This window comes from Bacillus sp. CH140a_4T, from assembly GCF_008923725.1.
Taxonomy (GTDB): Bacteria; Bacillota; Bacilli; order Bacillales; family Bacillaceae_G; genus Bacillus_A.
Genome location: NZ_WBPF01000016.1, coordinates 712,468 through 770,138, shown reverse-complemented (window position 1 = coordinate 770,138; position 57,671 = coordinate 712,468). Strand labels below are relative to the sequence as shown.

Genomic DNA, 57,671 nt, shown 5'->3' with positions numbered 1-57,671 from the left:
GCTTTGAAAAGTAATCAAAATCAATAGAAAAAATACGAAATCCACATTTTTGATATAAAGCAAGTTGTGAAACACTAGAATTGCCTGTACCAACTTCAAGTTTTGACATACCATATCCTTTAGCAGTTTCTATAGCATGACTTAATATCTTCTTTCCAATCCCTTTTCCTTGCAAGTGCTCTACAACCGCAATATTCATAATTTCCATCGTCTTCGGTCTTGTTTCCAAAAGAACATATGCACCGACAACTCTCTCTTCTCGCTTAACTACATATGTTAATCCTCTTTGTACATATGCATCAATTTGCTCCTCACTTGGATCAGCAAGCAATAATAAAGGTTTCGGTATAGCTTCTTTCGAAATAGGTTCTATTACAACAGGCATAAAAATTCCCCTCTTTTCTATTGTTCTAATCCCTCCTTGTCTACCATAAATAATAGAAAGGAGGGATTCACCATGGACAACAATGAGAAAAAGTGCAACGTCATCTCTATTGATGGAAAGAAGAAGAAAAGCGACACGTATTCCTATCCAAAATTAGTAGTAGAAAACAAAACATATGAATTTTCTTCATTCGTCTTATGCGGTGAAACACCAGACGGCAGACGACTCGTTCTTACTCATATGATTTCTACCGATGAATTTGCTGGGTTTGTCAAATCTTTAGATACAGTACTGCAAAAGAAAATTGAACGAATCTTTTTCTCATAACGACTAGATCACATAAATTTCTTTTTCAATCTCCACTAACTGCTTTTGCAATTGTTCTTTACTTTGTTCATATAGTGATACATCAATCGTTTCAGCCAATGCAAATAATATACTTTCATAATAATTCATCACATCTTGCTGCATCACTTTTTGGAATAAGTTCCATTTCATATCCCATTCTTGCTTATAATGATGAACAAATAAATCTTTTTCATCAGCTACATAGTTTGATACGAAAGGCTCTAATACAACTTTAGCCTCTTCTTGCATGAAAGCTTTATCATTTTTTTCAAAAAAGCTTTTTTCATTTTTAAAATGTGCCAATGCTTTTTTGAAATCTTTGATTTCCACTGAAGGGAACGGTTCTTTATGTGTAATATCTTTATATTCATAATCCACTGTTCCACTCATAGAAATTGATTCATTTTCTACTTTACAGTTCACCACAATGTCATTCTTTGCACGCTTCATCGCTTCATCTATCCATTTTTCAAGGCGTAATGATGTCGCACGCATTTCTTGTAATAAATCATGCTGAATAAATGCGACTAATTCCATAACGCACTGTTGCAACTGCACTTTCACATTTCCGTCCGTTCGAAGCGATGCTGGATTAATAAATTCAGTAAACACATCGTTATAGCGTAGGAATAGACGCTGTTGCACGTAATAAAGCAATTCTTTCACTTCATTTTGCATCGCCTGCTCTTCAGCAAGCACACTATATGATGAAATAATATGAAGTAGTTGATCACGCTCTGCTTCATATTTTTTCGTTTGCTTCTCTTTCTCCTCATTCCCCTGCTTTGCACCATTTATCATATTTACTAAAAGCTGATCCGCTCCTTGCAATGCACCATATAAAGCATGAACAGATACGAGCATTAAATCTCTCATCATAAAGGATGTAAATGATTCCTCGAACTTAGCAATCCCAGAGTTTTGTAATATACCGTACTTCTCTCTTTCAATATTCTTTCCTTGTTTCTCTTCAAGCGCACATAAACTTGAAATCGCAAATAAACGCGGATTTCTAATACCGTATTGTAATAGCTGGTCTGCAATATACCCTTTTACCATTTCAAGTTCTTCTTCAGACTCTGCTAAATCGGCCGCATTAATTAAGAAGAACATTTTATCAAGAGCAAAAGTATCCTTTACACGACCAAGCTGGATTAAAAATTCACGATCAGCACGGGAGAACACATGATTATAATACGTTACAAATAAAATAGCATCCGCGTTTTTAATATACTGGAACGCAACATCCGTATGACGGGCGTTAATAGAATCCGCTCCAGGAGTGTCTACAAGCGCTACTCCTTGCCTTGTTAAAGCACAATCATAATAAAGCTCCATGTACTCAACAAAACATGATTTTTCTTCATTCGCTACATAATCAGAAAACTCTTCTAATGTAACTTGTACTTGCTCCCCTAAATGAGCAGAAACTGTATCATACCCTTTTTGTACCGCTCGTAAAAAACTAAATGTTGTTTTTTGCTTCCCGGTTGGTGAAGGATATTTCATAACTTTATCAATTTGTGCTAACGCTTCATCTAACGTAGTAATCTCATAATGAAACAGCTTATAAACAGCTTTCATATCTTCTAATAGAGCTTGCTTTGATTTAAATTGAACCATTACTGTTCCGTGTGGTTTTGCCTCTGTAACCGGCAAAATTTGATTAATCGTTGCCGTCGTCGGATTTGGAGATACAGGAAGTACCTTCTCACCAAGCAATGCATTGGCAAATGATGATTTCCCAGCACTAAACGCTCCGAATAACGCTACTGTAAATTGTTTCGTTTCCACACGACGCCTTTTTTCTATTACCTCTTGCTGTACATGTTTCAGCGCTGGCAATGGCTCTAATATCGTTTCAGCTTTCTTCACTTTCTCTAATATACGCTGAATATTTAAAGCTGCCGTTCCTTTTATCTCTTCTTCATGAGCCGCTACGTTATCGTTTACGCTTTCCTGCTCTTGTAGTGTGAATTTCTCACTAACAATTTGTGTTTTATTTTGCAATATCTCCTCTATCTGCAATCCTTCAGGTGTAGCAACACGCTCGTTCCAAACATTTTGTAAATAACTTTCATATGTCTCCAAATTGTTACTATATTGCAATTTCGTTTCTTTTGCCGTTTGCAACATCGTATATTTTTCAATCTCTTCTTCAATGCGAGCAACTGCTTCCTTCACCTTTTGCTTTAAAACGACTGCACTTTTATCAAAAATTTGCTGTGCTTTTGTAAAATAACGTTTCTTCAGTTCATTCGCTACATCTGCTGTATAAAGAAGTAAGTAATCCCCTGTGAAACCTGCACCTTGTTTAATGACCTCAGCTAACATGTCTGGTCCAAAAGCAATCTCTAAAGCATATATGTCTTTTCCAATTTCCTCTGTGAATAATCCTTCTTCTTTTAAGAAGGCAACAATAAATTCTTTCACATGGAAATCAAGTTGCGTTTCAACAGTCTTTTGCAAAGCAGAATAAAAAGCATCTAAACGTCTCTGTTTTTCTTGCTCCGTCTTTCCTTTCGCAAATAGCAAACCGACCTTAAATTTTGTTAATTTCGTTTCTAAATACGCATTTGCCAATTCTCTCATCTCAAATGGCATTAAATACGCGTTATCTAATATGGCTTGTAAGCCTTTTATAAATTCGTTTCTCACATGAGATTCTTTACTAGCCTCGCGATGTTTAGTTTCCGTTAGCTCTTCTTTCTTTTCAACTATTTCTGAAATCGAAAGCGGTGCCGCTAACTCTTCCTCATATTTCAAAAGAGCTTTTTCATTTTCAGAAAGAATAAACGAGAAATGTTCCCCCATTAAATATTCTGTTTCGCGCTCCATTCCATCTCTTACATACTGCTCTTTTTCTTTCATAATAGATGTAATTAATGTTTCTAGGCTTCCAATTTCATTATGTGGATGGTTCATCATTCGTAATGACGTATAATAAACTCCATCTACTTCAATATCCCAGTTAGAGAACGATTGTTTTACACTATCTTTATAATCCTCAAATGTTAATTCATTTTCTTTATGTTTATCTATTTGATTTACAACGAGATAAACCGTTTTATTACGTTGTTTCAATTCTTTAACAAATTGTAAATTCACTTCCGATTGGACGTGATTATAATCCATCATATAAAAAATTACATCTGCTAGATGCAGCGTTGATTCTGTCGCAAGTTGATGGGCATCATCTGTTGAGTCAATCCCTGGTGTATCAACTAACATAACACCTTCAGGAATTGGGGCATCATTCCGATAAATGTGAACACCAATTACCTCATCACCGTCTTTACAAATTTGTTTTAATTCTTCAGCTGAATACGCACCGTCATATTCGTACTGTTCTCCAGACTTAACTGTTACGACAACACGATCCATCCCTTTTTCAATTTTGACAACGTTAGCGCTTGTCGGAATTGGACTTGTTGGTAATAACTGCGCTTTATATAGATGATTCATCATCGTTGATTTTCCTGCAGAGAAGTGACCACAAAACGCTATCATAAGCTGCTCTTGTTTATATTTTTGAATCACCTCAAACAACTTTACACTATTCTCTGCATCGCCGTGTTTTTGCCACTCTTCATAAAAACAAACAAGTTTTTTCATACCGTTTGTCTGTACTATGTTTGTCATCCCCTTGTTCCCCTTTATCCAAGATGTATATACTTCTCCCCGCTATTTGCGAGCTAATAATCAACGGGATATACATCCCCGCATTGATTACAGTTTCACTTTACTATCATACTAAATTTTCAGCATATTCTCATTAAAAATAAAAAATCCCTTTCATTCTTTTTACAAATGAAAGGGATTTTATGTCATATCACTCATTTTGCTGTTCCTACTCCATTTAAAACATACTTTGTAATAACTGCATATACAGCGACTGTACCTGCTACTAATGCATACACCATACTCATGCACCAACCTTTTTTGATAATGATTATCACTTTTGAATACATTTTATCATTAAAGAGAATCATTATCAACACTTTTCATAAAGAAAGCCCCTTATAAGAAGGAGCTTTACTGCCTGTTTTGAAGAAGGTTAAAACTTGTTGTGCACTCTTATTATATCTCATAATACACATCTTAACAGTTTTAAAAATTGGAAATTACCTATATACCCTCCTCTTTACATTTTGTATAATAAAAGGGAATTACTTAACAAGGAGGAAAATAATGACACAAAATATTTCACAAGGCGAGAGGATACACTCCATCGATATTATTAGAGGAATAGCTGTACTAGGTATTTTTCTTGTTAACTGGCCTGTTATCGCTGGGATTGACTCACGTGATCTTTCAGGAATTTATGAGGGGCTAGATAGCTATATCCGTCTGTTTTACGATATGTTTATTCAAACAAAGTTTTATACTATCTTTTCGTTTTTATTCGGCCTAGGCTTTTACATTTTTATGACTCGTGCTGAAGCGAAAACAGATCGACCAAAAACTTTATTTGTTCGTCGCTTACTTATTTTATTATTATTTGGTTTCTTACATTACGTTCTTTTATGGGACGGAGACATTTTACATACTTATGCAATCGCTGGATTTTTCTTATTTTTATTTTATAAGAGAGAGCCTCGTACCATTTTAATATGGGCAATCGTTTTATTAAGTATTTTTCAATTTCTTATGCTAATTGCTAGTATTGGTATTGCCTTCATGCCAAAGGATGAACTTGGATTATCCTTACCAATCATGCCACTTGAAGACTGGGTGTCACAAATACAAAATCGTTTCCATGCATTTTATGCTGATGGAATTGGACTAAACGCATTCATGCTCCCAGAAACAGTTGGGCTATTTTTACTTGGTTTATATGCCGGCAAAAAGGATATTTTCCGCCGTACGAAAGAGTTAGATCCAAAGCTTAAAAAATGGCAAATTATTATGTTCATTTTAACATTGCCAATGTGGTTCTTCATGGTCCGTTATTTCTTATCAAAACCATCTTATGAACCAATTTATATGCAGGCCTTTACAATGTTTAGTGGAAAGACATTATTCATCTTCTACATTTTCACGCTTATGCGTTTATTACAGAAAGAAAAATGGCAAACATTATTACGACCATTCCAATACGTCGGTCGAATGGCGTTAACAAATTACATCTCGCATACAATCGTTACGTTACTAGTATTCGGTCTATTGTTCAAAAATGATTATCTTGCTCCATTATGGGTAGGACCACTATTCTGCATCGGTTTCTACACGTTGCAAATCTTTATTAGCCGTTGGTGGCTGTCACGTTATCAATACGGGCCACTTGAATACATTTGGCGTCTTGGTACGTATGGGAAAATGATGCCACTTAAAAAGAAAAGCAAGGTCTCATAACGAGACCTTGCTTTTTTATGCTTCTCTTACTGCACTTTGCATAGGAACTGGCTCTTCTTTTACTTTCACTTTACGCTGCGGCACCATATTAAATACGATATTTAAAAGGACTGCTGACGCACTTCCAAGTACAATTCCATTATCAGTTAAAATACGAATGCTTTCTGGAAGTTGTGAGAATAATGTAGGAACGACTGTAACTCCAAGTCCGATTCCGACAGAGCATGCCACGATTAATAAGTTTTCTTGTTTACCAAAATCAACGCTACTTAACATTTTAATACCATACGCCATAACCATACCGAACATTGCTAACATTGCACCGCCAAGTACTGATTTTGGAATGATTGTAGTAATAGCTGCGATTTTAGGAATGAACCCAAGAACGATTAGCATACCACCACAAGTATAAATAATAACGCGATTTCTTACTCCAGTTAGTTGAACAAGTCCTACGTTTTGAGAGTATGTTGTATATGGGAACGCGTTGAAAATACCACCTAACACCATCGCTAATCCTTCTGCGCGATACCCTTTTGTTAATTCTTTTTCGCCAATCTTTTTATTGCAAATATCAGATAATGCGAAGTAAACACCTGTTGCTTCTACAATCCCTACGCAAGCAACTAAAATCATCGTAATAATTGGTGTTAATTCAAATGTTGGTGTACCGAAGTAAAATGGCTGAATACCATGGAACCAATCAGCTTCTCCAACCGCTTGCAAGCTTACTTTCCCCATAAATGCTGCAACGATTGTACCGAACAATAGACCTAGTAAAATAGAGATTGAACGAATAAACCCGTCAAAGAAACGATACATAATGATGATAAATAGTAACACACCAAATGCTAATGCTAAATTTTCAAGACTACCGAAATCCTTACTTCCTACTCCTCCAGCCATATCATTAATTGCTGCTGGAACAAGTGTAACCCCAATTACAGTAACGACAGATCCTGTTACGACAGGTGGAAACAGCTTTACAAGCTTTCCAAATAATTTCGCAAAAATAACAACGAATAACCCCGCAGCAATAATCGCTCCATAAATAGAGGATACGCCGTATTGTTTCCCGATTGCAATCATCGGGCCAACCGCTGTAAATGTACAACCAAGTACAACGGGAAGTCCAATACCGAAAAAGCGATTTGATAATGCTTGTAAAATTGTCGCAACGCCGCACATTAATAAATCAATTGAGACTAAATATGTTAACTCTTTTTGATTTAAACCAAGTCCGCCGCCCACAATAAGCGGAACGATAATTGCACCAGCATACATTGCAAGCATATGCTGCATACCAAGTGATGCGATTTTAAATGGATGTTGCTTCATCGTTTATTTCACCTCCGCAGTTTCTTGCTGTACAAATGTAACTGTGCTGTTATCAAGTGATGCAATCTCTGCTAGCGACTCAACACGAACGCCTTGTTCACGAAGCTTCTTTCCTCCATCTTGAAATGCTTTTTCAATAACAATACCAATTCCTGCAATACTCGCTCCAGCTTGCTCTACTAAACTCATTAAACCTAAAGCAGCCTGACCGTTTGCTAAAAAGTCATCGATAATTAAAACGCGATCATTTTCATCGATATGATTTCGAGATAATGAAATTTCATTCGTTTCTTGTTTCGTAAATGAGTATACGTTTGCAACGTACATATTATCTTGTAACGTTAACGATTTACGTTTTCTTGCAAAGATTACTTTTACACCAAGCTCTAATGCAGCCATAACAGCTGGTGCAATGCCTGAAGATTCAATCGTCACGATCTTTGTAATGTTCTCTTCTTTAAAACGTTTAGCAAATTCTTTTCCGATTTCTTGCATAAGTACTGGGTCAATTTGATGGTTTAAAAAAGCATCTACCTTTAATACGTCACCAGATAAAACCTTTCCTTCGTTCAAAATCTTTTCTTGTAATACTTTCATGTTTGTTCCCCCTCTTATGCAATAAAAAAACTCCAAAAGCCGCCACCACTCGTTACAAGTGAGAGACGTGCTTTTGGAGTTTCGCAAAAAAGAATGCTAAACAAGCAAATATATTCGTCCTCACTCATAGTCAAAGTATTTACGGTACTTCGGTAGAAACTTGCAGGCCATATCCCCGCGATTATATGAGTGTAGCTAACTATTTATTTTATAGATGGATTATAACGCACTTTTTATACTTTGAAAAGTATTTATTAACAAAACACGTACAAATTTTATCAAAACATCATTTTCGTTCGAGTTTTGTAAACTCTTACATATTATTTCAAAGCGTCGTTAAAACAATTGGCCCATCTTTTGTAATCGCAATTGTATGCTCATATTGCGCTGATAATTTCCCGTCCATCGTTCTTGCAGTCCATCCATTTAAATCTACTTTCGAATATCGCATACCTACATTTACAATTGGCTCAATTGTAATGACCATTCCTTCTTGCAACTCAGGCCCTTGCCCTTTCTTCCCAAAATGAAAAATTGCTGGTTCTTCATGAATCTCTTTACCAATTCCGTGCCCCGTAAAGTCTCTTGCGACAGAAAAACCTTCATTTGCTACATAACTTTCAATTGCATAGCCAATGTCTCCTACATGATTACCGATTACCGCCTGATCAATCCCTTTATACAAAGCATTTTCAGCTACTACTAATAGCCTTTCTGCTTCACCAGAAACATTTCCAACAACATACGTCCAAGCAGAATCTGAAAGACCACCATTTAAGTTTACTACCATGTCAATTGTTACAATATCGCCCTCAGTTAAAGGTACATCCACCGGAAACCCATGACACATTTCATCGTTTATAGATGCACATATCGCATATGGATACCCGTTATATCCTTTCTGCTGAGATATTGCACCATGCTTTTCTAAATATGCTTCAACAAACGTATTAATTTCTTTTGTCGTAATACCTGGTTTCATCATTTTCGCAATTTCCCTATGACATGAAGCAAGTAACTTCCCAGATTCGTGCATTAAATCTATTTCATTTTTCGTTTTAATTGTAACCATGCTTACCTCTACCTTCCTTGCTAAACTTACTATTTGCTACTAATACAAATCCTCTTCCAAAACTTCCAATTATAAAAGCTAACATCATTTCTTCTATTTTCCGAATGTAAATTTTTATTTAATTCGTTTTTACATATTACATCTAGTATTTTTTGTTGATGTTTACTTATAAACAAAGTATAGTAACACTATACTATTAAAAGGAGGATTGTTAAAGATGATGCATGCAGGAAGACTACGTCAGCAAACTTTGAACAATAAGTAACTTAATACGTTCAAAGGCTCTGTTTTCATAAAGCAGAGTAAACGGGATTAGTCTGCACATTTTTAATAATCTTCAACGGAAGAATACACTTTCCATATGAAGAAAGGTAGATATACATCTGTCTTTTTTTCGTATATTTTTTCATACAAAGAGAGACGTTTATTCATTATATCCTCGTTTACTCTTAACCACAGACAGAAGCCCGTCTGTGGTTTTTTTATGATTACATTTTCTTATATCTCGCTACTTTAATCATATGGATGTAGTTAGAAACAATTCGTAACAGAAAACATATGAAAACATTGAAATCAAAATAAACATTTGGAGGAAATAAAAATGAATACACTTAAAGTGAAACAATTAGCAAATCAGGAAGGTCTAAATATATTAGAAGATTCAATAGAAATCAATGAATCTGGCGTTGACTTCCAAGTAGCACACGTTACAGAACAAAACGGGGATAAATGGATACTACGAATTCCTCGTAGACGAGAATCTATGAGACATGCTCTACGTGAAAAAGAAGCATTAGAAATCATGAAAAAACATGCAGAATTCCAAGTTCCTGATTGGTCTATATTTTCTGAGGAACTAATTGCTTATAAACAACTAAGTGGCGTTCCTGCCGCTACTATCGATATAGAACAACAAAGTTATATATGGACCTTTAACGAAAAGGATGTACCAACTGAATACTATATTTCCTTAGGAAAAGTTCTAGCGAATTTACACTCATTACCTCAGCAAAAATTTAATAATATAGGTGTTGAAATTCTTACTGCTAATGAATTAAGAACTTCTATGAAACAAAGGATGACTCGAGTGAAGGAACAATACCACATCAATCAAAACTTATGGGATCGTTGGCAAGCATGGCTAGCTGAAGACTCTTTTTGGCCATCTCACGTAGGAGTAAAGCATGGGGATATCCATCCAGGTCATATCCTGATTGATAATAAAAGTAAGGTAACTGGCGTAATCGATTGGACAGAAGTAGGGATAGGTGATGTATCTATAGATTTCACATCGCATTATCTACTCTTTGGAAAGGATGGACTAACAAAGTTAATTCACTCTTATGACAACGCTGGCGGTAAAACTTGGTCAAGAATGGATGAACATATTATCGAACTTCTAACAACGAGTAGTATTACTGTTGCTGAATACGCTCAAGTGTCAGGTTTGAAAGATATGCATGAAATAGCTGTACACATGCTATCAACTGAAAGTTAATGAAGTTGCAAAAAACAGAAGAACCCTCTTCTGTTTTTTGTTATTTTTCACATATATAATTCATTTTCAAAAACTCTAAACAACTACCGTTTGTTTTCTGTACAAACGTACCAACTGCTTCAAATCCTGCTCTTTTATACACTTTGATTGCTCTCTCATTAAATGTCGCTACTGATAACGTTATATAGTTGCAACCGTATTTTCCTTTACTAAAAGCTAGTCCAGCGTTTACGAACTGTAAACCAAATCCATTTCCAGTTATATCAGGTTTCATTCCAAGACCTATATCAACCGTTCCATCACTTATTTTATAAACAGTAAAAAATCCAATGAGAATGCCATCTTCATTTACAGAAAATGTATGATCCCCTCTACTTTCATCATGTAAAAACTCAGCTAAATCTTCTTCATCTGCCTCTATATCGTAAAAGGAATATTCCCCTTCATAATGCCAGTTATATGCAATCTCTTCCGCTTCTTCTTGCGTCATTACTGTATATGTATAAACCATTCTTCTATCCCCCTTTTAAAAAAAGAGCTGCAATTAAGCAGCTCTTTTTTATACCTCATAAATTTCTTTATACTTCGCTTCTAAATAATCTGCTAAGTAATTTGCATTTAACCCTTCGCCTGTTACATCTTCTAAAATTTCAAGCGGCTTTTTCGTTTTACCATATTGGTGAATATTTTCTGTTAACCATTCACGAATTGGCGTTACGTTTCCTTCTTCTAATAATGCGTCAAAGTTCGGAATATCTTTTAACATTCTTTGCTTAAATTGCGCTGCATACATATAACCAAGCGCGTAAGATGGGAAGTATCCAAATGAACCACCAGCCCAGTGAACATCTTGCAATACACCTTGCGCATCGCTTTCCGGACGAATTCCTAAATATGCTTCCATCTTATCATTCCAAGCCGCTGGCAAATCCTTCACTTGTAATGTACCATCAAATAATTCTTTCTCAAGTTCATAACGAACCATGACGTGAAGCGAATATGTAAGCTCATCTGCTTCTATACGAATGAATGATGGTTTCGATTCGTTAATCGCATCATAAAACTCATCTACTGATATATCATTGAATTGACCATCGCTATACTCTTTTAATAAATCATAATTTTTCTTCCAGAATGATTTATTACGGCCAATAAAGTTCTCAAAGAATAATGATTGTGACTCATGAATACCCATAGATGTTCCACTACATAGCGGTGTACCTTCAAATTTCTCTGCAATATTTTGTTCATATACAGCATGACCACATTCATGAATTGTTCCAAACACAGCCATACGGAAATCTTTTTCATCATAGCGTGTTGTAATACGAACGTCTCCTCTATTTAATGTAATCTCAAATGGATGTACCGTTTCATCAAGACGACCTGCTTCAAAGTCATAATTTAATTGCTTTAATAGCTCTAATGTAAAGTTTTTTTGTTTTTCTTTTGAAAAATGTTCTGATAAAGCACTTGTCTTTAATCTCTTTTGCGATTCGGATATTTCTTTTACGAGCGGAACGATACGCTCACGAAGTTGACCAAATACGTGATCTAACACTTCTACTGTAATACCCGGCTCATACATATCTAATAATGTATTATATTTATATGTTTCGTAACCCCAATATGTAATAAATTTCTTTTTAAATTCAACTATTTGTTCTAAATACGGACGGAACATTTCGAAATCAGATTTTTCACGAGCTTCTTCCCACACACTCTCCGCTTTCGCTTCTAATTTCACATACGCTTCATATTCCGCTTGTGGAATTTTTTTATTTCTATCATATTCTTTACGACACTCTTCAACCATTTTCTTCGTCGTTTCAGAAAGTTTGTCTTCACGTATTAAAGCTTCAAGTTCTGTTAAATAGTTCCCCATCTCATCTGAAGTCGACATTACAAATACTTCTGATGAAAGCATACCAATTACTTCTGAACGCTGGTCTACACCTTTTTTAGGCGCACCTGTTCTTAAGTCCCAAAACATTAAACTTAATGCTTCTCCGTAATTTTGTATCTTCTTCACATATGTTAAAAATTGTTTTTCTACTTCATATGTAGCTACTGTCATCGTATAAAACCTCCCTTTTCTACCTCAAACTTAATTCGACATGGAAATCTAAATTCCTTTTATAATAGAAAAAAAGCTTGGCAAGCGCCAAGCTTTCTCCTTATAATTCTTTACCTTCTACTGGTAGTACGTTTTTCACCGCTGCTATCACTTTCTCATCTTCTGTATCAGATAAGAAGATTGATATAGCACCTTTATCGTCGCTCGTACGAATTAAACGTCCAATCCCTTGACGAAGACGTAAAATCATATATGGTACATCTACATCCCAGAATGGATCATTTACATGTTTACGCTTCGCTTCAAACACAGGATCGTTTGGAGGGAATGGTAATGACCAAATAATAACATGTGATAATGATGAACCAGGAATATCTAAACCTTCCCATAAATGAACGGCACATAGCACAGTCTCTTCTTCATTTTGGAAACGAGAAACGAGCTGACTAATTTCTTGATCCCCCTCATATAGGAACGGAACTGACATTTGTTCTTTACTTACATATTCTTTAAACGCTGCAAGTTCTTGTGTTGTACGGAATAATACAAGTGTACGTCCATTTGTTTTCTGTATATTTTCAAGTGTATATTGACACTTTGTTTCCCATTCATTTTCTTTCGTATGCGATAATAAGTTTACTGCCATTTGCTCCTCATAATCAAACGGTGAGGCAACTGAGAATGATAAGTAATCTTTTACCCCTAGGCTATTCGCTGTAAATGCGAATGAATCGTTGTTAGATAGTGTAGCAGAAGAGAAAATGTACGGGATCTTCTTCGAGAATACTTTCTCTTGTAACACTTCTTCAACTGCACGTGGCATAATCACTAACGTGAAGGCTCCATCACCTTCTTCACCCCATGTAATTACATTTTTCTCGTGCATAAACAGACGAAGTGAATGTTCTAACACATCTAAATGTTCATCAACGATATTTAAGTCATACGTGTTTACTGTATGCATTTCACTTTCAAATACTAATGCATCACCAACTTCACCAATTTTCGCATAAAGTCTATTCGCTTCAGCTGTTACTTTTTCTGTCACAGTAATTTCTAAACGATCAGAACCGGCGATTTCCTTTTTATTTTCTTGTAACACATCAAAGAATCGCTCTGTTTGCCAAATTGTTTCTTCCACTAAATGTGCAAACTCTTCACGAATATCGTTTTGCAATAATCTCGTTAAAAGTTGCTCCATCATCGTTTGCTTTAAGCGATATGTTAAAGCTTTTTGAGCTGCATATTCTACAAGATGTCCTTCATCGAATACAACGCAGCTACTTTCAGGTAATAACGGAATTTGCCCTTCACGCTTACGAGCATCGTACGTCCAAATATGATCCATGTAGAAATCTTGAGAACAAATAATTAAATCTGCCGCTTTACGATAATGTTCACGAGAAAGAGTTTGACCACAACGATGACGAGAATCACAAGTGAAGCAATCTTGGAAATAATCCCAATTTACTTTTGACCATTCCTCATCATTTAAAAGCGGAAATTCTTTTCTGTCACCGTAGTGAGTAAAGTTTTGCATCGTACCATGATCGAATACAAACTGTGGTAATTCGTAGTATACATCTTCAATTACTTCTGGAGCTCGTCCACTCATAACATCTTCAAGTTTACGTAAACATAAATAATTATCCATTGATTTCGCAAGTCTAACATCAACAGATAGTCCTAATGCTTCAGATAACTTAGCAATGTCCCCTTCTTCTTTCACAAGCTGCTCAATTAACGTTTCATCAGCACAAGCGATAATAGCTGGTTTTCCAGTATAACGCGCATAGCAAATTGCATATAGAAGATATACAATTGTTTTCCCTGTTCCTACACCCGCTTCTGCGAACATTACTTTCTTTTCTTGGAAAGCACGCTCTAATTGAAACGCCATAAAAATTTGTTCATCACGCTCTTCAAAGCCTTTTTCCGGAAGGATATCGTAAAACACATCTCCAATCCATTCATTCAACTTATCATAAAAATTATCTTGTTTTCCTACTTCAAATGGTAATCTCTTCTCAGTAAACATCCTTAGCCTCCAACCAAAAAGTTTTTTTATAAAAAGATATAGCAACTGCTACACATATGTGTGCAGCCACTTTCCCCTGTTGCCATACATAGAAATACACGAAAAAAAATTTTCCTTTCGAAAAAGGAAAATTTTTTTCTATATTAATGACTTTAAATACCGTTTATCAATCGCTGTTTCGTGTGAAAGAGCTGACAAATATTCTTCTTGTGCTTTTTGTATTTCATCTACAATCGCACCTTGGCTATCCACTTCTTTTCCGATCTCATCATACGTACGATGAATAGCTTTTTGAATCATCGATAATTGGAAACTATCCATATCACGTCCTCCTTTACGCATTACATAATAGCCAGTATATGCGCGCTGGAGGAGTTTTATACTATGAATTACGCGGTGGACGTTTTCCGAAGTATTGGTAGTAATCTGTACGGATAAATCCATTAAATAGTTTACGTTTCTTCGATGCATCTTTTCCATAACATTTTTCAAATGCTTCGTAGCTTGTTAATACATACGCTGACCATGTGTCTAATGGGCGGAATACTTGTCCCATTTCTTTGTACAATTGTTCAACGAGTGCTTTTTCACTTAAACGTTCTCCGTATGGAGGATTCGTTACAACATATCCATAATCCTCTTTTGTCGTGAAATCTTTTACTTGCATTTGTTTAAATGTGATTAAATCACCCAAACCTACTTCTTCAGCGTTGTCTTGAGCAACTCGGATCATACGATGATCGATATCTGATCCAATGATTTGTAGTGGTTGATTATAATTCGCTAAATCTTCAGCTTCTTGACGAGCTTCACGCCAGTTTTGTTTACCAACCCAGCCCCACTCATCTGATGCGAAGCCACGGTTAAATCCTGGTGCAATATTTTGTCCAATTAATGCCGCTTCAATCGGAATTGTACCTGATCCACAGAAAGGATCCACGAAAGGACGATCTGGCTTCCAGTTCGTTAACTTAATTAAAGACGCAGCCAATGTTTCTTTTAATGGGGCTTCCCCTTGATCCATACGGTATCCACGTTTATGCAGCCCAACACCACTTGCATCAATTGTTAATGTTGCAATATCCTTGAGCATTGCGATCTCAATACGGAATAACGGACCATCTTCTTCAAACCAAGTTGTACGTTTATATGTTGTTTTTAATTTTTCAACGACAGCTTTTTTAACGATACGTTGGCAATCTGAAACACTGAACAACTCAGATTTTAACGATTTACCAATTACAGGGAACTCTCCGTTCTCTGGAATATAATCTCCCCAGTTTAATGCTTTCGTTTTTTCAAACAGCTCATCAAATGTTGTCGCTTTGAATTCGCCAACTTTAATTTTCACACGGTCCGCAGTACGTAACCATAAGTTCGTGCGACAAATCGCCTTTTCATCTGCTTCAAATGTTACTTTGCTGTTTTCCACTTGGCATTCATAACCAAGATCACGAACTTCTCGGGCAACTAACGATTCAATACCCATTGCCGCTGTTGCAATTAAAGTAACTTTTCCCATTTGCATTCACCTCTTATGTATAGTTAAACAATAATTAATAGCAATTTGTCCTATTAACCATTACATTTTACGAAGAATTTTCTCATTAACCATTTTAACTCATAATTTATAACTTCATACAAATAAAAAGCCCTCCTCTAACAAAGGAGAGCTGAGTTATTTCAAAGTTGGTTCATAACGTTCTGTAAGCCATGTTCTGTTCCTTTGTACTGCAAACGGCCCACGCCTCGTACTCCGGTGGCAATCATCTATCTACAGGTTATACAACCTGTCCTTTCCCATCGTTCATTTCCTTGGAAAAGATTCCCCTACCATTATTTGGGTTTCTCGCTCGTGGGGTTTACCTCGTTCCACTCCTATCATTTCTTCAAGGACTTCGTCACTGTGGCACTTTAAAGGTAGTCAAACCATATCCGAAAGGACTTAGGTTTTTTCCCTGCCGTTAAACCAGCCTTACAGCCAGAATACCCTAGCTTATGAATTGGCTAGGCACGAACACTACAGCCATCTCAGGCCGTGCGAGCATGGACTTTCCTCTACAACGTTGGCGTTGCAGCGATTACCCAAACGTTATGACATCCATTAGTATAGTGGAAACAAAAAGATTTTGCAATGTTTTTTTCTATGTAAAATGCTTTAACCTTTTTACCACTAGAAATTATTCGTATAACTTACTTCCAAATACAGCTTTTTCTAAATTAGATAGACGTTTTAAAATGTCCGTATTCGTGTTGTTATATACAGGTTGTGCAACTGGTGTTTGTACAACTGGTTGTTGTGGCACTTGCGTTGCTACTAATTTTTGTTCCTCTAATTCACGCTTTAAACGAGCATTTTGTTGCTTTAATTGATCAAACTCCTTGTGGAAAGCTTCATAGTCTTTAATGATCATATCAAGAAACTTGTCTACTTCTTCTTGTTGATAGCCTCTCATGCCTGTTTTAAATTCTTTTTCTAAAATATCTTTCGCCGTTAATTTAATTTTATCCGAAATCATTTTCTTCACCTCAAATTTTTGCCAAAACTTTCATTACCTAAATTTTTTCAGAAACAATGACTTTTGTCAATCATATATACGCGTACTATATTACATATTACTCAGCATTATTCCACTGTTCCTCTTCTATTATATCTTGTAAATCAGAAAAAAGAATGAAATAACTGTGATAATTTTCTATTTCTCCTTTTTTCTTTGCTGCTTCTACAATATATTTAGGACTCCCTGGTTTTTCTTCATCATATACAGCTAAAAGTGCATCACTTTTTTCAATAAAAAATTGATTTTTTAATTTAAATTGCTCTGGGCTTTCGTACTTCCGTTTCGTAATACTATCAATATGGTCTGCTTGAGAGAGAATAAATTCGTAATATTCACGGTTATCTTCCTTCCAGCTTTCTTCTTGTTCTAAAAACGGAGTAAATACCGCTAATTTTAAATCTGGATATTCTACTTGAATTTCAAAAACAACTTCAGCAGCCCATAATTCGACCCCTAACTGCCCACTTATTATCACCCATTCCAAACCTTCTTCTACAAAAGTAATTAATTTTCGGTGCAATGCCCTTTTTATACATTCCACCCCTGGATGATCATTTTTAAATATTCCAAGTTCAAATGGCTTATATCCCGTTACAGCAATAACTTTCATATCAACACTCCAATTACAAAAAAAGAACTAGCATTTCGCTAGTTCTAACATATCATTTACTTTTTAAATATTCCACCAACGTTAGGTCCAATATTCGGACCTACTGGTGATACATTGTTTGGTAAAAATGGTGATACATTTGGTCCTGGCCCAAATGGTGACACGTTTGGTCCTGGTCCAAATGGAGATACTTGATGACCGTGGTGATGATGGTGGCCATGACCACATGGTCCACATCCGCCGCCAAATCCACCAACAGATCCTGGATCACCCGGGTCTACAACATTTACGTTCGAGTTTGTTTGTGGGAAGAAGTTTTGGTTTTTAATTTGTTGATGGTGTACATGTGTTGTATGTGTTGGGAAAATGTGTGGCACCACCGTTGTTGAAAAAGAATGTGTTACACACTGTTTCGTCGGATGAATGACAGGAGCAGTTGTACAAATAGGTCCTACAGGCTTATGCCCTCCAAAACAAGGATGACAATGATGCATAGTTTTTTCTCTCCTCTCTCGTTAAAAAAATCTGACTACACTTTACAATATGAGAAAAGAGGGAAAGCCGTTTGTTATATATACCCATTTATTACAAGGAAATTTGTCTAGCCTTCTGCTTTATACGTAATGCTTTTATAGACAACCCCCTATGATTACTTACCAAAAAAACCTCCAACTTGCTTTACAATACCTGTCACTTGGTTCATCGCATTCATCATTTGTCCAGCTGTATTCATCATTTTATTTACATCATAGTTACCATCTGAGTTTTTAAATTGGGAAACAAAACTAGAAAATTGACTCGGTTGCTGTTGTTGTTTTTGTTTATTCTGCGTCGGGTACGGTTGTTTTGGTGGATAAAACATCGCTTGTTGATTTCCATAGGGAGATGGTGGTGGCATATAGTATTGTGAATTCATATAAGGTTGCTGTTGATCCATATAGGGCTGCTGTTGTTGATTTATATAGGGTTGTTGCTGTTGCTGTTGCTGTTGTTGCTGTTGATTTATATAAGGTTGTTGTTGTTGCTGTTGTTGATTTATATAGGGTTGTTGTTGCTGTTGCTGCTGTTGTTGCTGTTGATTCATAAACGACACTTCAAATGGCTGGTAATAATTTTGATTTCCATAATGAGGCTCGAAAGGATACATATTATACCGTAAATATGTATCCGTATTATATTGGTACATATTTTGCTGTGTATATGGATTAGCTTGCTGATATACGTTAGATTGTTGAAACATGCATTCTCTCCTCCTTCACATAAGTTTCTACATATATAATATGTACTTGTAAAATAATTTGTGTGACGGAGTATCTGTCTATTTTTGTCGGAAGTTTAAATTTTTAAAAAATTAAAAAAGAAAACCCTTCCATGCTATGATAATAAAGAAGAAGATTCTCATGGGGGAGGAATCAACATGGTATTAGGGGATTTAAAACAAGCGTTTTCTCAAAAAAAGGGGTATTACACAGAGAATGTAAATGAATTGTTAGACTTTGCGAGACATTGGTATCTCGAAGGAAAAATATGCATTTCAGATTACCGAACATTAATAAAAGAATTAGAAATAAACGGTGCAACAAAGCCTACAACAATGACAGAAGCATAAAAAACAAGAGGGTTTCCCCTCTTGTTACTTACATTGCTCAATTATATTTTGCAAAGTATACGAAATGGCTTGATGTGTTTCAAAGAATCGCTTACCTTTACCTTTATTTACAAAACATTGCAACACATTTGTCTGTAAATTATCGTACACTTGATCAATTTGCTGAACATGTATATACTTCGGTTTTTCTTCCTTAATCCATTTATAAGCTAATTCTTTCCACACTTTTAATTCCTCATCTACCATATCTACAAATGGTTTCATATCCTTATAAAAATCGTACTCAATCATTTCTCTTTTTTTCACATTCGCTTCATTATTATACTGCATGAGTTTTTCTGAAGATTGTATTAATGCTTCATACTTCATTTTATTCCCACCTTATTATGCACTCACTACGACGTTTTGAAATGCCTTCACCCAATTCCCTTTTTCTTCGTGATGCACTAATTTATTTTCCATATGCTCAATATGCATTTCTGTTATTTCTATCTTATTACATATTTTTTCACTCGTATCCTTCAATGCATGATTCATTCTAATCCCTATATTCATTTCCAGCAAATCGAGAGAACTTAACATTTGATCCATTGTTTTCATTACATCTTCCTTCTGAACCATCGCCATATACAAAACGCCCCCTTCTTTGCTTTTCCTTTGTCATGTAATTTCGCCGAATGACTCTTCACTCCTGCTCACATGACAAAACTAGTTGTTATTCGTCAAAGAAATCATTTTGTATGTCATTTATAGAAATGGTAACAATACAAAAAGGAGGTGTATGAAAATGACAAAGAACAAAAACGAAAAAAAGAAAAAACAAAACAAACAAAATAAACCTGAAACTGGTAATCCAAAGTTAGATGGTCCAAACTTCCCTGCTACATAAAGTGAAACTTTAATCAGCGGGGGTTTTGTTCATCCCCACTGATTATTAACCTTCACCAATCGGGCTTTTACGGGCAGTTGATCCCCACCTAAATTCTTTGCTTTCACTGAATTTTGAGACGTGGGTCTTACTACCCGGCAAATAGCGGGATAAAGTAAGACTTTAGCGCTTTTACAAAACGCTAATTTCTGAAGCATCCTTAATCTCTTATCTTCATTAAGTTTTGAGATTAAATTCTTAGCATACACAGCAGGATTACTTCACATTAAGAAGTCCCGTCTTCGTAAATGAAGACGGGACTTCTTTTTTATTATATCACGAACTCATCCATCCTTTTAACAAAACGATTTACGATAGAAGCAACATAGATTTGCTCCCTCTTTCTTTTATACCATTCTGTTATATCAACTTCCCCCTTATACTCTTCCAGTAAAAACAGCTCATTTATTTCCGTATCTCTACAAAACCAATCTCTCATACTTATTTCCTTATGTGCAACGACAGGATAAACCTCTCTAAGGGCTGGCGTACAAGATTTTCTAGCTTCTCTTACATAACATTCATAATCTGTTCTTGATCCTGTGTGTATAGTTTGTAATGCAAACCTATGGAATAAACTTTTATAATTCGGATGAAATAGTAACTCCGCTAATTTCTTTCCTAATTCTATACGCTTTTGTATCGTTTCAAATTGATAAACTGAAAAACCATACATATTCCCTTCAATGGTCGGAAAAATAACGGCGCTCACATGAAGCATTTCTTGCAATTTAAAAAGCGCTGTATGAAATACATGTTTTTTAAAATATGCATTCTCAATAATTGGTTTTTGAATTTTATTTTGTTCATTTATAATAAGCGCTGTCATGAGCCTATTTATATCTTTTTTCTCCCAAAAATATATCCATTCTTTTTCCATAAAAATTGACACGTTGAAATATTGTAACAAATAGAATAGTGGTACCTGCCTCCTCTTACTTTCTTCGTATAACAATAGCTGCGGAAAAGCATCTAAAAAAATAATCCAATTCGCTTGTTCATATGTCAAAAACAAATGTTTTTTTACTGTTTGAGGTAAAATAGTAGCATAATACCTCCCTTTTAAATCAGTCATATTCCATCCCGCATTTCTCGAGACCATACTCGCTAAAAAGGCCCACCTAACTTCACTATTTCTTTCATAGTAGTCTTGATAAGACTGTGTTCGAGAAATATTGTCCCTATTAGCTATTTTTATTTCCCTCTTCATGTTGTAGACGATTGTTTTTTCTTCGTCTGTACATTCCATATTTTTACGATATTGCTTAATTTCTCTATAATCATTCCATGTAAACATGTACAAGTCATCATACCTTTCTTCAAAAAGGTCACATCTTTTTTCATTTTTTTGTTATAATCACCTTTGTAAGTAATTCTTAGCAAGTTGGGAGTGGACACACTATGACCATTCGTTACCCAAACGGAAAACGGTACAATCAAGCTTCACAACCTCATAAAACACCAATTAAAAAACATACTTATAGTAATAGAGGTATGTCCCTTGAAGAGGAATTGAATGAAACGAATGAATATTACTTAACCCATAATATTGCATGTGTACATAAAAAACCTACACCTCTTCAAATTGTAAAAGTAGATTACCCCGCTCGAAGTGCTGCAGTGGTAAAAGAAGCGTATTTTAAACAACCTTCTACAACAGATTACAACGGTGTATATAAAGGGAAATACATCGATTTTGAAGCGAAAGAGACAAAAAATAAAACCAGCTTTCCACTTCAAAACTTCCACCTTCATCAAATTGAACATATGAAGCAAGTAATCGCTCATGATGGAATTGCATTTGTTATTATTAAATTTACACTTTTTGATGAACTTTATTTATTAGATGCAAAACATATTATTGCATTTTGGAATCGTCAAAATACTGGTGGACGAAAATCGATTACGAAAGAAGAAATAGAAGAGCATGGATCTTTATTATCATGCGGTTATCACCCTCGGATTGATTATATCCGTGTACTAGACACGGTTTATTTTTCGTGATAGAGTCATCACTAAGGCTCTTTTTTCGACTTTTGGGGAGAGAATGAAAGGTAGGAGAAAGTATAATGTCAGATAATTATCGTTCTCGTACAGAACGAAATCATGTAAAAAATCAAAAGCAAGAAACAAATACAGAGAAAAAACCAAAGAAAAAAGGCTCCTTTTTTAAAAAATTCCTTATAGGTTGTCTACTTCTTGGTATCGTTGGTCTTGTAGCTGGCGTTTCCGCTTTCTTTGTTATGGTGAAGGACGCTCCAAAATTAGACAAATCAAAACTTGTCAATCCTTTATCAACAAAGTTTCTTGATAAGAATGGGAACTTTTTCTATGAATACGGTGCTGAAAAACGAACCCACGTTACGTATGATCAAATTCCAAAAGTAGTTGAAAATGCATTCCTTGCAACTGAGGATTCACGTTTCTATGATCATAATGGAATTGATTTTAAACGAACTACAAAAGCAGTTATGGAAAATGTCACTGGAGGTTTCGGATCTCAAGGTGGTAGTACGATTACACAACAAGTAGTCAAAAACTATTTTCTAACGATGGACAAAACTGCAAAGAGAAAAGTGCAAGAATGGTACCTATCTTACAAATTAGAGCAACAATACTCTAAACATGAAATTTTAGAAATGTATTTAAATAAGATTAACTTAGGTAACCGTTCGTACGGTATTGCAACAGCAGCCAAAAAATATTATGACAAAGATTTAAAAGACTTACAGTTACATGAAGCTGCAATGCTTGCAGGCTTACCCCAAGGTCCTAATATTTATGATCCAACCAAACCAGACAACGTTGAACGAGCTACACAACGTCGTAACGTCGTATTATCATTAATGAATCGACATGGTTATATAACAAAAGATGAAATGAATAACGCAATGAAAATCTCTGTAACTGAGGGCCTTCAGCCATCTTCAGAAGTAACAGAGATGAAGTATCAAGCATTTTTAGATGCGGTTGTAAAAGAAGTAGAAAAAGAATATCCTGATGTAAATATCGGTTCTGACGGTTTAACGATTCATACAACACTAGATCAAGATGCTCAAGATTATGCAGAAAAAATTATGGATGGCAATCTTATTAAGTATCCAAACGATCAATTCCAAGGATCATTCGTATTTATGGATACACAATCTGGAGAAGTTCGAGCAATTGGAGCTGGGCGTAAAGAAAGTAAGTCTACTTTCAAAGGTCATAATATGGCCACTGATTTAAAACGCCAAGTTGGTTCCACAATGAAACCAATTTTCGACTATGGTCCGGCAATTGAGAATTTACAATGGTCTACATACCATCAATTAAATGACTCAGAGTATACGTATTCCAATGGTAAAAAAATACGAAATGCAACAAATAGTTATAAAGGTGACGTTTCACTACGTGAAGCACTGAAAAAATCATTAAACATTCCAGCTTTAAAAACAGCTCAAGCGGTTGGTCTTCCTAAATCACAAGCGTTTGCTGAAGGCTTGGGCATGACATTTAAAGACGGCAAAACATTTGAATCAACAGCAATTGGTAGTAACGATAGTTCTCCATTACAAGTAGCTGGGGCATATGCCGCATTTGGAAATGACGGTGTGTATAATAAGCCTCACTTCGTAAAAGAAGTCATCTTCCCAGACGGGAAAAAGAAAAACTTTAAACCGAAAGAACAACGTGCAATGCACGACTACACAGCTTACATGGTGACTGACGTTCTTCGTGACGTAGTAAAACCAGGTTCTGGTGGTACTGGTCCAACAGCATACGTTTCAGGTGTTGATGTTGCCGGTAAAACAGGAACACAAAACTTTGACGAAGACGTTATAAAAGAATATGGTATTCCAGCTGATGCAAACAGAGATAGCTGGTTCGCTGGATATACACCGCAATATACAATGGCAGTATGGAATGGTTACGAAAAAAATGGCCCAGAAAACTACATTAGTGATCGTTATACTAGAATTGCACAGCAAATGTTCCAAGTAATGATGAGCAAATTCGCTACAGATAAATCTCGTTTCGAACGCCCTTCTTCTGTACAAGAACTAAATGGTGAATTGTACGTAAAAGGTGCTAAGAAAGATGCAATTAAACAAATTAAAGTAGATGCACCTAGTGGTCTTAATGTCACTTTCGATGGCGCTAGCACAGTTACACTAAACTGGTCTGGACCAGCAGCAGTTGATGCGTATGCAGCAAGCTATAAAGCGACTGACGGTTCAAGTGGTAGTTTATCAATAAAAGGTACAACAGCTACTCTTGGTGGTATTAAACCAGGCGTTACTTACAGTTTCTCCGTAGTAGCGAAAAAAGGTACTGGAACAAGCCCAGCAGTTGGAGCATCCTTCACTGCACCTGGCGGAACTCCAGACGCGAAGAAAGCTGAAGAAGAGGCTGCCAAAAAGAAAGCCGAAGAAGAAGCGGCTAAAAAGAAAGCTGATGAGGACGCTCAGAAAAAAACTAATGAAGATAAATTAAAACAAGAAGAAGCTCAGAAAAAGGCTGCTGAAGAACAGCGTAAACAACAAGAGCAGCAACAAGAACAACAACGTAAACAACAAGAAGAAGCTCAGAAAAAGGCTACTGAAGAAGAAGCGGCTAAAAAGAAAGCCGAAGAAGAAGCGGCTAGAAAGAAAGCTGAAGAAGAGGCTGCCAAAAAGAAAGCTGAAGAAGAACAACAAAAACAAGAGCAAGAGCAACAACAAAATACCGGAGGAGATACACCTCACGCAGACGGAAATGTTGTTACAACAGAATCTTAATACAAAAAAGAAGTCCTTTTCTCTTAACGAGAAAAGGACTTCTTTTTTGTTATGATTTTCTTTACATATAACTTTTCTATTTCAATATACAACTGTGCTAACTGAATATAAGAATGATAATTATTTGGTTTCTTTATAATGAACGAATATCGCTCCATAAAATTAACTGGTTGTACTTCCAATTTGCTCGTGTAATCTTCCATTTCATTCAAACTATGAACAGGTTGCTCATTTAGCCAATATACAATTGAAAGCAAATGTGCTGCAAAAAGAATCATAGGGCCTTCAGCTGCTTGCTTATTTCTGTTTCGAAATAGTGTAGCAATATCTTCATGCTTACTTTTCCATACATTCAACAGTACTGGAATACTATTTTCAATTTCATTCCACGGCTCATATTGTCTTTCCATATCATATATAAAGTAAGTATTTTGTATGATTTCTTCAAAAGGCTGTTCTGTATAATATGCAACCGAATGTATACTTTCTTTAAAAAATGGTAAGCACCGAAATTCTTTCGGTATTTCTATAACTCGCTCCATCCTTTATTTCCCCTTCATTCGCTTCTTTCCTTCACGACATACTTCTAGTAGGCGACACTCTTCACATTGTGGTCGCTGTGCTTTACAGTGATAACGTCCAAAGAAAATCATACGGTGATGTGTAACGCTCCATTCATCCATCGGAATTTTCTTCATTAAAGTCTTTTCCACTTCTAACACCGAATCTTTCCATCTACAAATCGCTAACCGTTTACTCACTCTCTCTACATGTGTATCAACAGCAATTGCCGGAATACCATACGCTACCGAAACAACTACATTTGCTGTTTTTCTCCCTACTCCTGGTAATTTCGTCAGCTCGTCACGGTCTTCTGGAACTTTTCCGTTATAATCATCCAGCAACATCTGGCACAATTTTTGAATGTTTTTTGCTTTATTTCTATACAACCCAATAGAACGTATATCTTGTTGTAACTCTTCTAGGGAAACACTTAAATAATCTTCTGGTGTTTTATATTTTTGAAATAAATTTTTCGTCACTTTATTTACAAGTACATCTGTACATTGTGCAGATAATGCTACCGCGATTACTAGTTCAAACGGATTATCATGAATTAATTCACAATGTGCTTCTGGATACATATCCGCCATTGTGTCTAAACAATAGCGAATTTGCGTTTTATTTAACATATACTTCCTCCTACATTACTGCTCCAACCAATTATAAAAAGGCACTTTCCCGGTAAATTTCGTCTCTTGTTTTGTCGTTTGTTGCGTTCGTTGTTGATTTGCTCTAAATTTCCGTCCTTGGTTTTGGGCTTGATCTACTGTTTTAATACCATTCTTTTTCCACTCAAATAAAATACGGTCGATATATCGGAAATTAAGCTTACCACTCATTACAGCTTCCCTGAGGGCCGCTTGAATTAAATTCGGATGATGTTGATCTTGATCTTCCCACATTCCTAACGTCTCACATTCAAATGGAGAAAGTGGTCTTCCAAATTCTTTTTCAAATACTGTATATAAATTTACTTGCAGTTGTTTTATTTCTTTTTGTTCTTCCTCTATTGATTCATTCATTAAGAAATGCAATATTTTTTCCCAAAGCGGTTGTAGAGAATAACTTTCACACATCATCGCTTCTGATCTTTGTCCACCTTCTAGTGATAAAAAACCTTTTTGAATCAATGTCTGAATGACTTCCATACATTTCATTTCACTAATCGTCATCCGTTCTGAAATCTCTGACGGAGTCGGAAACGAATTGCCCGATTCTAAAAATGTGTGTACATGAAGTACAACCATAAATTCCGTTTCATTTAACCCTAATTTTTTATAATGCATCATAAGTAATTTTGGAATTGCAATGCTTCCCTGCTCAAACCACTGTAACATCATTTTCTTTTTCATCACCAAACACCTCGCTCTCTAGTATAACACACCTTTCGCTATTTCTTTTTGCCACAATTCGTCAAAAAAACCTCCCTATTATGTAGGAAGGTTTTTTGTATTGCGTTAATAAAATATACAATTAAGCTTGCACTTTACTTTTCATAAACGTATGAATGCGTTCTAATGCTTTCTCTACTTGTTCAAGAGATGTCGCATATGATAAGCGAACGTTATTCGGAGCACCAAATCCTGTACCTGGTACAAGAGCCACTTTTTCCTCTTCTAATAGAGCTTTTGCCCAATCATCAACGTTTTCGTATCCAGATAAAGCTACAGCCTCTTTTACATTAGGGAATAAGTAAAATGCACCTTGTGGTTTAATGCAAGTAAAGCCAGGGATTTGAATTAATTTATCATAAATAATGTTTAACCTCTCTTCAAATGCTTGACGCATTGTTTCTACAGGTTCTTGTGAGCCTGCATATGCCGCAATTGCGCCGTATTGAGCGATTGAAGTAGGGTTTGACGTACTATGACTCGCTAAGTTCGTCATCGCTTTAATAAGCTGCTTATTTCCTGCTGCATATCCAATACGCCATCCTGTCATAGAATGAGATTTAGATACACCATTAATAATAAGTGTTTGTTCTTTTAATGCATTAGAAAGCTGGGCAACCGAAGTATATTCTGCTCCACCATAAATTAACTTTTCATAAATTTCATCTGAAACGATTAAAATATCGTGTTCTAAACATACTTCTCCAAGCTGTTGTAATTCTTCTTTGCTGTAAATCATTCCTGTTGGATTGCTCGGTGAATTAATAATAACTGCTTTCGTTTTCTCAGTAATTGCCTCACGCAGCTGCTTCGCTGTAATTTTGTATTCATTGTCTTCAAGGCCTTCTACATAAATTGGCTTACCACCAGCAAGCTTTACTTGTTCCGGATAACTTACCCAGTAAGGCGTAGGGATGATAACTTCATCTCCTTCATCAAGTAACACTTGGAATAATGTATATAATGCATGCTTTGCGCCGTTACATACAATAATTTCAGAAGGATCATACGCAATTCCTTGATCGCGAGTAAACTTCTTCACAATTTCTTGTTTTAACGCCTGTAATCCACCTGTTGGTGTATACTTCGTATGTCCTTCTAACATCGCTTTATGTGCAGCATTCATAATATGTTCTGGCGTATTAAAGTCAGGTTCTCCTGCCCCTAATCCAATTACATCATGACCTTCAGCTTTTAATGCTTGTGCCTTTGCTGTAATTTCTAAAGTTGCAGATGGTGTTAAAGCAGCTACTCGCTTTGCTAATTTCATTTGTAGTTCCCCCTACATCTATTTTTCAATGCTATATCGTTTTAAAAACTGACCATCTTGAAATGCAAGATTGTAGTAACTATAACGATTGTCATCATCAATATATGTAACTTCCCATAGTGGTATATTATTTTCAACGCCTAATTTTACTTTTAAAATTTCTTTAGGCTTACTTTTGGGCTCTTTACTGTCATCTCCGACTTGTTCAATCGTTCTTTGTAAAGCATCTTTTTCAGAAATACCTTCGCTCTTTTTCCTTACTATAGTTTCCCCTTTTTTCTCAGGCACCCAAACGATAAGTTGTTCTCCTTTTTCATCTGTACCTTGTACGACTGTATATGAAGATTCTCCGTTATAATAATCAACAGATTTTACCTTTGTAAGCTTTGCCTTTTCTTTCGCAATTTCTACAGATTTTGCCTCTTTAGGGATTTTCTTTTCCATTGCTTTATTGTAAACATACGCCCCATATATTCCGCTAGCAACGATTACGATAACGATTGCAAAGATCCACTTTTTCATTGTATCACTACGTTCTGTAAATCGTAAATACAGCTGTTTCTTTATCTTTTTCGTCTAATGCTAATCCGAACATGAGGTCCTGCTCTTTTAACGTACGATTCAAACTATCAACAATTTTATACAAGTCAGACGAATATTTAATACGCGTCGTTGATAGGACTTCGATTTTCTTATCCATGAAAAAACTCCTCCGTTACACAAAAATTTCTAATTATAGAAGAACGCAATGCGGTTACAATAAGAGTACATTCTTTACAACCCCTGCTTCATCACCCATCTATTATAGCAGGACATGTACAGCAAAAAAAGGTTTCAAGTCGAAAACCAATACATTTTGTATACAAGAAGTAAGAAAAATAAAATTCCTCCTACCCACATTTTTTACGCCTGAAGTTTAAACGTACTTCAGGCGTATTTTTCTTCCAATTTTATTCAGTTGGCTGTTCCTTTAATTGTTCTAACAATTCTTCTAGGGAGCCTTCATAGAGTGGGACAGTTGGGATTGATTGTAAAAATCGTTTTCCATAGGAAGCGCTCGTCAAACGACGATCTAATACAAATACTGTTCCGGTATCTGTACTTGTTCTAATAAGACGACCAAATCCTTGTTTGAAACGCAGTATTGCTTGCGGGAGTGCTAACTTAGCGAATACGTCTTCTCCTTGATTTTTTAACCACTCTCCTTTTGCTTCCATCATCGGTTGATGAGGAGGCGTAAAGGGAAGCCGGACAATAACAAGACAACTAAGCGCATCTCCAGGTATATCTATCCCTTCCCAAAAACTACTTGTTCCTAATAAAATTGATTTATCAAACTCTTGAAATTTACGAATGAGACGACTTCGGCTCTTATTATTCACACTTTGCGTTAATAATAAATACCCTTCTAAATCCTCATCATTTTTCAAATTCGTATACGCTTCTTTCAACATTTCATATGAAGTGAATAAAACGAGCATTCTACCTTTTGTAGCTCTCGCTATTTTTGCAATATGTGCCGACACAGATTCAATATATTCTTCATTACTTGCTTGCTTAATAAAAGGCACATCCGTTGAAACCATTAATTTCATCTGTTCTTCAAAACGGAATGGTGACGGGACCTGTAATGTATTTGGAGCAAAATCATATAAACCTAGCTCTTCTTTTATATAGTCAAACGAATCATTTACTGTTAACGTTGCTGATGTGAAAATAACACTCTTTTTCTCTGTTAAAAATTCATCCGCAAATCTTTCACCAATATGAACAGGCTGCCCATATAAAACCGTTGAATGAATTGTTCCCTTCGTTTCAGTCTCCATCCATGTCACATATGAATTTTTTTCTAAAATGAGTAATTGTAAAGATTGTTCCATCTTTCTCAATAACTCAATTAAATGCATAAATTCACCTGTAACAACATGCATCTCCCATTCTAATTTACTTTGCAATATATCAACTTGCTTCTCAAGTGTAGTCAACAATTTTCTTACATCGTATACAAAACGATTTGTTAACTCGGTAATGCTATCCCATAACTTACCTTTCTCTACTTCCGTGTTGTATCGATAAATGAGTGGCATATTGCTTATCCCTTGTTCCTGCTTTGTTTGCTTAAAGATAAAAGCACGTAACATTTGGAATAGCTCATCCGCATCAAATTTTAATTCCTTCAAACTGTGACTCACCATACGGAAAGTCGAACGAGAGGCTTGCTCTGATTTTTTCATCATTTTATATACTTTAGAAAGTACATCATCAGTTTCTAGCGTACCAAGACGAGATAAAACTAGCTGGAAATACATACAGGAGAACTGTTCACCTAACGTTCTACTCGCCGCTTCCTCAATATGATGAGCCTCATCAAAAATAATATGTTCACATGAAGCAAATAGCGGTTCTTCACTTGAAAAATCTTGAAATAATAAAGCATGATTTGTTATAACGATATCTGCAAATAATGCTTTATTTTTTGCTCGCTGATAAAAACAACGGCTATACCAGTTGCTTTGCATCCCGCCCGGACTATGTACATCACTACAAATACGGTTCCAAAGTAACTTTCCGCCCTCAGGAATATTTAATTCATCCCGATCGCCCGTTTTCGTTTGCAATAACCACACTAAAATTTTTGCCTTTGTGAGCGCCATATCATAATTTTTCTCTTCCTCTTGCAAAGCATATTCAAATTTATGTAGACAAAGATAATGCTTTCTTCCTTTCAAAAGAGCTACTTCAAATGAAAATGGCATTATTTTCTGTAATAATGGAATTTCCTTTTCTAGTATTTGTTGTTGCAGTTGTACAGTTTGGGTACTTATGATGACAGGTTCTTCTTTTTTCTTTGCAAAATAAATACTTGGAAGTAAATATGCAAGAGTCTTCCCTGTTCCTGTTCCTGCTTCAATTAATGAAAATCTAGAATCTCTTAGCGCTGTATATATTTCTTTCATCATAATGTGTTGGCTTTCTCTTTTTTCAAACTTTGGCATATTCAATTCAAGTTTCTCAACTGTCTTATGCAAGAAAGCATCAAATTTTAATGAACACGTTTCACTGAGATTTAAAGAATAATTCCGTTTTCGAAGCGCAATATTTCGATACACCTCATACCCCTCTGTCTCTTTTTTACCATGCATCATTTTCTTTAAAATATTTTCAGAAAGTACATCCGCTATATCACTTTGAAAAACATCGCTCAATTCATAAAGCGATTGCAAGGTGACAAGTGGTAACGTTTCAATTTCATTTAAAAATTGTAAAAACAATTCCGCTGTTGCAAGAGCATCACTATCCGCACGATGCGGTTGATCGTGCTCTAATTCATGTTGTTTAGCTAAATCACGTAATTTATAACTATCAGCCGTCGGCAAAAGAATTTGCGCCAACTCGACTGTATCAACTTTCGGACAATGTACTTCTGTATATCCAGCCTGCCTTAATTCTTCCGTTAAAAAATTCCAATCAAAGTGAACGTTATGTGCAACGAAAGCTGCACCTTGTAATAGCTCAACAACCATCGGGGCTACATCTTGAAATAACGGGGCTTGCTTCACCATACTCTCATCAATCCCTGTTAGTTCTGTAATAAATGGCGGAATCTCTCTCTTCGGATTAATAAAAGATGAAAAAATCTCTAATATCTCTCCATCTTCCACTACAACAGCTGCAATTTGGGTAATTTTATCCTTCCCATCCTTCCAGGAGTTCCCTGTCGTCTCTAAATCCACAACGACATAACGCTTACTCATATATGTAACACCTCAATTTCTTACCTATCAAACACAAAATTATATAATGTTACTATACCACGTTTTATCTCATCTTAATGAAAAGATGCACAAAAAAGCTATCTCCGTAATAGAGATAGCCTTCTTACTTATAATATCGTACCCGCTTTTTCAGCACCTAACATTTCAATAATTTGATTCTCATCGTCTAATACTGCAATTTTCGGCGCTTGTTTATGAATATTTTCTTCTGCCACTAAACCGTAGCAAATAATAATAACTTTATCTCCTGGCTGTACAAGCCTTGCAGCTGCACCATTTAAACAAACAACACCGCTACCGCGTTCTCCCTTAATAACATATGTCTCTAATCGAGCACCATTATTGTTATTTACAATTTGTACTTTTTCATTTTCTACAATATTTACTGCATCCATTAAATCTTCATCAATTGTAATACTACCTACATAGTTTAAATTTGCTTCTGTTACTGTTGCGCGATGTAACTTCGCTCTCATCATTGTGCGAAACATAGTTGCTCCCCCTTATTTAACCGTTACTGTTATATTGTCAATTAATCGTACATTCTCAAATTTAACTGCAATTGCTAAAATGATCCGTCCTTCAATTTTATCCATTACTTGTAGTGAAGGATAAGCATATAAATCAGCATAATCTACAGTACCTTTCGTATACGTCTCAATATACTCTTTCACAAGAGTTGTCATGATTTCTGCATTCCGTTCGCCTGCTTCAATTTTTTCTTTCGCTATACATAGACTGCGGTATAATTGAGGAGCCTCTTCACGCTCTTCTTGTGATAAATACACATTACGAGAACTTTTCGCTAATCCATCTTCTTCCCTTACAATATCTACTGGTGCGATTGTAACCGGAATATTAAAATCAGCGACAAATCCTTCAATGACAGCAACTTGCTGTGCATCTTTCATACCGAAATACGCACGCGTTGGCAATGTAATATTAAATAGTTTCATTAGTACAGTCGCAACTCCAGCGAAATGACCAGGTCTTTGTTTGCCGCATAATACATCGGTACGCTTCACAACTTCTACTGTTGTCGTTTGTTCTGCTGGATACATTTCTTCCACGCTCGGATAAAATAAATAATCTACACCGTTTTCTTTTGCTACATTTTCATCTCTATTAATATCACGAGGATATCGATCTAAATCTTCATTCGGTCCAAACTGTAGCGGATTAACAAACACGCTTAACACTACGATTTCATTTTCTTTTCTTGCCTGACGTAATAAAGTCGCATGCCCTTCATGTAAATAACCCATCGTTGGGACAAAACCAATACTTTTTCCACTTGTACGCAGTTCGTTTGTAATTTGCTGCATCTCTTGCACTGTAGTTACGATTTTCATTATTGTTTTCCTCCGTATAACGCTAAGCACTCTTCCTCTTTCATTGTGAATGAATGTTTTTCTTCTGGAAATTGCCCTGTCTTTACTTCAGTAACGTATTGTGAAATCCCTCGCATAATCTCCTCTTGAACAGACGTATATTGCTTCACAAATTTCGGAACACGATTTACGCCGTATGAGATAAGATCATGATAAACAAGTACTTGCCCATCTACTTTTTTCCCTGCTCCAATTCCAATCGTCGGAATTGTTAGTTGCTTCGAAATTAATTCCGCTAACTGCATTGGCACGCATTCTAACACAAGCGCAATCGCACCAGCTTCCTCACATCTCTTCGCATCTTCTATTAATTTTTTTGCACTTTCAGCATCTTTTCCTTGTACTTTATACCCACCTAGTACTCCTACAGATTGAGGAGTTAATCCTAAGTGCGCCACGACAGGAATTCCCGCATTCGTCAAGTAATGAATCGTTGCTACCACTTCCCCTGCACCTTCTACCTTCAGCGCATGAGCACCACTTTCTTGAACGATGCGGCGTGCATTCACCATCGTATCTTGCAGCGACACATGGTACGACATAAATGGCATATCAGTTACAATAAACGTCTCTTTCGCTCCTCGGCGTACAGCTTTCGTATGATGAATCATATCCTCTACTGTTACAGGTACTGTTGAATCATAGCCGAGCACAACCATCCCAAGGGAATCTCCAACTAGGATCATATCAACTGCAGCTTCTTCTGCTAATTTAGCAGATGGATAATCATACGCCGTTAGCATTGTAATCGGCTCACCTTGCTCTTTCATTTTCAAAAAATCTGTTTTTGTTTTCAAAAACTACTCCTCCTTTATACAGGAGAGAGGAGATGGCCGAAATCATATAAAAAACCCCTCTGGCCATAAAAAGGGCAGAAGGGTTGTGTGTTAGTCGGCATTATTCATCCCTCTGTCCCAGTCCGTTATTGGATCAAGGCAGAATCCAAGTTATTATTTTTTCGTATTGCTTCGAATGATGGTGCAGTTCGCTCTGATACTGCCCATATTCGAACTAATTATAGCAAAATCCAAAAAGGAATTACTACATTTTTTTGAAAAAATAATTTTTATTCTCATTACAGTATGTGAAATTTTATGAATCACTCCATTATAGAAAGATAAATAGCTTCGTTTGCAAGTATAACTCTTTAAATAATGATGCAGGTTAATGGAGGAAACATAATTACAAAAGGAGAATGACGAATGTCTATGAACAAATGGTTATTTCGATTCATCGGTTTGCTTGTAATGATTGTAGGGATGATAACTTTTAGCTCCTTCCATGCATTTGCCTCAGTTAACGTCGTAACACAATCTATCGATTCAACAAAAGTAATTGAGGTCGAACTAAACGATGATTACTTTCAACCAAACGTCATTACGATTCCAATTGAAGAGTCCACAACATTGTCATTAAAAAACAAAGGTAAGCATGAACACACCTTTACAGTAAAAAAACTCGGCATTGACGTCGTAGTCGAATCAGGAAAAGAAAAAAACATTACCGTGAAACCTAAAAATACTGGTACATATGAATTAATATGCCGGTACCATCTTCTGAAAGGAATGGAAGGCAAAATAATCATCAAATAAAAAGAAGTTCCAAAAAGGAACTTCTTTTACTTAATTTCAATATCCGCAGAATGAATGTGATGTACTTTTCCTTCATGGTCTTCTAGAAGCAATACGCCATCCTCTGTAATTCCTTTTGCTACCCCTGTAATTGTCTCTCTCATCGTTCGAGCGGTAATTTCTTTCCCGATGCTCACAGCGTAACTTTCCCAAAGAATTTTAATGACAGAGAAACCATTTTGTAAATACTCTTCATATAATTTTTCTAGTTGTAAAAAGATTTGTTGCATAAGCTCTGCACGAACAATTGGCTCACCAGATTCAATCGCTAAAGAAGTAGCAATATGCTGAATTTCCTCATCAAAATGTTCTTGCTTTTGATTCGCATTAATACCAATACCCATAATGACAGCATTAATTTTATCAGGATCTGCCTGCATTTCTGTTAATATACCTACAGCCTTTTTACCTTGAATTAAAATATCATTTGGCCATTTTATTCCTACGTTTACACCCGTGCACTTTTCAATTGCTTGTGCAACGCTAACAGCTGCTAATAAAGTAAGTTGTGGTGCATGGTGAACCGGGATTGAAGGACGTAAAATAATACTCATCCAAATTCCTGTTCCTTTTGGTGAATGCCATTTCCTGCTTAAACGACCTCTGCCGGCTGTTTGTTCTTCTGCCACAACAATCGTTCCTTCTTCCGCACCTTCATAAGCAAGTTTTGCTGCAATATGCTGCGTGGATTCAACAGTTTCTTCAAAATATACCGTTCTACCAATATGTTTCGTTTGTAACCCTAACTGAATTTCATTAGCAGTCACTTTGTCTGGCTTACTCGCAATTCGATAACCTAATCGACGCACAGCTTCAAGTTCATATCCCTCATTCCGAAGGTCCTCCATATGTTTCCACACAGCGGTTCTTGAACAACCAAGTTTATCACTAATCGTTTGGCCAGATACAAACGCGCCATCCGCTTCTGAAAAAACTTGTAATAACTGCTTTCTTATAGTAGATTGCATTCTTGCAGCCACTCCCTTATACACTCTTTCTCATTACCTACGTTTCCTTGTACGATTGCTTCTTCAATTTTTTGAATCATTTCAGCAACCCACGGACCGGGCTTTTTATTTGCCCATTTTAATAAATCATTCCCAGTCACATTCATTTCTTGGCGACTCTTTATTGGCAATCCTTCAAACAACATTTGTACCCGTTTAACAGATGTATTATCATAGCTTTCAATCATCGCTTCATATACTCTTTCTGCCATTTCAGCGATATGAATTCCCGTTTTATAAAGAAGGACTGTATCCCAATCCTTCTCCTTTCTCGTACGGATTGTTAATAAAACTGCGACGATATCTTTTATTTTTTTATTCGAAAACTTCCATTGACGTAAAAAGACAGATGGATGCTCTTCTCCGATACAATATAAGAAAAATGCCCATGCCTCAATATCCGTTTCAAAAGAATCCCAGTTATACTGCGTAGCTTTTAATAATCTATCCTCTGACATTTGTAAATATGGCAGATGAGAAAATAGCTTCGTTTCTACTAATTCTTGCAAGCCATTCACGCAATATGTACCAGTTAACAGTTTCTCAAATTCCACTGTAATTCGCTCAATTGCAATATGTTCCAGTAAATGTCCATATGTTTCAATTGCTTGTTTCGTTTTCGTTTCTAAAGAAAAACCTAACGTACTTACGAAACGAATACCACGCATCATTCGCAAGGCGTCTTCTTGAAAACGATCCGCAGCATTTCCAACTGTCACAATTTCTCTCTTTTGAATCGCTTCCTGTCCAGCAAATAAATCAACCATTTCGCCTTCTTCTGTCATCGCAATTGCATTCATTGTGAAATCACGACGTTTTAAATCTTCTTCTAGCGAACGAACAAATTGAACACTACTAGGTCTTCGAAAATCTTCATATTCGCTCTCTGTTCGAAAAGTGGTTACCTCATAAGGTTCACCATTTTCTACCACAATTACAGTTCCATGCTCAAGACCAACAGGAACATGTCTTGGAAATATAGCCATCACTTCTTCTGGTAAAGCAGATGTCGCAATATCAATATCTCCAATCGGCCTATCTATAATAAGATCTCGTACGCTTCCACCGACAAAGTAGGCCTCATGTCCTTGTTGCTTTAAAGTCTCAATAATAGAACTAGCTTTTTTAAATCTTTCCATTTTTTTCATCCCTTAGTACATCATAGTAAATCGTTTCATATTGTGAGACGATTTTTTCAGAGCGGAACTGCTCGTAAACACTTGCTCTTGCTCGCTCTCCCATATTACGGTGAAGTTCTTCATTCTTTAATAGCTGAATGGCTTGATTTGCCACTCCTGTTGGATCACCAACTTCACATAAATATCCTGTTTCACCATGTTGAATGACTTCTGGAATACCCCCAACCCTTGTTCCGATACAAGGTACACCACACGCCATCGCTTCTAATAAAACAAGACCAAAACTCTCCTTCTCTGATAGAAGCAACATTAAATCACTCATCGCAAGTAGCTCTGCAACATTATCTTGCTTCCCTAAGAATAAGACGCGATCTTCAATATGTAGATTTTTCACTAACTGTAAAATCGTGCAAAATTCTGGTCCATCTCCTACAAGAAGCAACTTCGCATCTACTTCTGTAACAATTTTAGCAAATGCCTGAACAACATCTTGCACGCGTTTCACTTTACGGAAATTTGAAATGTGAATGAGTATCTTTTCACTCTCACTTATACCGTATTCTTTCTTTAATTGAGACATATCACGCTTGAAATATACACGTTCGTCTATAAAATTATATACCGTTTGAATGTCTTTATTTGGTTTGACTAGCTCATGCGTTTCATTAATTAATGAATGCGAGACAGCCGTCACAACATCAGATTGCTCAATACCAAAACGAATTAAATTATTTAACGAAGGGTCGGAACCTAACACAGTAATATCTGTTCCATGCAAGGTTGTAACAATTTTAATACGCTCTCCAATCATTTGTTTTGCTAAATAAGCACAAATTGCATGTGGTATTGCGTAATGCACATGTAAAATATCTAGGTTTTCTCTTTGTGCAACCTCAGCCATTTTACTCGCTAACGCTAAATCGTATGGTGGATATTGAAATACAGAGTATTGATTTACCGTCACTTCATGAAAATAAATGTTTGGATACACTTTATTTAAGCGGAATGGTAAACCCGATGTAATAAAATGAATTTCATGCCCGCGTTCCGCTAATTGCTTTCCTAATTCTGTTCCAACAACTCCAGAACCACCTACAGAAGGATAACATGTAATACCTATTTTTAATTTCATTTACATCCCCCTATTAAATCAGCATGTAATAAAACCGGTTTCTTACTCATAAATCCCTCGGCATATAAAACTCCAACTTCTTTTCCAAACATTTTCTCACGAGCAACCACAGTTTCAACGTAACCTTCTGTTAACGGTGTTTTCACACCATCACTCCCTGTTGAGAACTGACTTTCATACGCTTCTAACGCTTCCACTTTTATAGAAAGGCACTCACTTATATCTATACAAAAATTCGGTTTATGAAAACCATTAATCATATAATGATAAAAAGACTCCACACGATGTGGTGGAACCTCTGGCATATATTTACGAATTCCCGCTGAAAAAATAGCTTCTTCCACAAGTTTTGCACAATTTGCATGATCTGGATGACGATCTTCATAATACGGCGCAAAAACTAGTTTTGGTTTATATGTACGAATCACCTTTACAATTTCACGTATATATTCTTCTTTCATATACAAACCACGGTCTGGCATCGCTAAATTTAGTCTCGTTTTTACTCCCATTATACGAGCTGCCGCCTTAGCTTCTTCTTTTCTTAACTCTATTGTTCCATTAGAAGAAAGATCAGCTTCTGTTAAATCACAAATACCTACTTCATACCCTTGCTTCGTATATTTAGCAATGGTACCAGCCATGCCGATTTCAACATCATCGGCATGAGCACCAAACGCTAATATATGTAATCCACTCATAATTGTTCCCCTCATTTTCTAAACTTGCGGTAATCTAAATCTCCTCGCTCTAATGCGTGCATTAACATTTCAGCACTTGCCATATTTGTTGCAAGTGGAATCGCATATACATCACATAAACGAAGTAATGCATTTACATCTGGTTCATGCGGCTGAGCAGTTAGTGGATCTCGGAAAAAAATCACCATATCCATATCGTTTTTTGCAATCATGGCACCAATTTCTTGATCGCCACCAAGAGGACCCGATTGATATCTTGTTACAACTAAACCAGTTGCCTCCATAATACGAAGTCCTGTCGTTCCTGTTGCAAATAATTCATGTTGTTCAAAAATTGGTTTATATGCGTATGCAAACGAAACCATGTCATTTTTCTTTTTGTCATGTGCAATTAAGGCAATTTTCATCCGTTGTCTCCCCTTTAGTCGATAATGTTTTCTAAACCGTACACAAGATGATCTAGATTCATTACTGTCTCAATTGATAGTTTTACACCAGACATAAATGATGCACGATTGAATGAATCATGGCGAACCGTTAACATTTGTCCATCTCCACCAAACATTACTTCTTGGTGTGCAATAAGTCCTGGTAAACGTACACTATGAATGTGAATGCCGTCTACATTTGCACCACGAGCACCTTCTAGTTGCTCTACTTCATTTGGATGACCTTGCTGCTTTGATTCACGGTTTTGACGAATTAATTCTACTGTTTTTACAGCTGTACCAGATGGCGCATCTAATTTTTGATCATGATGCAATTCAATTACTTCAACATCTTGGAAGTACTTCGCTGCCATTTGTGAGAATTTCATCATAAGAACTGCACCAATTGCAAAGTTTGGAGCGATAATAGTTCCTACTGCTTTTTCTTTCGCATTCTCTGTTAATTGCTTTAGTTCTTCTTCTGTAAATCCAGTTGTACCAATAACAGAACGAAGTCCACGCTCAACTGCAAGTGTAACGTGTTGTTTTCCAACTTCTGGCGTTGTTAAATCTAACAACACATCTGCTTCTACTTCATCTAAACAAGTATGTAAATCTGCGTAAATAGGTGCATCTAGCGCTGGCATGCCCGGTAAATCAGAGATTTTCTCTCCGCCATGCTTATAATCAACTGCTGCTACTAAATTAAAATGTTCCGTTCTTTCCATAAGAAGAACTGCTTCATGTCCCATACGTCCTCTTGGTCCAGCGATAATTACTTTAATTTCTTTCATTATTCTTTCTCTCCCTCATCAATACGTGTCCAGCGATCTTTATCGCGAGTATTAAATTTATTCATTACAATGTTATGTGCTGTTTCTAAATCAATATTTAAACTATTTGCCATACAAATCATAACAAATAATACATCTCCAAGCTCTTCTTCAATACTACGTTCTGTTTCAGTTGTTTTCTTCGGTTTCTCACCATAATAATGATTAACCTCCCTTGCAAGCTCCCCCATTTCTTCCGTTAAACGAGCCATCATTGCAAGTGGACTGAAATAACCTTCTTTAAACTGACCAATATATGCATCTACTTCTTTCTGCATATCCTTCATCGTTTTTGCTTCCATACAATTCACCTCTAATCCTTCCTCTTTCATGTTAGCCAATTCATCGCGATTTGACAAATATTATTCCCCGCCAAACACCTATTTGCGACCCTTTTTTGGATAGACTATAATAAAGTGAAACTTTCTTTTGCGTTTTTTACAAAAGATTAGTTGAACCAATCGGGTTTTTACAGCCTGCACTATTTTTACTAACAACTAGAAATTACTTATCATTATGTTTTACCGTATCAGCGGAGCAATGCAATCTACATAATTAGGGGGATTTCTATATGACATCAAATTTGAAGATTCGAAATATCATTTTCATTTTAATCGGTTCCGCTATTTTTTCTTTCGGTATTGTGAATATCAATATTGAAAATCACCTTGCAGAAGGTGGATTTACCGGTATTACACTATTATTGTATTTTCTATTTAAGTTTGATCCCTCTTATTCAAACTTAATTTTAAATATCCCTATATTTTTTATTGGTTGGAAGTTACTTGGAAGAACGACGTTTATCTATACGCTAATCGGCACATTTAGCGTATCTTTATTTCTATGGATTTTTCAACGTTACGAAGTTCTTAACCTACATTTAAACTTACAAAATGATATGACACTCGCAGCTTTATTCGCCGGGGCATTTATCGGTATTGGTCTTGGGATCATATTTAAATATGGCGGGACTACTGGCGGTGTAGATATTATCGCGAGACTCGCTCATAAATATGTTGGCTGGAGTATGGGGAAAACGATGTTTATGTTCGATGCTATCGTCATTATTGTCTCTATTCTTACCTATTTATCATATCGCGAGGGCATGTATACGTTAGTTGCTGTTTTTATCGGGGCGAAAGTTATTGATTTTATGCAAGAAGGAGCCTATGCGGCAAAAGGCGCAACTATTATCTCAGATAAGAACGATGAAATTGCTGCCAAAATTTTATCTGATATGGAGCGCGGAGCAACCTTTTTAAAAGCTGTTGGATCATATACAAAAGTGGAACGGAACGTATTGTATTGTGTTGTTGCTAAAAATGAAATCGTGAAATTAAAAAATATTATTACTTCTGTAGATCCTCATGCCTTCGTTGCTGTAAGTGACGTACATGATGTAGTTGGTGAAGGTTTTACATTAGATGAAAATAAAAATCCGTTACATACATAAACGCAACTAGAAAAGCCCTCTAGCTTTTCTAGTTTTTTATTACATATTTTTTAAGTTTCTCTAAATCCTCATAAATAAGCTCCAATAAACTCCGATTACAAAAAATGGAAGCAGGATGAAAGGTCGGGAAAATATGATATTCTTCCTCTGACCATGTAAACGCTGCACTTTGCATATTCTTTAATTTTTGAATGGGCTGTTTTAATAATTGTCCGTGTACATCTGTGATTTTTTTATTTTTTCCTGTTAAACGCTGAAGACCAATATTCCCCAGCGTGACGATAAGCTTCGGGTTTATTTTCTCTAATTCATAATCTAACAAAGGCGCATGAGCGAGTATTTCTCCTTGATTTGGCGTTCTATTATACTTTTTCTGTATGATTTCACCATTTCTTTCTTTTTTCTCTCGCCACTTATACGGTCTACTCCGAACAGCGCTCGTAATATATACTTCTTCCCTCGTAACATCAATCCGTTCTAAAAAAACCATTAATTGTTTTCCCGCTCTCCCGCTAAACGGAATTCCATTATGAATTTCTGTTTCACCAGGTGCTTCTCCTAGCAACATAAATTTGGGATTTTCAGGACCTTGTCCACTTAAAAAGCCTTCAAGCTGATAAGGAGCACTACGTTCCTTCACTTGTTTTACTAAATGGCTTGGATATTTCATTTCCCCCACCGCCTTTCCGCATTACTTCTATTATTTCTATTTGTAATACATTATATAATTCAATCCACAAAACAAAAAAGACTATCAAAATTGATAGTCTTTAGTCGTCGCTACGCTGCATACCAGTATACATTAATACGAGACGTAATAATTCAAATACCGCTACAGCTGCAGCTGCTACATATGTTAATGCTGCCGCATTTAATACTTTACGAGCTTGGCCATATTCATCTGTTGATACGATACCTAACGCTTCAATTTGTTGCATTGCACGCTTTGATGCATCAAACTCAACCGGTAATGTAACGAGTTGGAACACAACACCTGCTGCCATTAAAATAATTCCTAATAACAATAGTTTTGACATTGTCGCAAATATACCAATCATAATAAATACCCATGATATATTCGATCCAAAATTCGCCACAGGAACTAACGAATGACGAATACGCATAAAGTTATAATCTTTTGCATCTTGAATTGCGTGTCCTACTTCGTGTGCTGCAACTGCTGTACCAGCAACTGAATGACCGTAATAGTTATCTGTTGATAATCGAACTGTTTTGGCAGTTGGATCATAATGGTCTGATAAATGACCTGGTGTTTCTTCTACAGCTACGTTGTATAATCCATTTTCATCTAAAATTTTTCGAGCCACTTCCGCTCCTGTCATACCTGATGTTGAATAAACTTGTGAATACTTGCTATAAGCACTACGTACTCTTGACTGTGCATACAACGGTATGATCAAAATGATCGCGAAGTAAATTAAATAAAACATCATGAACCTCCATTGAAGTTTTAATTATAGTACTTCTCATTCTATTTTCTTCTGCCACCATTGTCAATGAATAAACCTTCCAATCCGTATCTTTATTTATTGCATTACCTATTCTTAGAGTGTACATTCCCTTTTCTTTTTTCTCTCTCTCCTTTATACTTTCTCCATCCAACATAAGTTAATGTGAATAGAATAAGACCTCCAGTAATTGTCATAAACCAAATGAGTGAGGGTGCAATTTCATCTTTTTTTACTGTGTGAAATATTTTTTGCAAATCTCCTTTAATGATTCCTACTTGCATTTGTCCCCCTTTCGTATTTAACATAACGTTACGAAATTCATCCAAATAAGATAAATGGGCGTTTACACGTTGCACTTCATTTTCTGGCAGGGCGATCATTAAGCTTGGATAAATAATGTTAAATTCATGTAAAAATGTGTTTAACGTTTGCTGAAACTGTCCTGTATCTTCTTTTTTCATCGCTTTTTCCATTTGAGAAAAGGCACCCATTACTTTTCTTTCTCTTTCCATCCAAAGTGGTTGATACTTCGATACTTGTGCATCAACAGCGAGCTGCAGGGCTAACACATTATCAATTTTAACTTGTTTACTTACAGCTTCTTCCGCGAGAGATTGTTTCGCCCTGTCGTAAGCTAACGAAATAACTCTAACTTGATCTGGCGTTACTTCTTGCTTCTTTTCATTCCCCTTTATGACAAACTGCTCCGAGAAATGTTGTAATACTTGTACTGCTTTTTCATCTTCATTACGCTTCACTAATTGTAATGAGTCGTCTAACAACCCTGTTAGTTCACTCCACTCTTCAGCATATATACGTAACGGAAACATTATAATTAGAAATGCTATCAATCCAATTAATGTTCTCTTCATCACGGTCCCCCCTATAACTACTAGTACAAAATATGTTAATTTGGACAAGAATAGAACAGAACTGGACTGAAAAATATATTATCGTTTTACAAACAAAAAAATTCTCTTTAAACAGAGAATTTTTCCTTTGAAATCCTTTTCTTTTTTACGAAATATCTATACAAGCTGTAACAAAGTATGCTGCCGCATAAAATAAATAATAAAATAGCACATGCAGCATGCATAAAGAATTCTTCTGGTAACATTAATATAATCGGATCCGTTTCAATATCAAACATCCAATAATCATTACTGAATAAAAGCTTATGGAATAATACAAAACTCTTTTCAAAATTAATAGCAATGGGTAGCATCAGCGCTATCGGAAAGATAATTGTTAAAATTGATCCGTGTAGTAAAAACTTTTCATTTTTCTGTTTTAATAAATAAATGCCACCTACTATTGCAACCATAATGGTCGCATACATCACATATTGAATCTTTACTATAATATTTTTAACATCTACAAAATGAATACGTCCATTTGTAGACATATCTAATGTTGGCAACCGCAATGCTCCATCATAAAACGGCGATAAATATGTGATAAGTACATCGTAATTTCTTTTAATATCATCCTTCGTCATATCCGCTAAATCTGGAATGTTTAAAAAATCAATTTCAAAATAATATAGCCATTTTCCGTATACAACCGCTGTTGTTGCGAGTGCAAATATAGAAAATGCTATGCTATATGAAACAACTATCGTAATCAATCGATCCAATATTTTTGTACCACTCTTATTCTTCTTCATTTTCTCCCCCTAAATGTTCATAAAGAAAACTGTTTTCGGTTCTCACGTAAGCAATAATAATATGTAACACAAAGCACTGCAATACTTAGCCAGAACGTAAAATAACCAATTTCTCCTACAAACAAATGCATAATTCCATATCTCGGCATTTGCCAAAATAAATAATCAATTGCATCATTATGTAATGTCCATATAGCCGCTACCGCAAAGTGCCATTTTTTTATACGGTAAAACGGCGCATATAGCACTGCTTGTACTGCCATGGCAAAATGCGAAAGCATTAACATATACCCGATAAGACCAATAGGACCTTTGACATAGATCATAATTGCATTTACAACAACAGCCCATATACCATATTTTATTAACGTAACAATCGCTAGCGCCTCTATTAATCCCCAATTTCTCTTTATTAAAAAAGCAATTAAAACAAAGACAAAAAAGAGACTCGCCATCGGGCTATCGGGTACAAACGGCCAAAATATAGGTGAAGTTTCTTTTAATTGATTTCCATACCATATAAATCCGTATATCGTACCTAATATGTTAACAACTAATAAAAATAATAATACAGAGCGTTGTCTTAACATTGCATACAAGTAAACCAAGCTGTATGTCCAACACCTTTCAAACAAAATCATTCTTTTCTCAAACTCTACTCTATTATATAGTAAACTTTCTTTCATCAAAATAAAAAGCTGACTACAATTTTCTTTGTAGTCAGCTTTTTATTATTTTTTATTATACTTTGCAACAAATTCCGAAAGCTTCTTCAGTTCCTCATCTGTACCTTTAAATATTCCTTTAGGCATTGAACCTTTTCCGTCTTTCGCAATTTTAGCAATTTCTTCTGGCTTTAAAGTTAAGTTTTGCAGTGCCGGTGCTGCTGCCCCGCCTTGTAAATTGTCACCATGACATGTTAAACAAGTATTTTTTTGCATTAATTTATAGCCATCATCATTTTTATCAACTGGTGCTGTTTTTACAATTGCTCCTTGTTTTTTTGCAGCTTCCCAGTCGTGGTGTGCTACAGATTCCCAAGTTAAAAAGATAATCGATGCAATTGCTAAAAGCATAAATCCAGTTGCTACAGGACGCTTCAATGGACGTCTTTCTGGGCCTCGATCAAGAAATGGAGCTAACAGTAATGCGCCAAACGCAATCCCTGGCATAATAAACGCTCCAATTACGGTAAATGAGCCAGAAGCATAAGAATACTTTAATAACTGATACAAGAATAAGAAATACCAATCTGGAAGTGGTATATATCCGGCATCAGTTGGATCCGCCATTCTCTCAAGCGGTGACGGATGCGCCACTGTTAAACATAAATAACCGATTAAAAAAACTGCACCAACCATCCATTCTTTTAACAAGAAGTTTGGCCAAAATGCTTCTGTTTTCCCTGGGTATTCAGAATAGTCTTTTGGAATATTTGGTTTCCGAGCTACCGGTACCCGAGAATCTCCTACAAACTTCATCCCTTTGCCGCGATGCATAATCTCCCTCCTTTAGTTCTTTCCCCTTTAATTTAGCAATCTCTTATAGCGGACCGGAAATACCTTGTTTGCGAATCATGATGAAGTGGAAGGCCATTAAACCTAGAAGTGCTGCTGGTAAGAAGAAGACGTGAATAGCAAAGAAGCGAGTTAATGTTTGAGCGCCAACAATTTCGGAATGACCAGCGAGTAATGTTTTAATATAAGGACCAATAAGCGGCGTTTGCTCTGCAATTTGAATCCCTACTTTCGTAGCAAATAACGCTTTCATATCCCACGGTAATAAATATCCGGTAAAACCAAGACCTAACATAACAAAGAAAATAAGAACACCAACAATCCAGTTTAGCTCACGAGGCTTTTTATATGCACCCTGGAAGAAAACTCTAAGTGTATGTAAAAACATCATTACAATTACGAGACTAGCACCCCAGTGGTGCATACCACGAACGATTTGTCCGTACGCAACTTCATTTTGTAAATAATAAACCGATTCCCAAGCATTTTTAATATCAGGCACATAATACATCGTTAAAAACATTCCAGACAAAATTTGAATTACAGTAACGAAAAAGGTAAGTCCGCCAAAGCAGTAGACGAATGCAGAAAAGTGATGCGCCGGGTTAACATGCTCAGGTACTTCATGATCGGCGATATCACGCCATATTGGTGTAATATCTAACCTTTCATCTACCCAATCATAAATTTTATTTAACATCTACTTTGCACCCCCTTTTGGCTTCGCTTTTCCTAGATACAGTGTTCCATCTTTCACTTTAGATTCATAAATATCAAGCGGAGCAAGGGGCGGCGTGCCTTTAACGTTCATCCCGTCTTTTGTGTAACGGCCCCCATGACATGGACAAAAGAATTGATTTGGATGTGCTTTGTCCGAATTCCAGTTAACTGTACACCCTAAATGTTTACATACTGGAGAGAACGCAACAATGTCTCCGCTTTCATCTTTATGAACCCAAGCTGATTTTGGCTCTTCGGACTTGTACCAACCATCAACCTGTTTCACCTTAAAGTCGAAACGTTTCGGCTCTGTTGTAATGTCTTTTACTTGTGCAACAGCAACCATATCCGTTCCCGCCTCTTTTCTTAACACCGGATCAAGCGCAAATCGCGTCATCGGCATTAAAATACCCGCTGCCATAAAGCCTCCTACCCCTGTAAGGGTGTAATTTAAAAACTGTCTTCTTGACACACGATGTTCTTTCTCGCTCACGAAAATTTCCCCCCTCTATCAGAAATTGTCCCCTCGTGATAAATTATATAAAAAATAAAAACTAGGACACTATCATGATATAATACGCTCATGCACAGGTCAATATCATACTACTCATAATAATAAGAACTTTCTGTTTATTATTACTTTCCCCATTTTTCTTCTAACATCACCATTATATTTTTTATATGTGCATGAATAACTTCTCTTTTCGCTTGATCACTAAATTGTTCTAACGCTAATGAAGGAAACCAAAATAAATCTCCCTGCAATTCTTGCATATTTTCTTTCCATGAAAAATCACTTGTAACATAAACGATATGCTTAAAACCTTGCTCTTGTAAATGATTTGTCCATTCTTGCAAACGACCTTTTTCGTTTTTTTGACTTTCTACTAAATACGTAAATGCAGGTAGTAAAAGCACTCTTCCTTTATATTCTCTTTCCAGCTCCATACTTAGCAATTCGATAAATTCGCCTTGTTCTACTACCGTTTTCATTTCTTTTGCTGCTGAAATTGATAAAAGTGGTATAACACCTGTATCTACATACTCTCTTGCTTGCTCAAACTGTTCTACATCTTTTACAATCCATTTCAAATTACTTCCCTCCTCCCTTTGCAAATGACAGAACTTTCACTTTATATATATTAAACCATACTAAAAGAGGTAAAAAAAGAAAAACTACCTATATTAAGGTAGTTTTTCTTAAAAAGTCTGAAATTTGTAAAATTTTATGAATCCAAATGAATTCTACAACAGCTTTAACTCCGCTGTTAACTTATGAAACGCTTCCTTATCTTGCTTATCTAGCGCTTCATCAATTTGTTTCAAAAGACGTTCTCTTCTAAAAGAAAATACACTTTCTTCTAAAAATCTTTCTGCAAGTAAACGATCTTTTTCATTTACTTCAATATGTTTTGGTAAATACGGATTTTCTTCTAGTACCGCTACATAATTGGCATTTTGGAACGATGATTTAAAATTGAGTTGAATATAAATATCCTCATCTCGATTTAAACGAATATCATGAAACGATTTTTCAGCATCTGTTGTCATAACATTTTGTTTAAAAAAGTGAAACGGTGTATCTTTTACACAATTCGCGGACATCACTAAGCCACGCGGACAATATTTTGCATGCTCTACGAAGTGGACTTTATGCATCAATTGGTCGTGACTCATTAAATAATTCAAAATCCATACACATTCACGCTGTTTCAGTTGGTAATTATTCAAAAACCATTTTACAAAATCCTTCTTCTCGTTTACAGAAACAGGGGTATTCATAGCAATTAAGTCCCTCCTCTGTCTTTCTCTTTTCTTTTTAGATTCAAGAAGCGGCATTCAGTTTCCTTCCAACTTATGAAAAATCCTCTAAATTATATAACAATTCTTCAATATGAATTTGGGTCGGGTCTAGTTGTATTAACTGCGTAAATACTTCTTTCGCCTCTTTTCGCATACCTTCTTCCAATAAGAAATAACCGTACTCTTCCAAGAAGTCTGGATGATTCTTAAAAGAAGTATATGCACTTTCATAGTGTTTTAATGCATCCGAATACATTTCTAATTGTTTTTTTGCAAACGCAAGATCCCAAAGTAGTTGTGTATCTGGTTCTCCGCTATCAATTGCACGCTCTACAACAGCAATTAGCTCTTCATACTTTTCTTGTTCCTTTAAGATATACGCATATTTTAATGTTGCACCTAAATGTCCTGGATCTAACTCAAGCGCTTTTTGAAGTACTTCCTCTGCTTCCGCTATTTTTCCTAATTTCGCCGCAATGTTCGCTAATTCTACATAAAATGGTACAGAAAGCTCATCTACTTTAATTCCTTCATGAAGTGTTTCATAGCTTTCTTGAAGCATTCCTTCTTTTTCATAGCTTTTCGCTAAATACATGTAAAGAGATGCATACTCAGGATCTAATTCTTTTAGCTCTTGCCAAGCACCAATTGCTCGTTGATATTCTTCACCTTGATATAACGTAAAGGCATATCCAAATAATGAGTGAATATCTTTTTGTTCCTCTAAACCTGCTTCGTAATAAGAAATCGCTTCTTCCCAATTTCCAATCGCACTTAACGTTTCTCCGAGGCGAAGTGCAATGACAACACCACCCATTACTTTATGTTCCGCTAATAGCGACTCATAATGAGTGATTGCCTTTTGTTCTTCCCCTTTACTACTATATAACTCTGCTAATCCAAACGTAATAACAGGCTCGTCAGGCATCATTTCTTTCGCCTTTAATAGTTTTTGTTCTGCTACATCATCGAATCCTTGCATTTGGAATAAATCCGCAACAAGTAATAACGATTGAACATATAAATCATCATTTTCCGGAATATCATGAAGTACTTCAATCGCTTCATCTTCTTTATCTAGATCAATATATAATTCTGCTAAAAATACAGTGAATTCACTTTCTTCCGGATACAATAAACGTAAATCTTCTGTAATAGCTAACGCTTCATCTGTAAATCCAAGTGTATGATAATAGCGAGCGATATCATACTTCTCTTCATCATTCGCAATTTTTAATTGTTCTTTTAATAATTGTAATCCTTTTTCCGCTTCACCATTTTCAATATATGAAACAGCTTGTTCAAACTTTTGCATAAACGTCTCCTTTAATTATAAAGAATATTCTTTTCTGTTCATTTCACCCGCTATTTGCAGGCAGCCTGATTGGTGCAGGCTAATAATCAATGAGGGATGAATAGCCCCCACTGATTAAAGTTTCACTTTATCATAAGCAACTAGGTGTAACAACGCTACCTTTAGAAAGAGCATACTTCTTCTTGTACTTTCACTCATAACGATTCGAATATGACACCGATACCGCATTACTACTTTCTATTGTACCGTTTTCTTTCATTACCGTGCAAATAACTTCCCTTATTAATGATTGCCCTGCGCGGATCGATCTTTACAGTCCTTCTCCACTTCAATCTTTATTTAATAAAAGAAGACTCCTATAGTAGGAGCCTTCACACACTCTTAAGAGTATGTTTCTTCTTTCTTTACTTGCTCGTTTACAATCTCTTTCAATAGTTCTATAATTTCATCATTTTCTTCTTTCAAACCGACAGTAATACGAATACCATCCTGTATACCAAATGCAGCACCAGAACGAACAATATAGCCTTTCTTCATTAATCGTTCGAAAGCTTCATTACCAGGAATACCAAGTTTTAAGAAAATGAAATTTGTTTGAGATAGATAATAGAATACGTTATATTCCTTACAAAACGCGTAATATTGATTTAATCCTTCTTCATTCTTTTTCACACATTCTTGTAAAAACGGTTGATCTTCTAATGCAGCAAGTGCTACAGATTGCGCTACAGTCGATGTGTTAAATGGTAACCTCGCTACTTCTAGCTGCCCGATTAACTTCTCATTACCAACCGCATATCCAATACGGAAAGCAGCTAAACCATATGCTTTTGAAAACGTGCGTAAAACCATAAGGTTTTCATACTTTTCAAGAAGTGGTAATGTTTGCGGATAGTCTTCTGCTCCCGCATATTCATAGTATGCTTCGTCCATAATAACGAGCGCTGACTTAGGAACTGATTCTAAAAATGAAAGTAAGTTTTGTTTCTCTACATATGTACCTGTTGGATTATTCGGGTTACAAATCCATACAATCTTCGTTTTATCATCTACTTGCTGTAACATCGCATCTAAATCGTGAATACCATCTTTAAGTGGTACTTCACGAACTTCTGCTCCTTCAATAACAGCATGGTGATGGTATTGCGAGAATGTTGGATTCGCCATTACAACATTTGTTCCTTCGTGTAGTAATGCACGGCTAATCATTTGAATGACTTCATCTAATCCACTACCAAATAACAATTGTTCGGCCTTAACACCTAACTGCTCTGCTACTTTTGTTCGAAGTTCAAAGGCATACCCATCTGGATAAAGAGCGTATTGACTCGCTAAAGAAGTTAATGCTTCTGTTACACGTGCTGAGCAACCGAATGGATTTTCGTTCGATGCTAATTTCACAATTTTTGATAACCCATATTCCCTTTTTACTTCTTCAATATTTTTTCCAGGTACATATGCTCTCAAAGTTAACAATTGCTCTTTCACTCTCATTTTTCTTCCTCCAGTCATTTTATTCAATTCGATTATAATACGGCTATACTCCCTTACTATAATCGTTTATCATAACTGCCACTATTACGAGAATACCTCTAACACTTCTTAAGCCATATCCTTTTGAAATGCCTCTAACGCAATATGAACAGTCTCATCTGGAATAGATACGACATTCACTACCCCATATTCCTGCATTAATACCATATGAATTGCTCCAGCATTCGCTTTCTTATCTTGTTTCATCAATTGAACGAGACGCTCTACATTCAAATCACTTGGCATTTTGGGATAGCCGTATTGTAAGAACCACTGCTTCATCTCTTCATAAGAAAGATCAACATTGTACACTTGCTCACTTAAAAACAAAGCAAATAACATTCCAACCGCTACTCCGTCACCGTGAGTAATGTTTCCATATCCTAGTTCTTTTTCAAGAGCATGGCCTAACGTATGTCCAAAGTTCAAATGAGCACGTACACCTTTTTCTGTTTCATCTTGCGATACAATGTTTGCCTTTACAGGAATCGCCTTCGTTAATATATGAATTAATTTCTCATCACGAAGATCTGATAATGTTTGCACTTCTTCTTTCAGCCAATGATACAGCTTTACATCACCAATAAGAGCATGTTTTATCACTTCTGCATAACCTGAACGCCACTCTTTTTCAGGAAGAGACTGTAAAAACGGCGTATGATATACAACTGCTTCTGGTTGATGGAATGCCCCTATCATATTTTTACCTAACGGGTGATTAATCGCTACTTTCCCACCTACTGCGCTATCGTGAGCTAATAAAGTCGTTGGAACTTGAACGAAGCGAATTCCACGCATAAACGACGCAGCAACAAAACCAGCTAAATCTCCAATCATCCCACCTCCAAGTGCGATAATTAAAGAATTTCTATCTAATTTATTTTCAAGAGCTGACGTATGAGCCGCATAGAAATTTTCAAAAGACTTCTCTTTTTCACCACTCGGTACAACGAATGAAAATACGTTTTGCTCTATTTGCAACGCATCTATAACTTTCTGTAAGTGTAAAGACGCAACAGCTTCATCTGAAATGATCATAATGTTTGATACAGATGGCTGCATGTTTTGAACGATTGTTGTCAAATGTGACAACGATTCTTTTCCTACTTGTACATCATATTCTTTTGATTTCGTTTGAATATGTATGTTTCCCATTAAAATCCCCTCGCATATTCATTATGTTTCTCAATATTTTCACGAATAAGGTCGATACGATCTAATCCAAATTGTTCTATTAAAGCTGTCGCTAATTCCCAAGCTACAACCGCTTCTGCAACGACACTAGCCGCTGGAACAGCACAACTATCTGAACGTTCAATGCTTGCTGTAAAAGGCTCTTTCGTATCAATATCGATACTTTGAAGAGGTTTATATAGTGTAGGTATCGGTTTCATCACACCGCGCACAACAATTGGCATTCCAGTCGTCATTCCGCCTTCTAAACCACCTGCGTTATTTGTTCTTCGTGTATATCCATTCTCTTCATTCCAAAGAATCTCATCATGAACTTCGCTACCTGGTCTATGTGCTGCCTCAAAACCAATTCCAATCTCGACACCTTTAAAAGCATTAATGCTCATAATTGCAGCCGCTAATTTTGCATCTAGTTTTCGATCATAATGTACATAGCTACCGACCCCAATTGGCATTCCTTCCACAATTACTTCAACGATTCCACCGATTGAATCACCATTTGCTTTCGCATCATCAATTGCTTTTATCATTTGGTTACCTGCTTCTTCATCTAAGCAACGTACAGGTGATGATTCTGTAATGCTTTTTAATTCTTCAATTGAACGATACGTAGTCTCCTTAGCCTCAACGCCGCCAATTTCAATTACATGGCCCGCTACTGTAATACCAAGTTCCGCTAACACTTTTTTAGCAACCGCACCAGCAGCGACACGCACTGTCGTTTCGCGAGCTGAAGAACGTTCCAGTACATTTCTCATATCTCTATGACCATATTTAATCGCACCATTTAAATCGGCATGTCCAGGTCTTGGTTTTGTTACTTTCCTTTTCATTTCTTTTTCTTCTTGTTCCGTTAACGGCTCTGCACCCATAATTTTTGTCCAATGTGCAAAATCACGGTTTTCAACAACAAGTGCAATTGGAGAACCTAATGTCTCTCCATGTCTAACACCACTTACAATTTGCACTTGATCTGTTTCAATTTGCATGCGTCTACCACGCCCATATCCCTTTTGCCTTCTAGCTAACTCTTCATTTATATCAGCCGCAACTATTGGTAGACCTGCTGGTACACCTTCTATAATCGTTGTAAGTTGTGGACCATGAGATTCACCAGCTGTAATATATCGCATACGTTATTCCTCTTTTCGTATATGTATTTATCTCGCTATATTAAGCAATAATATTATCCTTCATTACTCTAAAAATAAAAAAAATTATATAATACATCAGCCATTCGCTTATTCCCCGATAGGCCGTTTACTTTACATATCAATATATCATAACAGCTCAAACTTCGTAACTAATAGAAATAAAAAAAGTGCAAGAAGAATACCCCTATTCTCCTTGCACTTTCTACTATTATCACAGTGATTAAAGCGTTTACAAATTATTTCAAAATAATTAGTAAATCCATTCATTCATTAATTTTGAGTAGTCAACTAATTCTTCTTCTTTAAAGAAAATAGCAATCTCGCGCTCTGCACTTTCTAACGAATCAGAACCATGGATAATGTTTTTCGCAACAGTTACACCGAAATCTCCACGAATTGTTCCAGGAGCTGCTTCATGTGGTCTTGTTTTACCCATCATGTTACGAGCTGTATCTACTACACCCTCACCTTGCCATACCATTGCGAATACAGGGCCAGATGTAATAAAGTCTACTAATTCACCAAAGAAAGGTTTCTCTGTGTGCTCAGCATAGTGTTGTCCAGCAATTTCCGGAGTGACTTGCATTAATTTTGCACCAACTAATTGAAAGCCTTTTTTCTCAAAACGAGCTACGATTTCCCCAATGAAGGCACGTTGTACACCGTCTGGTTTTACCATTAGAAATGTTTTTTCCATAAAAAATCTCTCCACTTCTGAATTATGTATGTAATTGTATATCCCCACACACATATTAACACCCTTATCACAATTGTGCAATAGTTTTGAAATAGAGAGATTATTTTATTTTTTAGAAAAAACACTAAAATTTTCGTTTTCCAATATACTTTGCTACATTTTGTAATGCATACTTCGCTTGTCCACGTGGGAGTGGTTTTATAATTTCTAATGCTTTATGTAAATAACGTTCACTAAATGCAAATGCTTTATCAATAGCAGCACTATTCTTTACAGCCTCAATAATTTCTTTCATTTCATCCGCTGTTGTATTTTCATGTACAGATTTGATTTTCTTACAAATAACCGGATCTTCCATCGCATATAGGGCAGGAAGCGTAATATTCCCTTGTAGTAAATCTCCGCCAGCAGGCTTTCCAAGTTTCTCTTCTGTGGAAACGAAATCTAAAATATCATCAATTATTTGATACGACATCCCTACGAAATACCCATACCAAAACAGACGATTTACCGTATCACGATTAGCGCCAGCAGCAATCGCTCCTAATTGGCAACTCGCAGCAATTAATAATGCTGTTTTTCGCTTTATTCTTCTTAAATACGTTCTTAAATTTTGATCATAGTTATATTTATCTTTAATTTGTTCAATTTCACCTTTACACACTTCTAAAATGGTATGCGATAGCGCCTGATGCGCCTCAGGAATTTCGATATTTGTAATACATTCAAGAGACTTAGCGAATAGATAGTCCCCTGTATACATTGCAATGCGATCTCCCCATTTCGCATTCACAGTTGCACTACCACGTCGTAAAAAAGCAGCATCAATAACATCATCGTGAACAAGAGAAGCCATATGTATAAGTTCTAATGCAACAGCTACATGCTTAATTGCATCTAACTTATAATCTCCAAATTTCCCCGCAAGCAATACAAATACAGGACGAATTCGCTTCCCACCAGCTTCAATAAGTTGTAATGCCGCCTCTTCTACTAATGGCTGTTCAGAAGCAACTGTCTTTTTTAATTCTTTTTCTATCACATTAATATCCGATCGTAAAAAAGAGTACATAAGTTGTAACTTCATATTGTTCACCTTAACCTAAAACTTCTTTTTTCTTTTTCTATTTTGATTCTGGTTTCATACCTAAGTGCATCGCTGCTACCCCAAAAGTAAACGGCTTCACTTGTACACGTTCAAGTCCAGCTTTTTCGAACATATTAGCCAATTCTTTCATACCAGGGAATGTACTAGCAGATTCTTGTAACCATGAATATTCTTTATAACTTTTCGCAAATAGCTTTCCAAATAAAGGCATGATGTATTTAAAGTATAAAACATACCCTTGTCGAAAACCAATCATTGTTGGCTGAGATGTTTCTAAACAAATTACTTTTCCACCTGGTTTTACTACACGCGTCATTTCTTTTAATACGTGCATATAATCCGGTACGTTACGTAAACCAAATCCAATCGTTACATAATCAAATGTGTTATCTTCAAATGGAAGTTCCATTGCATTCCCGTGTAGAAGTTCAACTTGTTTTAATTGTAACGCCTCTACCTTTTGCTTACCGACAGATAACATATTTTCACTGAAGTCTAAACCAACAACCTTGCCCTGTTCACCTACCGCTCCAGCTAGCGCAATTGTCCAGTCCGCCGTCCCGCAGCATACATCAAGTGCTTTACTACCTGGTTTTACATCCATAATACGCATCGTCTCTTTACGCCACGCCTTATGTCTTTGAAAACTAATTACAGAATTCATTACATCGTATTTATCAGAGATCTTCTCAAATACATCATGTACTCTTTCTTCTTTTGATTGTTGCATGCTCGTACCTTCTTCCAATGTAAAATTGCTTATGTCTTCGATTTATCTCTTAACACAGAGTTTATTTCGCTTATATCTGTGTGATTTTCTAAAAATTGATTTTCTTTCTGTCTGAGTTCCATCATCCATCCATTCATAACGGCTTCTGCATCCGCTTTATCGTTCAAAATCTCTTGAACAGCTTGAAAAACAGGTGAATGTTTTTTATCAGCGTATCGTTCACATTCTTTTTGAAGACGATTTTTTCCTAGTACATACGTTATAAACGGCTTCCAATGCGATAAATGAAAATGGTCACATGTTTTTTGCAAGAGTGCAGACTCAATCGTTACTACACTTTCCATTATGTCATCGATCGTTTTATGCGCTTTTTGATATAACATTATTTTGTGTTCATTAATTTCTTTAATTCCTTCAGCAAGCGCACGAATTAAAACAATATCACGATTCATAGACAATAAGTAATAATATAACCCGCTATAGTAATCACCAGCAAGCACTGTTAACTGGCGACGTTTATGCGACTCATTTGCTTCTTCCCCTGCTTTATTTGATACTCTTTCGTGTGTATCAAGCGCAATTTGAACAAGCATAATCGTTACTACATAATGCTCAATTTGTTCTATATGTAAATTTTCACTTTTTAAAGCACCATATAACAATGCTATTTTCTCTTCATCAATATATGGTTCTTTAATATAGTTTATAAAATAAGGATGGCGTAATTTCTCCATCAATTTCTCTCTTATACCCGCATACCCTCCGTAGATGTCACACACAAAAATCACCCTTGTTTTCTAATTCATAAAACTTATTATAACACATTCATTCTATTTTCTATAACCAAAACTTGGCTACTCTTTCCAAACT

At 36.0% G+C, this 57,671-nt stretch carries 61 protein-coding genes, 1 other RNA gene and 1 riboswitch (1 of these 63 running past the window's edge); of the genes, 9 read left to right on the top strand and 53 right to left on the bottom strand.

Annotated elements, in window-relative coordinates; translation table 11 throughout:
- On the bottom strand, positions 1-385 hold the 5' portion of the coding sequence (locus F8162_RS19565; RefSeq protein ID WP_151631036.1) for a GNAT family N-acetyltransferase. It extends 83 nt beyond the left edge of the window; the window shows 385 of its 468 coding nt (coding positions 1-385); the start codon lies at positions 383-385; its stop codon lies beyond the left edge, outside the window.
- Positions 386-457: 72 nt separating this feature from the next.
- Between F8162_RS19565 and F8162_RS19560 the strand changes: the two genes are divergently transcribed.
- Positions 458-712 carry a DUF3931 domain-containing protein gene (locus tag F8162_RS19560; RefSeq protein WP_000369740.1) on the top strand — a complete coding sequence of 85 codons (255 nt, stop codon included), beginning with the start codon at positions 458-460 and terminating at the stop codon, positions 710-712.
- A gap of 3 nt (positions 713-715) precedes the next feature.
- Here the strand turns inward: F8162_RS19560 and F8162_RS19555 are convergent, their stop codons facing one another.
- The gene (locus tag F8162_RS19555; protein ID WP_151631037.1) at positions 716-4,375 is read right to left on the bottom strand and encodes a dynamin family protein; all 3,660 of its coding nucleotides are present in this window, start codon (positions 4,373-4,375) and stop codon (positions 716-718) included.
- A gap of 549 nt (positions 4,376-4,924) precedes the next feature.
- On the opposite strand from F8162_RS19555, the gene F8162_RS19550 reads away from it, so the two are divergent.
- Positions 4,925-6,088, top strand: coding sequence for a DUF418 domain-containing protein (locus F8162_RS19550; RefSeq protein WP_151631038.1), 1,164 nt, complete (start codon positions 4,925-4,927; stop codon positions 6,086-6,088).
- Positions 6,089-6,103: 15 nt separating this feature from the next.
- On the opposite strand, the gene pbuX is transcribed toward F8162_RS19550, so the two are convergent.
- The 3 genes from pbuX to F8162_RS19530 all read right to left on the bottom strand — a co-directional run bounded on the left by pbuX (position 6,104) and on the right by F8162_RS19530 (position 9,095).
- Positions 6,104-7,426, bottom strand: coding sequence for a xanthine permease PbuX (pbuX, locus tag F8162_RS19545; RefSeq protein ID WP_151631039.1), 1,323 nt, complete (start codon positions 7,424-7,426; stop codon positions 6,104-6,106).
- 3 nt (positions 7,427-7,429) lie between these two features.
- Entirely contained in the window at positions 7,430-8,023 is a 594-nt protein-coding gene (locus F8162_RS19540; RefSeq protein WP_151631040.1) for a xanthine phosphoribosyltransferase, read from the bottom strand.
- A 107-nt stretch (positions 8,024-8,130) separates the two neighbouring features.
- A riboswitch (purine riboswitch) is annotated at positions 8,131-8,232 on the bottom strand.
- Between the two features lie 116 nt (positions 8,233-8,348).
- Complete coding sequence (locus tag F8162_RS19530) at positions 8,349-9,095, bottom strand: type I methionyl aminopeptidase (protein ID WP_151631041.1); 747 nt, start codon at positions 9,093-9,095, stop codon at positions 8,349-8,351.
- Between the two features lie 601 nt (positions 9,096-9,696).
- Between F8162_RS19530 and mphL the strand changes: the two genes are divergently transcribed.
- Positions 9,697-10,593, top strand: coding sequence for a macrolide 2'-phosphotransferase MphL (gene mphL / locus F8162_RS19525; RefSeq protein ID WP_151631042.1), 897 nt, complete (start codon positions 9,697-9,699; stop codon positions 10,591-10,593).
- Between the two features lie 40 nt (positions 10,594-10,633).
- Here the strand turns inward: mphL and F8162_RS19520 are convergent, their stop codons facing one another.
- The 10 genes from F8162_RS19520 to F8162_RS19475 form a co-directional block, all read right to left on the bottom strand.
- Positions 10,634-11,104, bottom strand: coding sequence for a GNAT family N-acetyltransferase (locus tag F8162_RS19520; RefSeq protein WP_151631043.1), 471 nt, complete (start codon positions 11,102-11,104; stop codon positions 10,634-10,636).
- A 48-nt stretch (positions 11,105-11,152) separates the two neighbouring features.
- Positions 11,153-12,670, bottom strand: a complete 1,518-nt coding sequence (ypwA, locus tag F8162_RS19515; RefSeq protein WP_151631044.1) for a carboxypeptidase — start codon at positions 12,668-12,670, stop codon at positions 11,153-11,155.
- A 100-nt stretch (positions 12,671-12,770) separates the two neighbouring features.
- Entirely contained in the window at positions 12,771-14,708 is a 1,938-nt protein-coding gene (locus F8162_RS19510) for an ATP-dependent DNA helicase (RefSeq protein WP_151631045.1), read from the bottom strand.
- A gap of 138 nt (positions 14,709-14,846) precedes the next feature.
- Positions 14,847-15,029: a DUF3921 domain-containing protein gene (locus tag F8162_RS19505; protein WP_000376887.1), complete on the bottom strand. Its 183-nt coding sequence runs from the start codon at positions 15,027-15,029 to the stop codon at positions 14,847-14,849.
- Positions 15,030-15,090: 61 nt separating this feature from the next.
- Complete coding sequence (locus F8162_RS19500; RefSeq protein ID WP_000521238.1) at positions 15,091-16,230, bottom strand: THUMP domain-containing class I SAM-dependent RNA methyltransferase; 1,140 nt, start codon at positions 16,228-16,230, stop codon at positions 15,091-15,093.
- Positions 16,231-16,410: 180 nt separating this feature from the next.
- An RNA gene (rnpB, locus tag F8162_RS19495) (RNase P RNA component class B) lies at positions 16,411-16,801 on the bottom strand.
- 87 nt (positions 16,802-16,888) lie between these two features.
- Complete coding sequence (gene gpsB, locus F8162_RS19490) at positions 16,889-17,227, bottom strand: cell division regulator GpsB (RefSeq protein ID WP_000622425.1); 339 nt, start codon at positions 17,225-17,227, stop codon at positions 16,889-16,891.
- Between the two features lie 97 nt (positions 17,228-17,324).
- Positions 17,325-17,879 (bottom strand): DUF1273 domain-containing protein, encoded by a 555-nt coding sequence (locus F8162_RS19485; protein ID WP_151631046.1) that lies wholly within the window; start codon positions 17,877-17,879, stop codon positions 17,325-17,327.
- A 56-nt stretch (positions 17,880-17,935) separates the two neighbouring features.
- Positions 17,936-18,373: a CotD family spore coat protein gene (locus F8162_RS19480; RefSeq protein ID WP_151631047.1), complete on the bottom strand. Its 438-nt coding sequence runs from the start codon at positions 18,371-18,373 to the stop codon at positions 17,936-17,938.
- A 155-nt stretch (positions 18,374-18,528) separates the two neighbouring features.
- Complete coding sequence (locus F8162_RS19475; RefSeq protein ID WP_151631048.1) at positions 18,529-19,119, bottom strand: YppG family protein; 591 nt, start codon at positions 19,117-19,119, stop codon at positions 18,529-18,531.
- Between the two features lie 177 nt (positions 19,120-19,296).
- Between F8162_RS19475 and F8162_RS19470 the strand changes: the two genes are divergently transcribed.
- A complete protein-coding gene (locus tag F8162_RS19470; RefSeq protein ID WP_000242661.1) occupies positions 19,297-19,488 on the top strand; it encodes a YppF family protein in 192 nt (63 codons plus the stop codon).
- A 24-nt stretch (positions 19,489-19,512) separates the two neighbouring features.
- Here the strand turns inward: F8162_RS19470 and F8162_RS19465 are convergent, their stop codons facing one another.
- Both F8162_RS19465 and F8162_RS19460 read right to left on the bottom strand, forming a co-directional pair.
- A complete protein-coding gene (locus F8162_RS19465) occupies positions 19,513-19,857 on the bottom strand; it encodes a YppE family protein (RefSeq protein ID WP_000872967.1) in 345 nt (114 codons plus the stop codon).
- Between the two features lie 15 nt (positions 19,858-19,872).
- Entirely contained in the window at positions 19,873-20,115 is a 243-nt protein-coding gene (locus F8162_RS19460; RefSeq protein ID WP_001252042.1) for a hypothetical protein, read from the bottom strand.
- Positions 20,116-20,200: 85 nt separating this feature from the next.
- Between F8162_RS19460 and F8162_RS28805 the strand changes: the two genes are divergently transcribed.
- The gene (locus F8162_RS28805) at positions 20,201-20,377 is read left to right on the top strand and encodes a hypothetical protein (protein ID WP_002020884.1); all 177 of its coding nucleotides are present in this window, start codon (positions 20,201-20,203) and stop codon (positions 20,375-20,377) included.
- A 310-nt stretch (positions 20,378-20,687) separates the two neighbouring features.
- On the opposite strand, the gene F8162_RS19455 is transcribed toward F8162_RS28805, so the two are convergent.
- The gene (locus F8162_RS19455) at positions 20,688-21,713 is read right to left on the bottom strand and encodes a DUF2515 domain-containing protein (RefSeq protein ID WP_151631049.1); all 1,026 of its coding nucleotides are present in this window, start codon (positions 21,711-21,713) and stop codon (positions 20,688-20,690) included.
- A gap of 104 nt (positions 21,714-21,817) precedes the next feature.
- Between F8162_RS19455 and recU the strand changes: the two genes are divergently transcribed.
- Positions 21,818-22,420: a Holliday junction resolvase RecU gene (gene recU / locus F8162_RS19450; RefSeq protein ID WP_000155591.1), complete on the top strand. Its 603-nt coding sequence runs from the start codon at positions 21,818-21,820 to the stop codon at positions 22,418-22,420.
- Between the two features lie 65 nt (positions 22,421-22,485).
- Positions 22,486-25,176, top strand: a complete 2,691-nt coding sequence (locus tag F8162_RS19445) for a PBP1A family penicillin-binding protein (protein WP_151631050.1) — start codon at positions 22,486-22,488, stop codon at positions 25,174-25,176.
- A gap of 23 nt (positions 25,177-25,199) precedes the next feature.
- Here the strand turns inward: F8162_RS19445 and F8162_RS19440 are convergent, their stop codons facing one another.
- The 10 genes from F8162_RS19440 to panB form a co-directional block, all read right to left on the bottom strand.
- Complete coding sequence (locus F8162_RS19440; RefSeq protein ID WP_151631051.1) at positions 25,200-25,718, bottom strand: YpoC family protein; 519 nt, start codon at positions 25,716-25,718, stop codon at positions 25,200-25,202.
- Between the two features lie 3 nt (positions 25,719-25,721).
- Positions 25,722-26,369, bottom strand: coding sequence for an endonuclease III (nth, locus tag F8162_RS19435; protein ID WP_151631052.1), 648 nt, complete (start codon positions 26,367-26,369; stop codon positions 25,722-25,724).
- Between the two features lie 15 nt (positions 26,370-26,384).
- Positions 26,385-27,092, bottom strand: a complete 708-nt coding sequence (gene dnaD, locus F8162_RS19430; protein WP_071757493.1) for a DNA replication protein DnaD — start codon at positions 27,090-27,092, stop codon at positions 26,385-26,387.
- A gap of 121 nt (positions 27,093-27,213) precedes the next feature.
- Entirely contained in the window at positions 27,214-28,401 is a 1,188-nt protein-coding gene (aspB, locus tag F8162_RS19425; RefSeq protein WP_151631053.1) for an aspartate transaminase AspB, read from the bottom strand.
- Positions 28,402-28,419: 18 nt separating this feature from the next.
- Positions 28,420-28,923 carry a DUF5590 domain-containing protein gene (locus tag F8162_RS19420; protein WP_000758747.1) on the bottom strand — a complete coding sequence of 168 codons (504 nt, stop codon included), beginning with the start codon at positions 28,921-28,923 and terminating at the stop codon, positions 28,420-28,422.
- A 7-nt stretch (positions 28,924-28,930) separates the two neighbouring features.
- On the bottom strand, positions 28,931-29,101 hold the full coding sequence (locus F8162_RS19415) for a YpmA family protein (protein ID WP_000358352.1): 171 nt from the start codon (positions 29,099-29,101) through the stop codon (positions 28,931-28,933).
- Between the two features lie 250 nt (positions 29,102-29,351).
- Entirely contained in the window at positions 29,352-32,156 is a 2,805-nt protein-coding gene (dinG, locus tag F8162_RS19410; protein WP_151631054.1) for an ATP-dependent DNA helicase DinG, read from the bottom strand.
- Positions 32,157-32,284: 128 nt separating this feature from the next.
- Positions 32,285-32,668, bottom strand: coding sequence for an aspartate 1-decarboxylase (panD, locus tag F8162_RS19405; RefSeq protein WP_061679513.1), 384 nt, complete (start codon positions 32,666-32,668; stop codon positions 32,285-32,287).
- Between the two features lie 12 nt (positions 32,669-32,680).
- Positions 32,681-33,529: a pantoate--beta-alanine ligase gene (panC, locus tag F8162_RS19400; protein WP_151631055.1), complete on the bottom strand. Its 849-nt coding sequence runs from the start codon at positions 33,527-33,529 to the stop codon at positions 32,681-32,683.
- The gene (gene panB, locus F8162_RS19395; protein WP_151631056.1) at positions 33,529-34,365 is read right to left on the bottom strand and encodes a 3-methyl-2-oxobutanoate hydroxymethyltransferase; all 837 of its coding nucleotides are present in this window, start codon (positions 34,363-34,365) and stop codon (positions 33,529-33,531) included. Before panB ends, panC begins: the two co-directional genes overlap by 1 nt.
- 405 nt (positions 34,366-34,770) lie before the next feature.
- On the opposite strand from panB, the gene F8162_RS19390 reads away from it, so the two are divergent.
- A complete protein-coding gene (locus F8162_RS19390; RefSeq protein WP_151631057.1) occupies positions 34,771-35,160 on the top strand; it encodes a cupredoxin domain-containing protein in 390 nt (129 codons plus the stop codon).
- A gap of 26 nt (positions 35,161-35,186) precedes the next feature.
- On the opposite strand, the gene F8162_RS19385 is transcribed toward F8162_RS19390, so the two are convergent.
- Genes F8162_RS19385 through F8162_RS19355 form a run of 7 tightly spaced genes read right to left on the bottom strand, consistent with a single transcriptional unit; the run spans position 35,187 to position 40,741 of the window.
- Positions 35,187-36,167 carry a biotin--[acetyl-CoA-carboxylase] ligase gene (locus F8162_RS19385; protein ID WP_151631058.1) on the bottom strand — a complete coding sequence of 327 codons (981 nt, stop codon included), beginning with the start codon at positions 36,165-36,167 and terminating at the stop codon, positions 35,187-35,189.
- A complete protein-coding gene (locus F8162_RS19380) occupies positions 36,152-37,345 on the bottom strand; it encodes a CCA tRNA nucleotidyltransferase (RefSeq protein ID WP_151631059.1) in 1,194 nt (397 codons plus the stop codon). Before F8162_RS19380 ends, F8162_RS19385 begins: the two co-directional genes overlap by 16 nt.
- Complete coding sequence (gene bshA, locus F8162_RS19375) at positions 37,332-38,477, bottom strand: N-acetyl-alpha-D-glucosaminyl L-malate synthase BshA (RefSeq protein WP_151631060.1); 1,146 nt, start codon at positions 38,475-38,477, stop codon at positions 37,332-37,334. Before bshA ends, F8162_RS19380 begins: the two co-directional genes overlap by 14 nt.
- Positions 38,474-39,178: a bacillithiol biosynthesis deacetylase BshB1 gene (bshB1, locus tag F8162_RS19370; protein ID WP_144610605.1), complete on the bottom strand. Its 705-nt coding sequence runs from the start codon at positions 39,176-39,178 to the stop codon at positions 38,474-38,476. The genes bshA and bshB1 overlap by 4 nt, the downstream gene beginning before the upstream one ends.
- A gap of 11 nt (positions 39,179-39,189) precedes the next feature.
- Positions 39,190-39,585: a methylglyoxal synthase gene (gene mgsA / locus F8162_RS19365; RefSeq protein WP_000684766.1), complete on the bottom strand. Its 396-nt coding sequence runs from the start codon at positions 39,583-39,585 to the stop codon at positions 39,190-39,192.
- A 14-nt stretch (positions 39,586-39,599) separates the two neighbouring features.
- Entirely contained in the window at positions 39,600-40,400 is an 801-nt protein-coding gene (gene dapB / locus F8162_RS19360) for a dihydrodipicolinate reductase (protein ID WP_151631061.1), read from the bottom strand.
- Entirely contained in the window at positions 40,400-40,741 is a 342-nt protein-coding gene (locus tag F8162_RS19355; protein ID WP_001992677.1) for a nucleotide pyrophosphohydrolase, read from the bottom strand. Before F8162_RS19355 ends, dapB begins: the two co-directional genes overlap by 1 nt.
- A gap of 269 nt (positions 40,742-41,010) precedes the next feature.
- On the opposite strand from F8162_RS19355, the gene F8162_RS19350 reads away from it, so the two are divergent.
- The gene (locus F8162_RS19350) at positions 41,011-41,892 is read left to right on the top strand and encodes a YitT family protein (protein WP_000203304.1); all 882 of its coding nucleotides are present in this window, start codon (positions 41,011-41,013) and stop codon (positions 41,890-41,892) included.
- Positions 41,893-41,920: 28 nt separating this feature from the next.
- Here the strand turns inward: F8162_RS19350 and F8162_RS19345 are convergent, their stop codons facing one another.
- The 18 genes from F8162_RS19345 to F8162_RS19260 all read right to left on the bottom strand — a co-directional run bounded on the left by F8162_RS19345 (position 41,921) and on the right by F8162_RS19260 (position 57,580).
- Positions 41,921-42,562, bottom strand: a complete 642-nt coding sequence (locus tag F8162_RS19345) for a uracil-DNA glycosylase (protein ID WP_151631062.1) — start codon at positions 42,560-42,562, stop codon at positions 41,921-41,923.
- 100 nt (positions 42,563-42,662) lie between these two features.
- On the bottom strand, positions 42,663-43,343 hold the full coding sequence (locus tag F8162_RS19340) for a zinc metallopeptidase (RefSeq protein ID WP_151631063.1): 681 nt from the start codon (positions 43,341-43,343) through the stop codon (positions 42,663-42,665).
- 104 nt (positions 43,344-43,447) lie between these two features.
- Positions 43,448-44,236 (bottom strand): sporulation protein YpjB, encoded by a 789-nt coding sequence (gene ypjB / locus F8162_RS19335; RefSeq protein ID WP_151631064.1) that lies wholly within the window; start codon positions 44,234-44,236, stop codon positions 43,448-43,450.
- Positions 44,237-44,343: 107 nt separating this feature from the next.
- A complete protein-coding gene (locus tag F8162_RS19330; RefSeq protein ID WP_151631065.1) occupies positions 44,344-45,030 on the bottom strand; it encodes a TIGR01906 family membrane protein in 687 nt (228 codons plus the stop codon).
- Between the two features lie 17 nt (positions 45,031-45,047).
- On the bottom strand, positions 45,048-45,638 hold the full coding sequence (locus F8162_RS19325) for a DUF1405 domain-containing protein (RefSeq protein WP_151631066.1): 591 nt from the start codon (positions 45,636-45,638) through the stop codon (positions 45,048-45,050).
- Between the two features lie 123 nt (positions 45,639-45,761).
- The gene (gene qcrC, locus F8162_RS19320; protein WP_098345131.1) at positions 45,762-46,529 is read right to left on the bottom strand and encodes a menaquinol-cytochrome c reductase cytochrome b/c subunit; all 768 of its coding nucleotides are present in this window, start codon (positions 46,527-46,529) and stop codon (positions 45,762-45,764) included.
- 43 nt (positions 46,530-46,572) lie between these two features.
- On the bottom strand, positions 46,573-47,247 hold the full coding sequence (gene qcrB / locus F8162_RS19315; protein WP_000932700.1) for a menaquinol-cytochrome c reductase cytochrome b subunit: 675 nt from the start codon (positions 47,245-47,247) through the stop codon (positions 46,573-46,575).
- Positions 47,248-47,760 carry a menaquinol-cytochrome c reductase iron-sulfur subunit gene (gene qcrA / locus F8162_RS19310; RefSeq protein ID WP_048527045.1) on the bottom strand — a complete coding sequence of 171 codons (513 nt, stop codon included), beginning with the start codon at positions 47,758-47,760 and terminating at the stop codon, positions 47,248-47,250.
- A 143-nt stretch (positions 47,761-47,903) separates the two neighbouring features.
- A complete protein-coding gene (locus F8162_RS19305) occupies positions 47,904-48,359 on the bottom strand; it encodes a YpiF family protein (protein ID WP_151631067.1) in 456 nt (151 codons plus the stop codon).
- A gap of 153 nt (positions 48,360-48,512) precedes the next feature.
- Positions 48,513-49,049 (bottom strand): ReoY family proteolytic degradation factor, encoded by a 537-nt coding sequence (locus tag F8162_RS19300; RefSeq protein ID WP_151631068.1) that lies wholly within the window; start codon positions 49,047-49,049, stop codon positions 48,513-48,515.
- Positions 49,050-49,122: 73 nt separating this feature from the next.
- The gene (locus tag F8162_RS19295; RefSeq protein WP_071723338.1) at positions 49,123-50,385 is read right to left on the bottom strand and encodes a tetratricopeptide repeat protein; all 1,263 of its coding nucleotides are present in this window, start codon (positions 50,383-50,385) and stop codon (positions 49,123-49,125) included.
- Positions 50,386-50,766: 381 nt separating this feature from the next.
- Positions 50,767-51,879: a histidinol-phosphate transaminase gene (hisC, locus tag F8162_RS19290; protein ID WP_151631069.1), complete on the bottom strand. Its 1,113-nt coding sequence runs from the start codon at positions 51,877-51,879 to the stop codon at positions 50,767-50,769.
- A 108-nt stretch (positions 51,880-51,987) separates the two neighbouring features.
- The gene (gene aroB, locus F8162_RS19285) at positions 51,988-53,073 is read right to left on the bottom strand and encodes a 3-dehydroquinate synthase (protein ID WP_151631070.1); all 1,086 of its coding nucleotides are present in this window, start codon (positions 53,071-53,073) and stop codon (positions 51,988-51,990) included.
- The gene (aroC, locus tag F8162_RS19280; protein ID WP_151631071.1) at positions 53,073-54,245 is read right to left on the bottom strand and encodes a chorismate synthase; all 1,173 of its coding nucleotides are present in this window, start codon (positions 54,243-54,245) and stop codon (positions 53,073-53,075) included. The genes aroB and aroC overlap by 1 nt, the downstream gene beginning before the upstream one ends.
- Before the next feature lie 271 nt (positions 54,246-54,516).
- Positions 54,517-54,963 carry a nucleoside-diphosphate kinase gene (gene ndk, locus F8162_RS19275; protein ID WP_000415885.1) on the bottom strand — a complete coding sequence of 149 codons (447 nt, stop codon included), beginning with the start codon at positions 54,961-54,963 and terminating at the stop codon, positions 54,517-54,519.
- Positions 54,964-55,087: 124 nt separating this feature from the next.
- Positions 55,088-56,050: a heptaprenyl diphosphate synthase component II gene (hepT, locus tag F8162_RS19270; RefSeq protein WP_151631072.1), complete on the bottom strand. Its 963-nt coding sequence runs from the start codon at positions 56,048-56,050 to the stop codon at positions 55,088-55,090.
- A gap of 37 nt (positions 56,051-56,087) precedes the next feature.
- Positions 56,088-56,801 (bottom strand): 2-heptaprenyl-1,4-naphthoquinone methyltransferase, encoded by a 714-nt coding sequence (gene menG / locus F8162_RS19265; RefSeq protein WP_048527034.1) that lies wholly within the window; start codon positions 56,799-56,801, stop codon positions 56,088-56,090.
- Between the two features lie 29 nt (positions 56,802-56,830).
- A complete protein-coding gene (locus tag F8162_RS19260) occupies positions 56,831-57,580 on the bottom strand; it encodes a heptaprenyl diphosphate synthase component 1 (RefSeq protein ID WP_151631073.1) in 750 nt (249 codons plus the stop codon).
- Positions 57,581-57,671: the final 91 nt, after the last annotated feature.

Coding starts and splice junctions, on each gene's coding strand:
- F8162_RS19560 (WP_000369740.1), top strand. CDS start 458: ATGGACAACAATGAGAAAAAGTGCAACGTCATCTCTATTGATGGAAAG.
- F8162_RS19555 (WP_151631037.1), bottom strand. CDS start 4,375: ATGACAAACATAGTACAGACAAACGGTATGAAAAAACTTGTTTGTTTT.
- F8162_RS19550 (WP_151631038.1), top strand. CDS start 4,925: ATGACACAAAATATTTCACAAGGCGAGAGGATACACTCCATCGATATT.
- pbuX (WP_151631039.1), bottom strand. CDS start 7,426: ATGAAGCAACATCCATTTAAAATCGCATCACTTGGTATGCAGCATATG.
- F8162_RS19540 (WP_151631040.1), bottom strand. CDS start 8,023: ATGAAAGTATTACAAGAAAAGATTTTGAACGAAGGAAAGGTTTTATCT.
- F8162_RS19530 (WP_151631041.1), bottom strand. CDS start 9,095: ATGGTTACAATTAAAACGAAAAATGAAATAGATTTAATGCACGAATCT.
- mphL (WP_151631042.1), top strand. CDS start 9,697: ATGAATACACTTAAAGTGAAACAATTAGCAAATCAGGAAGGTCTAAAT.
- F8162_RS19520 (WP_151631043.1), bottom strand. CDS start 11,104: ATGGTTTATACATATACAGTAATGACGCAAGAAGAAGCGGAAGAGATT.
- ypwA (WP_151631044.1), bottom strand. CDS start 12,670: ATGACAGTAGCTACATATGAAGTAGAAAAACAATTTTTAACATATGTG.
- F8162_RS19510 (WP_151631045.1), bottom strand. CDS start 14,708: ATGTTTACTGAGAAGAGATTACCATTTGAAGTAGGAAAACAAGATAAT.
- F8162_RS19505 (WP_000376887.1), bottom strand. CDS start 15,029: ATGGATAGTTTCCAATTATCGATGATTCAAAAAGCTATTCATCGTACG.
- F8162_RS19500 (WP_000521238.1), bottom strand. CDS start 16,230: ATGGGAAAAGTTACTTTAATTGCAACAGCGGCAATGGGTATTGAATCG.
- gpsB (WP_000622425.1), bottom strand. CDS start 17,227: ATGATTTCGGATAAAATTAAATTAACGGCGAAAGATATTTTAGAAAAA.
- F8162_RS19485 (WP_151631046.1), bottom strand. CDS start 17,879: ATGAAAGTTATTGCTGTAACGGGATATAAGCCATTTGAACTTGGAATA.
- F8162_RS19480 (WP_151631047.1), bottom strand. CDS start 18,373: ATGCATCATTGTCATCCTTGTTTTGGAGGGCATAAGCCTGTAGGACCT.
- F8162_RS19475 (WP_151631048.1), bottom strand. CDS start 19,119: ATGTTTCAACAATCTAACGTATATCAGCAAGCTAATCCATATACACAG.
- F8162_RS19470 (WP_000242661.1), top strand. CDS start 19,297: ATGGTATTAGGGGATTTAAAACAAGCGTTTTCTCAAAAAAAGGGGTAT.
- F8162_RS19465 (WP_000872967.1), bottom strand. CDS start 19,857: ATGAAGTATGAAGCATTAATACAATCTTCAGAAAAACTCATGCAGTAT.
- F8162_RS19460 (WP_001252042.1), bottom strand. CDS start 20,115: ATGGCGATGGTTCAGAAGGAAGATGTAATGAAAACAATGGATCAAATG.
- F8162_RS19455 (WP_151631049.1), bottom strand. CDS start 21,713: ATGTTTACATGGAATGATTATAGAGAAATTAAGCAATATCGTAAAAAT.
- recU (WP_000155591.1), top strand. CDS start 21,818: ATGACCATTCGTTACCCAAACGGAAAACGGTACAATCAAGCTTCACAA.
- F8162_RS19445 (WP_151631050.1), top strand. CDS start 22,486: ATGTCAGATAATTATCGTTCTCGTACAGAACGAAATCATGTAAAAAAT.
- F8162_RS19440 (WP_151631051.1), bottom strand. CDS start 25,718: ATGGAGCGAGTTATAGAAATACCGAAAGAATTTCGGTGCTTACCATTT.
- nth (WP_151631052.1), bottom strand. CDS start 26,369: ATGTTAAATAAAACGCAAATTCGCTATTGTTTAGACACAATGGCGGAT.
- dnaD (WP_071757493.1), bottom strand. CDS start 27,092: ATGAAAAAGAAAATGATGTTACAGTGGTTTGAGCAGGGAAGCATTGCA.
- aspB (WP_151631053.1), bottom strand. CDS start 28,401: ATGAAATTAGCAAAGCGAGTAGCTGCTTTAACACCATCTGCAACTTTA.
- F8162_RS19420 (WP_000758747.1), bottom strand. CDS start 28,923: ATGAAAAAGTGGATCTTTGCAATCGTTATCGTAATCGTTGCTAGCGGA.
- F8162_RS19415 (WP_000358352.1), bottom strand. CDS start 29,101: ATGGATAAGAAAATCGAAGTCCTATCAACGACGCGTATTAAATATTCG.
- dinG (WP_151631054.1), bottom strand. CDS start 32,156: ATGAGTAAGCGTTATGTCGTTGTGGATTTAGAGACGACAGGGAACTCC.
- panD (WP_061679513.1), bottom strand. CDS start 32,668: ATGTTTCGCACAATGATGAGAGCGAAGTTACATCGCGCAACAGTAACA.
- panC (WP_151631055.1), bottom strand. CDS start 33,529: ATGAAAATCGTAACTACAGTGCAAGAGATGCAGCAAATTACAAACGAA.
- F8162_RS19390 (WP_151631057.1), top strand. CDS start 34,771: ATGTCTATGAACAAATGGTTATTTCGATTCATCGGTTTGCTTGTAATG.
- F8162_RS19385 (WP_151631058.1), bottom strand. CDS start 36,167: ATGCAATCTACTATAAGAAAGCAGTTATTACAAGTTTTTTCAGAAGCG.
- F8162_RS19380 (WP_151631059.1), bottom strand. CDS start 37,345: ATGGAAAGATTTAAAAAAGCTAGTTCTATTATTGAGACTTTAAAGCAA.
- bshA (WP_151631060.1), bottom strand. CDS start 38,477: ATGAAATTAAAAATAGGTATTACATGTTATCCTTCTGTAGGTGGTTCT.
- bshB1 (WP_144610605.1), bottom strand. CDS start 39,178: ATGAGTGGATTACATATATTAGCGTTTGGTGCTCATGCCGATGATGTT.
- mgsA (WP_000684766.1), bottom strand. CDS start 39,585: ATGAAAATTGCCTTAATTGCACATGACAAAAAGAAAAATGACATGGTT.
- dapB (WP_151631061.1), bottom strand. CDS start 40,400: ATGAAAGAAATTAAAGTAATTATCGCTGGACCAAGAGGACGTATGGGA.
- F8162_RS19355 (WP_001992677.1), bottom strand. CDS start 40,741: ATGGAAGCAAAAACGATGAAGGATATGCAGAAAGAAGTAGATGCATAT.
- F8162_RS19350 (WP_000203304.1), top strand. CDS start 41,011: ATGACATCAAATTTGAAGATTCGAAATATCATTTTCATTTTAATCGGT.
- F8162_RS19345 (WP_151631062.1), bottom strand. CDS start 42,562: ATGAAATATCCAAGCCATTTAGTAAAACAAGTGAAGGAACGTAGTGCT.
- F8162_RS19340 (WP_151631063.1), bottom strand. CDS start 43,343: ATGTTTTATTTAATTTACTTCGCGATCATTTTGATCATACCGTTGTAT.
- ypjB (WP_151631064.1), bottom strand. CDS start 44,236: ATGAAGAGAACATTAATTGGATTGATAGCATTTCTAATTATAATGTTT.
- F8162_RS19330 (WP_151631065.1), bottom strand. CDS start 45,030: ATGAAGAAGAATAAGAGTGGTACAAAAATATTGGATCGATTGATTACG.
- qcrC (WP_098345131.1), bottom strand. CDS start 46,529: ATGCATCGCGGCAAAGGGATGAAGTTTGTAGGAGATTCTCGGGTACCG.
- qcrB (WP_000932700.1), bottom strand. CDS start 47,247: ATGTTAAATAAAATTTATGATTGGGTAGATGAAAGGTTAGATATTACA.
- F8162_RS19300 (WP_151631068.1), bottom strand. CDS start 49,049: ATGAATACCCCTGTTTCTGTAAACGAGAAGAAGGATTTTGTAAAATGG.
- F8162_RS19295 (WP_071723338.1), bottom strand. CDS start 50,385: ATGCAAAAGTTTGAACAAGCTGTTTCATATATTGAAAATGGTGAAGCG.
- hisC (WP_151631069.1), bottom strand. CDS start 51,879: ATGAGAGTGAAAGAGCAATTGTTAACTTTGAGAGCATATGTACCTGGA.
- aroB (WP_151631070.1), bottom strand. CDS start 53,073: ATGGGAAACATACATATTCAAACGAAATCAAAAGAATATGATGTACAA.
- aroC (WP_151631071.1), bottom strand. CDS start 54,245: ATGCGATATATTACAGCTGGTGAATCTCATGGTCCACAACTTACAACG.
- ndk (WP_000415885.1), bottom strand. CDS start 54,963: ATGGAAAAAACATTTCTAATGGTAAAACCAGACGGTGTACAACGTGCC.
- hepT (WP_151631072.1), bottom strand. CDS start 56,050: ATGAAGTTACAACTTATGTACTCTTTTTTACGATCGGATATTAATGTG.
- menG (WP_048527034.1), bottom strand. CDS start 56,801: ATGCAACAATCAAAAGAAGAAAGAGTACATGATGTATTTGAGAAGATC.